Source organism: Chitinophaga sp. RCC_12 (assembly GCF_041360695.1).
Lineage (GTDB): Bacteria > Bacteroidota > Bacteroidia > Chitinophagales > Chitinophagaceae > Chitinophaga.
In genome coordinates this window covers 288,358-346,028 of sequence record NZ_JBFUPS010000007.1, presented here as the reverse complement: position 1 = coordinate 346,028, position 57,671 = coordinate 288,358, and the positions used below count along the sequence as shown (strand labels likewise).

The window sequence follows — 57,671 nt, the reverse complement described above, 5'->3', positions numbered from 1 at the left end:
ATGGCTCCATCCTGTGTCTGGTCCAGTTGCCGTATATAGGGCATTATCATCATCTGGTACCAGTTACCATTTAGTGATTCCACTATCTTCGACAGCACTGTACCATTTTTTATTACCATACGAAGATCATCTTCCAGGGAATTATTCTTAAAATTGACGGTAATATTCTGAATGGGTCTACCGATATCGCCTTCCTGAAGATTGATATGTTTTACGGCGGCAGGAGAAAACTTTTTCAGCTTCAGGTCATTGTCTACAAACAATTGCCCATTGAGATTACTCCTGAAATAATTATCCATATCATCGTTCAGCACAATGAGTTCTTTTATTTTCAGCTGGTAGTCGGTGTTAATTGTTTGCAACTCCTCATTTACCGACTGCATTTCTTCATTGGCGCTTTGCATTTCTTCGTTCGCGGAAACCAGCTCTTCGTTAAACGACTGCATATTTTCATTGGAGGCTTCCAGCTTCTCTGTGGCGTCCTGCAACCGTTCGCGGGTATCTCTCAATTCTTCTTCCAGGCTTTGCAGGCCTGCATTGAGATAGGTTTGTACCTCAAAGGGTTGTACATCTTTCTTTTGTTCTTCTTTGTCTTCGTTAAAAAGTACCAGTAAGAGGGAACGCTCTCCTTCCCTTGCGTGAAGCGGACGGACCGTCAGGTTAACTATCTTTGCGGGGTTGTAATCTGCTACCGGGATACCGCTTACAATTACCCGCTCATTGTCCTTCCTGGCTTGCCGTGCGGCTGTTATATATACCACCCCAAGCGATTTTGGCAGCAGTTCTACCAGGTCGAAACTGAAGATCTGCTGCAACAGGAAGTGCTCCACCTTGCCCAAATATTTAACGACCTGGTTATCCTGGTCTACGCATATTCCTGCAACATTCGCTTCTTCCAGCAACATTTCATTTACCTCTTCCAACATAATACTCCTTTTGCCGGTAACACCGGTTTTTCTTGATGGAATCAAAGGCGCCATACTATTATCCGCTATCATCACAGGTGTAAATATATCGAACCTTACAGACCTGGCCGATTCCTGGTTACGGTATATTTTCCATTTCTTACTAATTTCTGTGAGATAGGACAGTAACATCCCAGGATTTTCACTGGAACCGAGAAACAGGTATCCTTTCTGGCCAAGCCCGAAATGCAGCATTGAAAGCGCCTTCTTCTGCAGGGATATGTTCATGTAAATGAGCAGATTGCGGCAACTGATCAGATCCATGTTACAGTAGGGCGGATTCTTTACAATATTATGCTGTGCGAAGATCAGCATTCTGCGGATCTGTTGCCTGATACGGTAGCCATTACCTTCGCGGCTAAAATACTTCTCCAGTCTTTCTGCCGACAGCTCATTCCGGATATGCTCTCCATACAAACCTTTACCGGCGAACTCCAGTGCAGGCTTATCTATATCGGTGGCAAATACTTTTACGGGAATATCTTTACCGGCTTTTTCTACCTCTTCATGTAACAGGATCGCCATGGTATAGGCTTCCTCCCCTGTGGCACATCCTGCTATCCAGATCTTTATTTCTTCCCCGTTCTTTTTTCGTTGTACAATTTCCGGCAGTACTGTTTCAGCCATTACTTCAAATGCCTCCGGATTCCTGAAGAAAGCAGATACACTGATCATAAAGCTCTGGGCCAATGTTTCCACTTCGCGGGGATGCGCCAGCAGGTATTGATAATAAGCTTCCACCTTATCTAAAGCGAGATATACCATACGCCGCCTGATACGCCGCAGAATGGTAGTGGGCTTATATTCTGAAAAGTCAAAAGGCAAACGCTCCCGGATGAGGTCAATAATAGCGATCACACTTTTATCTTCCATTACCTGCGCAACAGGGGGCAAAATACTTCTCTTCGCCTTGTTTACATATTGGGTGATCACCATTGGCATATCTGCGGGGGCCAGTATATGATCTGCCGCACCGGTGGCAATTGCCTCCAGAGGCATACTGCTATACTGGGCAGTATCCGGATCCTGTACTATAATCAATCCTCCCGCCCTGCTGATATTCACAATTCCTTCACTGCCATCATCACCGGAGCCGGAAAGTATGACGGCTACGATCTGATATTCGCTGTCTAATGCGAGTGAGTTGAAAAAGGTATTGATAGTTTTATGGGGAGCCGGACTGCTGTTCTTGTCTTTTAGCAACAGGCGGCCATCCTGTATGGTCATGCACTGCTGGCTGGGGATCAGGTACACCTGGTTAGGTTCTACCAGCATATTATTGGCCGCTTCCGTGACCTTCAGCTGACTGTGCCGGGACAATATTTCCGCCATCCGGCTTTTATAATCAGCAGAAAGGTGCTGTATAATCACATAAGAAGCTTGCGCCAGTGGAGTATGGTCAAAAAAAGACTGTAGCTCTTCCAAACCACCTGCGGAAGCGCCTATGGCAATAATAAAATGTGGCTCCTGGTTATAATGAGTACTCATGCAAAATATTTAAGTCGACTTCTCTTCCTATTCTGATGAGACCACTGTTAAATGCCGGTTATATTTCATCTAATGTAGGAAATAATAACCGGCTGCCAATTTTTATTACTTGCTGTTAAATGTTAATTGTTCTGCACTTTTAAATATCTGCTAATCAATTCACCTAGCTTTTCGTAGCCTGTTTCGTTGGGATGCAGGCCATCGCTGAATAGTTGCTCGTTAATTTTGCCGGATGGTTGAAGGAAGCGTTTTCCGGCATCTACGTATTGGATATTTTTTCCGGCGGTGCGTTTTGCGATCAGCTGGTTAATGCGCACTACCCTGCTTTCCATATTGCGGCGGGGAAGTATGCCCATCAGTATAATTTTAGTGCTGCCTTGTTTGGCTTGTATTTGTTGCAGCAGGAACTTGATACCGTCTGCAATTTCTTCATCGGTATTTACCTGCAGGTTGTTGGTGCCAATCATCAGTACAATATAGCGGGGAGTAATACCATCCAGTTCGCCGTGTTGTATGCGCCACAGTACATTTTCTACCCGGTCCCAGCCGAAGCCCATATTCACAGCCTGTTTAGGCTCAAAGTATTTATCCCATGAACTGGTTCCCCTGCGTACTTTGGCGACGGGGTTGCCGCCCCAAAAATGCGTGATGGAATTACCCATGAACACTACTTTCGGCTGGTGTGCTTTATTCCAGGCCATTACTTCCTCATGCCTGGTTTCCCAGTCGTAGTTAGCGGCATCGCGACGTTGCGTGATGGGTGTGGTGGTAGCTGTGTTGCCATCTTCCTCGTGAAAGATTTCCCGGATCTTTTTCGCATAGGCGTTGGCGTAGTGCATCATACCAATATCATTGGGATGCGTGCCATCTACCATGCTTTCAATGTCCTGGCCTATTTCTTCTTTTGTGAGCAGGCTGATATTTTTCACGCCGGCTTTCAGCAGGGAGTCCCTTACTTCCCGCAAGGTGATGTTCACCTGTGTATAGGCGGCTTTGCGGGTGGAGTCCATTTCACCATCGGTGTAGCCATCGTGTTCCGTTAACAGGATAGGCGTACCGGGCCGCTGCTGTTGCAGGAATGTTACGGCGGCGGTTATACGTTTTTTGAGTTCCGCGCCGGCATATTGTGTGCCGGTGAGGTTAGGCAGGCAATCCAGCACAAAGAGACGGGCATCCAGTTCGGCTACCCGGTCGAGCACTTCCTGCTCGAGGCGGCCGTTGCCGGAGAAGGCGAGATTGATTACCGGCGTTTCCAGCTGCCGGGAAAGGATGTTTGTCCAGGCCATACCCGGCCGCGATGCGCAGGCGCCCTGCGCAATGGAGGTGCCGTATACCACTATGGGCGCCTCTTTCCGGACCGGCAGGGGCTTGAACATACTTTCTTCCGGTATGTCTACAGATAACCATTTTACGGAATTATACAACGGGAGATAAAGTGTATAATCGATATTCTTTACATGGTGATCGTATTTCTTCAGGCGGGTGAACCGGTATACAATGGTATCGCGGAAGTCGTATTTCCCGGCGCACCACATCCATTGTCCGTCTATGCTTTTGGCGTAGAGGTCTACCCCGCTTACGCCGGTAGCGGGCATGTGCGGCATGGCTGCAGGGCCGGAAACGGTGTACTTGATGACTATTTCGTCTGCGTCTGTTCTGAAGCGGAGACTAAGCCCTGCGCTGTTGTTCGACAAGTTCCATACCGGTGGCCGCACTTCTTTTTCAGATTTCGCGGGCAGGCGGTCGTAATAGCTTTTCAATCCTGTTTTCCATCCTTGTCCTTCCAGCGCATAAACGCTGTCGGTCGTGGCCGGCGTCCATGTTTTAAAAACACGGGGTGTTTGCCCAAAGCACATACCGGCGAACAGCAGCAGTGCGGCGGCGATAGGCATCATTTTCATCTTCATAACATACGCGAATTTTGTCTTTCTCTCTGATTACGCTGATTATAGTGATTATATTTTAGCGGAGATGGGTAGCAGCTAGTAGCCCCACTTTTTCATTACGGCGAGGTCGTCGCGCACGGCATCCAGCGGCGCCTGTCCCTGGTAGGACTCCTGCTCAATAATAAAGTGTTTGGTGCCACCGGATTTTTTACCCAGGTCAATCACTTCCTTCACTGGTATGATGCCTTTGCCTAATACGGTGCTTTCGTATTTACCACCCATTTCCCCCTTGTCTGTTTTAATTTCATCCTTTACGTGCATGAGCTCAAAGCGGCCAGGGTATTGTTTAATAATGTCCAGTGCGATACCGCCGACATGGTACATATTGCCGATATCCAGCTGTTGTGCCACCAGGGAAGGATCTGTGTTTTGCAGGATGAGGTCGAAGATCTTTTGCCCGTTCAGCTGCTGGCTGAATTCAAAATCATGGTTATGATAGCCGAACTTCATACCTGATTTTTTACACAAGGCGCCGCTTTTATTGAATACGTCCATATAAGCTTTGAAGTCGTCGTAATTTTTACGAAGACTTTCATCCAGCCAGGGGCTGATCACATAGTGCTGTCCTACGATGGCGGCATCTTCCACGGTATATTTCCATTCGTCGGTGAAATCATTTTTTGCTGCATCCCAATGCTGTTTGCCCATTACGGTATGTCCGCTTGGCATCAGCAGGCCGAGATCGTCCAGGAGTTTTTTAAATTCTTTGGCGGAATAGCCATAAAATTTCCGCTGGCTGTACCCGGCATGTTCCACATTTTTGTATCCCATGGCGGCCAGCTGTTTGAGCGTACCCAACGGGTCTTTCTTCATATCATCGCGGATGGAATACAGTTGTATGCCCAGCACGGGCTTACGTACTGTGGCTGCCAGCAGATCGTTTGACAGCAGCGCGGTACCGGCGATCGCCAGGCTCCCTTTCAACAGGAAATTTCTTCTTGAAATACTCATAGTAAAAGATATTTTGAATGTTGAATGATGACTGTTAAAGTGCAAATGCCAGGTAAGTATCTCCTGATTTCTTTCCCAGTTTACCGCCGCCGCAGGCGATCACCACAAATTGTTTCCCTTCCACTTCGTACACCGCAGGTGTGGCAAAGCCGCAGGCGGGCAGGTCGGTTTCCCACAGGAGCTGTCCTGTTCTTTTATTAAAAGCCCTGAACTTGCTGTCGGCCGTAGCGGCAATGAACAGCAGTCCGCCGGCGGTTACTACCGGTCCGCCGTAATTTTCCGTACCACTGTGAATGCCTTTTGCTTTCAGTTCGGGGTAATCGCCCAGGGTATCTTTCCACAGCACTTTTCCCGTGTTGAGGTCAATGGCGCTCAGTGTGCCCCAGGGCGGCATTACGGCCGGGTATCCTTCTTTCGTTAAAAATTTATTATAGCCGGTGGTGCGGTAAGGTAAATTCGTATATGCATCTACGTTTTTCCGCGGCGCCGTAAACGGTTGTTGTTGTTTCGACTTTACATCCAGTAAAAAGACGGCCAGCGCTTTTTTCTCGCTGCTGTCCAGCTGTTTGAAAGCCGGCATCATTCTGCGGCCGGTGTTCACCAGTTGTTCCAATGCAGTTTCCGTATATTTTGCCTGGATATTTAAGAGAGATGGAAAATTACCGCCGCCTTTGCGCTCCGGTCCGTGGCACGACATACAATTGGCGGTATACAACCGTTTCCCTGCCTGGAGTTGTGTTTCCGTAGCGGAAGGATGCTGGTCCTTTGCTTCCACCATGGTGAGCACCCAGGGCATTTCGCTGGCGTTTACATACAGGATGCCGGTTTCAGGATCTGCTGCGGGGCCGCCCCACTCCGCGCCGCCATCAAAGCCAGGAAAGATCACGGTGCCTTGCCTGGAGGGCGACAGGAAAATGTGGCCGGTTTTATAGGATGCCAGCCGCGCTTTGATACCGGCATAGGACGAATCCGGTACCAGGGTGTTCAGGTCTTTTTCCGACAGCGATTGCCGCACAAATGGTTTAAAAAAGCTGGGTATGGGTTGCGTGGGTGATGCCCATTCCCCGGGTAATGTGGTATCTGCCGGTATAGGCGTTTCCGTTACCGGGTATAGTGGTTGGCCGGTGCGACGGTCCAGCAGGAAAATGAATCCCGTTTTCGTCACCTGTACCACTGCTTCCACTTGCCGGCCGTCTTTTTTCACGGTTATCAGCATGGGCGCGGTGGGAAGGTCCCGGTCCCACAGGTCGTGATGCACTGTTTGGAAATGCCAGATCCTTTTGCCTGTGGCCGCGTCCAGTGCCAGCACGCAATTGGCGAAGAGATTGTTGCCGGGTCTTTTGCCGCCGTAGAAGTCATCTGTAGCTGATCCCACCGGGGCATACACGATGCCTTTCTCTTCATCCAGGCTAAATCCTGCCCAGGAGTTGGCCCCGCCGGTGTGTTGCCAGGCGTCTTTGTCGTTCCACGAATCATAGCCTTCTTCTCCCGGTTGCGGAATGGTATGAAAAATCCATTTCAACCGGCCGTTGTGCACATCGTAAGCCCGGATGTAGCCCGGAGCTGCGCCGGCGGCTTCTCCCACGCGGGTGCCTACAATCAGCAGGTTTTTATAGATGATGCCCGGTGTGGTGGAAGTAATATCCAGTTGATCCATGTTACGGCCCATATCGCGGTGAAGATCCACATACCCGCTGTCGCCAAAGGCTTTAACAGGCACGCCGCTCTGGGCATCTATACAATACAGCCGGCTGCCGGCCGTATAAAAAATGCGTTGTTCTTTGCCGCCGTTTTCATAATAGGTAATGCCCCTGCAGGGATTAAACTGGAAAGCGTTCTTTTCGCCGGTTTTTACAGGGTCAAATGTCCAGTACGACTTTCCAGTATCCGCCTGCACGGCAAATAGTTTCAGCTGTGGGGAAACGCCGTACAGCCGTTCTCCCACCACGATGGGGTTCACCTGGATCTGTGTCCGTTCTGCGGTGTCGCCGGTACGGTATGCCCAGGCGATTTTTAATTGTGACACATTGCTGGTATCCAGTTCCGTTAAGGCGCTGTAGTGAATGTTTTCCTTACTGCCGCCGTATACCTGCCAGGTGCGGTGCGCAGTGTTTTTTGAGGTGCAGGATAGTAATAACGTGGAAACTATCAACCCGTAACTGAATTTCAGGAGCATCGGAAAGAAAGTGATTTTCTGTTCCTTTAAAAATATACTTTTTAAAATTATTTTTTAATAAAACTACGGCAATGGTAAAAATAACAAAGAGAAGGCAGGCCGCCTTCTCTTTGTTATTCTGTATGTCATTAATATTATCCTTTCATTTTTACTACCAGCAGGCCATCCGGCACATCGCCGGGGCGGAGGCCCGAGAGGTCTACCAGGCAGTCCTTTCCTTTCTGCTGCCACCTGATAGCTTTAGTGCTGCCCAGCACAGTGGCCACAGCGCCTTTTGCCGGCGTATAATCGCGGATCACCACCTGCTGACGGTAAGCCGGAACAAAGCAATACAAAGCGCCCGGCTTTTGGGTGAAGAACAATTCCACGTTGGCATGCTGATCTGATTTTTTCACCAGCTGGGAAATGTTGTAACCAGACATATAGCTGGCTTCCTTCGTTTCGGGGCGTTTACCGGTGCTCCACTGCTGGCTTAACTTCCAGGGTTTGGAGTCGTAGATGGCTTCCCCGTTTACCTCCAGCCATTTGCCGATGTCCAGCAGCTTTTGCTGCATGATCACGGGAATACGGCCATCTGCCGTGGGTCCTATGTCCAGGAGGAGGTTACCACCCCGGGATACAATATCTACCAGCATCAGTACCAGGTCCGCGCTTTTCTTGTAGTCGTCCGCGGTTTCCATACGGTTATAGCCGTACGATTGCCCGATGCCCTGGCTCTCTTCCCAGATAACGCCGGGCTGCATGCCGCTGCCATACTCAGAAGTAAGATAGGTAGCGCCGTTGTTTTTACCACGGGTATTACTGCCCCAGCGGTCATCTACCACTACTTCATTTTTTACCGGCGACTCATTAAACAGCCAGGCCAGCAGCGACGGACTTTGCCAGGCCGTATCGGTCAGTTCCCATTCTCCATCCGAAAATATAACAGAAGGTTTGTAACGGGTTACCAGGTCTTTAAACTGCGGCGTCATTACTTCCTTTACATACCGTTGTTTATCTTTTAACCAGAGCGGGTTAAACCATTCGTACAGGGAATAATAGTAGCCCATCTTCAGTCCTTCCTTGCGCACAGCGTCTGTGAGATCTCCCAGTAAATCGCGTTTAGGCGTTCCCGTAACAGCGTTCCAGGAATGACCCCAGGATTCGTTTGCCTGTTTATTGTCCCACAGGCAATAGCCTTCATGGTGTTTGGAAGTAAGCACTACGTATTTAGCGCCGGAGCGGCGGAATATTGATGCCCACTGCCGGGGGTTATACAACGAAGCGGTGAACTGGCTTTCAAAATTTTCATACGGCGTATCCTTTCCGTAATTCTTATCATGAAAAGCCTGTACCTGCTGATGGGAACCTTCTTTAGTGCCTCTCAGGTTGTACCAGTACCATTCGGAATAACCACCGGGGCCTACCACCGCATAAGACGGCACTGCATACACACCCCAGTGAATAAAGATGCCGAACTTGGCATTGCTGAACCAGGCAGGAATGCCCCGCTTATTGAGGGAATTCCAGTTGGCTTCATATTGCTGGGCAAAAACCAGGGAGGCGCTCATCAGCAAAATGAGCATCCCGATACTGCGTTTTATCATAACAGGAAATTTAGATCTTAATGGCCATCAAAATTAATCAATGCATTCAGCTATAATAATGGTATTTTCTCTGAATATGATAAATACTTCCCTGTCGCGCTGCCTGCCGGTGTTGTCTGCACATTTACCCCGGACGTCTATTCTTCCTTAATGAACGCCGTTAATGCGGCTAGCTTTATAAAAATCAGTAGCTTTATCCGGACAGCAGATGAAAAAAAATATCTCTCTGAAAAAAATTACGATCGCGCTGCATATAGTGATATGGAGCGTAATACTGTTGTTGCCCTATATCGTTTCCAGTGCAGCCAGTGGCTACCGGATAGGCAGCTTGCCTGGCTTGTTCTTTACCCTTTCCGGTATTATCCATATGGCCATCTTTTATATCCATGCCCTCGTGCTGTATCCCAGGTTGTGGAACAGGCGGTATTGGTGGCTTTATTTTCCTGCGGTTATACTGCTGATAGGACTGTCGTTCCCGTTAAAATATACGATCATGGCACATTGGTTCCCGGATGTTGCGCGGGACCTGGCAGCGTATAAATTTGTGTTCGGCCCGTCGGTGGCGGTATATTTTATCAGCCTGGTATACTGCCGGGTAACAGACATGCTGCGCGCAGAAAGACGGCAGAAGGAACAACAGGCGGAGCAACTCAGTTCGGAGCTGAAATTCCTGCGTTCGCAGGTGAGTCCGCATTTCCTGTTTAATGTGTTAACCAACCTGGTATCGCTCGCCAGGAAAAAATCCGACCAACTGGAACCGGCGCTTCTCATGCTATCCGACCTGATGCGTTATATGCTGTACGATACCGGGAAAAAGGTGCTGCTTTCCCAGGAGATCCTGTACCTCAACAGTTATATTGCCCTGCAAAAGCTGCGCTTCGGCAACGAAGTGGCCATTAACGTGAAAACGGCCGCCAGTCAGGCTGCCGGCAACTACACCATAGAACCCATGCTGCTGATCCCATTTGTGGAAAATGCTTTCAAGCACGGTACCGGCTATACGCCGCATCCTGCTATTGATATACAGCTGGCCATGAAAGAGGATGTGCTTATCTTTGAAGTACTGAATGAATACGATAACGATCCCAATGCCAGCAAGGATGAAAACTCTGGTATTGGTTTGGCAAATGTAAAAACAAGACTGCAACTGCTGTACCCCGGACGGCATCAGCTGCAGATCAGGGACGAACCACCGCTATTTCATATTACCCTAACACTGAAGCTCACATGATACGTTGTATAGCCGTAGATGATGAACAACTGGTAAGGGAGTTGCTGGAAGATAATATCCGGCAGGTGCCCTTCCTGCAACTGGTAAAAACCTGCCGCAATGCCATGGAAGCGCTGGAGGTATTACAGCAGGAGCCCATTGATCTTATTTTCCTGGACATACAGATGCCCCGGCTGAATGGCCTGCAGCTATTACAATCGCTGCAGCAACCGCCCATGGTGATTCTTGTTACCGCCTATGAAGAATACGCACTGGAAGGATTTAACCTGCAGGTAGTAGACTACCTGCTTAAACCATTCTCCTTTGAACGTTTTCTGAAAGCGTGTAACCGTGCCAGTGAGTTGTTCCGCCTGAAAAGGCCGGCGATTGCAGAAGACCATTCCTTTTTTGTAAACGTGGAATATACCCAGGTAAAGATCCTCACAGCCGACATTACCTATATAGAAGGATTAAAAGACTATATCAAGATTCACCTGTCCGGTACCGCCAAACCCGTGCTCACCCGCATGACCATGAAAGCGATGGAAGAGAAACTTCCTCCCGGCGCTTTTATCCGCACGCATAAATCCTACCTTGTGGCCGTGAAGAAAATCACCACGGTGAAACGCGACCTCGTATGCATCGGCAACATTGAAATACCCGTGAGTGAATTCTACAAAGAGAACGTCACCCGGATGCTGCAATCCTGAACCGTTCCTGTTTTGTCGCTACACTTTCCCTTCCCGTCTACTCTCCAAAATAACATTCACTCATCCCGGTAGCTTTGCGGTTATAATACTAACCGTCATGAAAACAGGGTTATTTTTCATCGCACTCCTTCCCTTTGCCGCCAACGCGCAAAGCAAACAGGACACCACTATAAAAAGTAAACGTCCCCTGCAGGAAGTTGTAGTAAGCGCCGGCAGCTTTGAAGCCAGCGACCGCGCCAAAGGCGCCTCGCTCACCCCTATCGACGCGGTAACGGTGGCCGGCAGTAATGCTGATATTGCACAGGCGCTGCGCTCCCTGCCCGGCGCCCAGCAGATCGGTGAACAATCAGGGCTTTTTGTACGCGGTGGCACCGGTGATGAAACGCGGCAGTTCATCGACGGTACCCTGCTCAAAACACCCAACTACCCTGCCGTTCCCGGCGTGCCGCAATATGCCCGCATCAACCCCTTCCTGTTCAAAGGCATCCTGTTCAGCTCAGGAGGATACTCCGCTTTATACGGCTCCGCCATGAGCAGCGCGCTTATCATGGAAAGCACCGACCTGCCGGAAAAAACCTCCGCCAGCTTCAGCGTGTTCCCCGCTAACCTGGGCGCGGGCTTCCAGCACCTGGCACAGGATAATAAAAGCAGTTATGGCGTGAACCTCAATTACAGCAATCAATCGCTGTACAACAGCGTAGTGCCGCAGGTACCTGACTATTTCGCAGGACCGGCATATGCAGATGGTAACTTCAACTTCAGGATACGTACCGGCAAAACAGGTATGCTCAAACTTTACAGCAACTGGAGCTACAGTAATGTGGGTATGCGCAAACCAGACATCGACAGTGCCGCGCTCAATGCAGGGTACCAGGTGCGCGGCTGGAACAGCTATAATAACCTCAGCTTCCGCAGCTACCTGGACAACAACTGGAAGATGGACCTCGGCGCTGTGTACAGCTATAACCGCGAAGCTACGGCCAACAGCCTCACGGACGCGAAAGGTAATACCGCTGTTTCATCTCTCCCTTATAAAACAGGCGACCGCAACATCCGCACTGATTTTGCGCAGGCCAGGGTTGTATTCACCCGCTTCTTTTCCAAAGGACAAGCACTGCGCTTTGGCGCTGAACATTTTTATACCCGCGATAAAGGCCTATCCAACGACAGCGCTATTGCCTTAACAGATCACCTGTCGGCCGCTTTTGCCGAAGGCGATATTTACCTGGCCCCCAACCTCGCCGCCAAAGCCGGTGTACGCATGGAATATGCTACCGTGCTCCGCAAGCTGGTAGCAGCGCCCAGGATAAGCCTTGCTTACCGTCTCCCGGACGCCAGCCAGTTTAACCTCGCCTATGGCATCTTTTACCAGGAGCCGGCCAACGAATTTCTTTACCAGTTCCGGGATCTCAATTTTTCCAGCGCCGCCCATTATGTGCTGAACTACACCAAAAAAGCCAACAACCGTTTCTTCCGGGCAGAGTTGTATTATAAGAAATACCGCAACCTGGTTAAGACAGTACCCGCATTGAGCAATAACGGAAACGGCTATGCGCAGGGACTGGAGCTTTTCTGGCGGGATAAAAAAAGTATCAAAGACCTGGACTATTGGGTAACGTATACCTACCTGGATACCAAACGTAACTATCTTGACTATCCTTATGCCCTCCGGCCTTCCTTCACGGCGCCGCATACCACTACGGTGGCGATTAAAAAGTTTTTCCGGGAGATCAGCACCAACGTGAATGTTTCCTGGGCACTGGCAGCAGGACGGCCCTACTACAATATCGGTACCAACGGCATTACGGACCAGGGCACCACGAAGGCATATAACATCGCCAACCTGCACGTGGCTTACCTCTGCTCCTTCTTTAAAAACCGGAAGTGGAAAGATTTCTCCGGCTTTGCGATGGGTGTTAACAACCTCTTTGGAACCAAACAGGTATTCGGCTATCAATACAGTGCAAACGGGCAATTCAGGGAGCCGGTAACGCTGCCGGCTACACGTGGTTATTTCATCGGCGTATTTATGAGTTTCGGTATAGACCGTACCGACGACTTTCTTAATAATAATTTATAAAACACTAAACACACATCAACATGAAAAAACTATTTATCTGCGCCCTTATGTTAGTATCAGGCTACAGCAGTATGGCGCAATCCAATGCATTACAGCAGGCCGTTAACCAACTGGACCAGGCGCAAACGGTGAAAGATTATACGGCGCTGGAGAAAACATTTTCCGGTATCAACGAACAACCGGCCTGGCTGCCGCCCTATTATACGGCGCTGTGCAATGCAAAGACCGGCTTCCTCCTGCAGGACGACGGCGAAAAGATAGAACCCTTCGCCGACCGCGGTGAAGCAATGGCGCAAAAGGCGCTCTCGTTGCTGGACAGCACCACGCAGAAAAAAGAACTGGCAGAAGTATACACCGTACTAAGTATGGTATACCGCACCAGGGTATTCATCAATCCAATGACCTACGGCCGCAAATACGGCGTACTGTCCGGACAGATGCTTCAGAAAGCGCTGGCATTGGACCCCGGCAATCCACGCGCACTATATGTGGCGGCGTGGGTAAAATACTACACGCCGAAAATGTGGGGCGGCGATAAGGAACAGGCAAAGAAACTGGCTACAGAAAGCCTGCAAAAGCTGGGCAACCCCGGCACAGATGTGTACCCGCACTGGGGCCGGACAGACGATCAGCAATTGCTGGGTAAAATTAAATAACCTTTAAAAAGAATGATGATGGGATTTGGAATTGTTATCGTGCTGCGTGTGCTGTTTGCGGCCAGCATGGTATTTATTATCGGTTATGTTTTTGGCGGATTTTCAAAAAAACCGGCCCTTCGCACTATCACTAAAGTAGCTTCCATACTGGTGATTGTATTATTTATTGCGGCTAATGCGCTGCTCACCCGGATGGCAATACGTCATTGGAATAATGATCCCGGGTGCCACCGCGGGCATGAGGAAAAAACAACCATTGTACATCCTTAAAACCAGCAGGACCGGCTATAGCAGCCGGTCCTGTTTTTACATCAAACCTGCCGCTTTTAACGACGTGGTTACTTTTGTGATCAGTTCGTGGGTAGTGCGTTCATACGCATCATCCGATTCGTTGCTCACCCAGCAACTCAGGATCACTTTCACCGCGCCTCCATCGATGCCGCTGTACCAAACTGTTTTGGGTTTATCCGGCACTACCTCTTTCATCTGCACTACAATATCTGTCATGATCTTTTCTGCCTCCTTCAGTTTATCCGACAATGGAATAGAGAAGGTGAGTGCAATGCGCCGCAGTGGTGTGAGTGAATGATTGATAATAGGTTTCTGGAAAATTTCTTTATTCGGAATAATGACATGCAGGCCATCTGCGGTGATCATGGTAGTGGATCTTAACTGGATGGAATCCACCCTTCCCGTAAAACCGTTGGTTTCAATAATATGACCTACCTCAAACGGCTTTTTGAAAGTGATAAAAATACCGGAAATAAAATTGGCGGTCAGGTCCTGGAAAGCAAAGCCAAGTGCCAGTCCGATAATACCGGCGCCTGCCAGCAACGAGGTAACGGCTTTATCCAACCGCAATACATTCAGCGAAATAAATAAGCCCAGCAATAAAAACAGGATATAGAATAAACTGGATACCAGGTTGGAGATGGCAGGCGTTTCAGACAACCGTTGCGAAAACCGGTAGGTGATCTTACGGGTAAAACGCGCCAGCAATAAAAACAGCGTAAAGATGATCACCGCCAGTATAAAATTGGGTGTCATTTTAACCGCGGTAATAAACCAGTTATGCAGTTTATCAAAGATCAGCTGACTGTAGCTGGTAAATTGTTCGTTCATACACTATAGAATAAAATGCACAATACCTGTAAATATCTCTACAAACCTATGCTTCATATAAAAAAAAGGCGGGTGAATAACCGGCCTCAGACAGAATGGGTTTTGCCACGTTAAACACTTTGAGGCCGTTGATCTGGCCTTCCAGCTTCCCTACATGGGCATGCCCATGGAAGGCCGCTACCACCTTACGTCTTGTTAAGGGTTCTGCCAGGCGGGAGCAGCCCAGGAATGGGTAGATCTCCTGTGATTCTCCCACTACCGTTTCCAATACAGGAGAATAATGCATCAGTGCAATTTTCCGGATATCGGGATGTTCCTGGTCCAGCCGCGCCAGCGCCCTGTCGAGCCGCAAAGCCTCATCCACACCTGTTTGCACAAAAGCCTTCATTTCATCCTCTCCGAACATAGAGAGCATATGCCCGTCGAATCCACCGCCGAAACCCTTTACGCCGGCAAATCCTATCCCGTTGATGATCGTGCATTCGCCATCCAGGATATGTACATCGCGTGTTTCCTGGATAATTTGCCGGATCAGTTTATGCCGCCCTTTTTCGTAATCATGATTGCCTAATACGGCTACAACAGGGATGGTGCAGGCAGCCAGCTCTCCGGCCAGCACCTGTGCTTCTGATTCATCGCCGGTATCGGTCAGATCGCCCGCAATGAGCAATACGTCTGCCTTAGCGGAGATGGCTTTGAAATAATCCGTCCATTTTCCTTTGTCGTTGGCGCCTATATGCAGATCGCCTACCGCTGCTATCCTCGTTGGTTGTGTTGCTGCTGCCATAATCAAACCGTTTTTATGGTAGATGATTTATAATTCCATTCTTTTATATCAGTGGCATATTGTGTCTGATCAATTACCGGTCCCCGGCAAACCCTTTCTGTTGGCGGTGGCAGCTCATACTGTTCCAGCGCCCGTTGCATTAACTCGGCAAAAAGCCAGCGGGGAATGATGCGGTGAAAATCTGCCGGGTATACAAACTGAAAATTGATCAGCTGCTGCAGTAACAAATGCCAGTGCTGATCCAGCCGGAATAAGATCCGCTTCCAGTTGAGTGGATTATGCCGCAGGATCACATGGTTAACATCCGCGCCGTCGTACCGCTCCCTGTTCTGCACGTATATCTTACACCAGATCAGTTCTTCAGGAGATATCAGCTTTACCGGCACTCCTTCAAAAATGGCCGGCACGGCGTGTTCATACCAGGTATCATCCACCCGGCAAATGTTATTGACCGTATCAAAAATGATATCTATAAAATATTCTCCCTTGAATACTTTCGCTAACCAACGCACATCGGTTAACTCTACTGTATATCCTTCCAGTTTGCCGAAGTATTTCAATATTTTGGGGTATTCTGTCCACTTACAAAAGATATCGAGATCTTTGGTATCGCGGTAAATGCCGGTATAATGAAACATGGCAAAAGCGCCACCCAGCATAAATTCCGCCCCACTCTTCTCTAAATGCAGCAAGGCCTCTTTATAAAAGGCGTGTGCTTCACTGCTGTGCACCGCGGCCTCAAAAACCATGTGTCCGTTAAGATTTGCCATAGCTGCTGGTATTTGGTAGATGAAGTAAAAACCAAACGCTATGCCATGCGCACAACATGGTTTGTTTTTTGGACGCCCTCTTATGTATACCCAACTTTTGTTACTTATAAATTCAGTACAATGGCTACTATGCAAACCACGAAAACAAGTACACGAAAAAGTACACGTACTGCTGCCGCAAAGAAAGCGGCGCCAAAAAAAGCGGCAGCCAAAAAAACAGGCAGCATCGCTAAAAAGAGTAAGGTCACTTCTTTCGATAAATTCAAAACCTTTGGCGATAAACAATATACCGGCGTTCAGATAGGCCGGGGACATCACTGGCACTATGACCAGGGCGACTGGAAAGAAACGAAGATCACACCTGATCTCTGGGAAATATCTTATGCTGTTACCAAGCGCAGAACAGGAAAGGCGCCGGAAGGATCCGGTGTGCCGGTGGGTACGGCGTATCACTGGTACATCCTGGCCCATCAGAGCGCGGTGAAGCTTGATGCCAATGACTATGCTACCACCATGACCGGCCTCAAATTCAAGATTGCACACAAGCGTGCGGATAAAGGCAAATGGAGCACTTCAGGCCCTACGCAACGAAAGCACCTGATTGCATTCCTGAAAAAATTTGTGGCACAGCTGGAGAGCACGGTGATCCCGATTGAATTTGAATTGAATGGTAAAAGCTATAAAGGAGAAGCGGTACCTATCTCGGAAACCTGCGCTAAAGGGGTATGCTATGAAGCAGAAGTGATGCTCAATGATGAAGCCATTGGCATTATACGTTGTGCGAAAAGCGGGTGGAAAATGGATCTTGTAAAAGACAAGAAGCTGATTGATGCTATCGGCAACTGTATTACATTATGGTTTGAGTAGCGGAGGGAAATTGCTTTCCCTCCGCAGTATGATTTATAATTTGTAACCCGGGTTCTGTACCAGGTTGGGATTGGCGTCCAGTTGTGCCTGCGGAATAGGGAACAATTGCCGGAAGGGCTGATCAGCCGGGTGGAACTGCCAGGCGCTGTTCCATTTACCAAAGCGCACCAGGTCCTGGCGACGGCACCCTTCCCAGATAAACTCGCGGCCACGCTCTGCCAGCAGGTTATCGAGGGTGAGCGTAAGCAACGGCTTAGCGGTGGCAAAGCTGCGGGCGCGCACCTGGTTCACCAGGGTGAGTGCTGGTCCGGCCTGACCGGTACGCAGCAATCCTTCTGCCTTGAGCATCAGTGCATCGGCGTAGCGAAAAATAACGAGGTCATTATCCTGGTCTGAATACGCCGTATTTTTCTGAATTTCATATTTAACAATCCGCACACCTTCTGTTTGCGTGGCGTTGGCGAGGTCGCCAATGGTGCGGGAGAAGATGAGTGGCGCGCCCTGTTCTGTTTTCAGCGGCGTACCATCCTGTGCGTATTGCTGTCCTTCGAGGAACATGGTTTTACGTTTATCATCGTCTTCATAAGCCTCATAAAATGCTTTCAGCGTACACCATCCATTCCATGGCGAGCTTGGCAGGCCATAGGTATAACGGCTGTTGTAATGCAGGGTAAGATAATGCAGCATCATGCCTTTGGCGTTGATGGCATCATAAGGCACTACGAAGATATTCTCTTTTGAATTTTCGTTTTTAGTAGAGAAGTTGGCAAAGTAATCGGGCTCCAGCTGGTAACCGATGGCAGTAACGGAGTCGCACATACGAATACAGTCGGCCCAGCGCTGGGTACCGGTATATACCGCAGCATTGGCGTATAGTTTTGCCAGCAGCATAAACGCCATGCCTTTGGTTACTTTACCATAGTTTTTTGTATCCAGGGCAGATGGCAGTACCGCCAGGTTGTCTTTAATTTCCTTTTCTATAAACGTGAACACCTCTGCGCGCGGGGTGTTCTTTGGAGGTTCCGTTTGTTCAAAGGAGGTAACTACCGGCACATTGCCAAATGCGTCCATGGCCAGGTAGTAATGAAATGCGCGGAGCACTTTCATTTGCCCGATGATCTGGTCTTTTGTGGGAAGTACCACGGAAGAAGCTTCCAGCTTTTGCAGGATGGCATTTACCGGGTTCACGCCATCGCGGTAAATAAAGTTCCACATGTCGTTGATGTACTGGTGCGTGATGGGAAACTCGTGACTGATGAGCAAGCGCCACAGGCCCCCTTCGTTCCAGTCGGCCCCGCGGGAAGGCACCGTGGTTTCGTCGGTGGTAACCTCGTTCATTTTCCAGTAGCTGTCGCGGTACCCGCGCATCTTAGCATACGCACCGTTGGCAAAGGCATTGAGTTCATCTTCTGTTTTGAGGAAGTTGTCGTCGGTGCCTCTGTCGTAAAATGTTTCGTCGAGTTTAGTGCAGCTGAAAACCGAGCACATTATGCCGGCCAGCAGGGTATATTTAAAAAATGTTGATTTCATATCAATGGTTTTTATTTAAAGTTCACCGTAAAGCCTACTGCAAAAGAGCGTGTTTTCGGATATACGTTACGGTTATCAATGCCCGGAGCGAGGCCGTCGATAGGCAGTTCCGGATCCAGACCAGAATATTGGGTGATCACGAACAGGTTTTGCCCGGAGATATATACCCGCGGGTTGGCAAACAGCTTGCTGTTGGTGGCGGGGATACTGTAACCGAGCGAGAAGTTATCCAGCCGCAGGAACGCACCGTTTTCAATAAAGCGATCCGATACATAGGTGCCGCGGATATCGCTGCCTGCGTATTTTGCCATTGCATTGCGGCCGGGTAAGCGGCTGAAGCGATCGCTCAATACGAGATCGGTGGCGTTGAAGATCTGGTAGCCAAAAAGGCTGCGTAATAAAAAGTTCAGGTCAAAGTTTTTATAGCGGAAGGTATTGGCCAGTCCTGCCTGGTATTTGGGTAAACCGTTCCCTGCCACGCGGCTGTCGCTGCGGAAATCAAAACTGCCGCTGCCGTCGACATCTTCAAACTGCTGGTTGCCATTGGCATCAATACCGGTATAGTGCGGGATATAGAAGGTACCGATGGAATAGCCGGGTACTACTTTTACGATCTGCACGGCGGTGAGGCCACGGGCGCCCACGGTTCCATCATAGATAGCATCGCTTTTGAACTGGTCGTTAGCGATGGACAGGATCTCGTTATAATTGCGCGAGATGTTGAAGGAAGCGTTCCAGGTGAAATCTTTATGGTCAATAATGGCGCCGCTGAGCGACAGCTCCACGCCTTTGTTGCTGATCTTACCTACGTTGGCCAGCATCGACGGGAACAGGTATGGTGGTGAAGGCACGTTGTAGTTAAACAGCAGGTCTTTGGTGCGTTTATCGTAGTATTCCAGTGTTCCGCTCAGGCGGCCTTTGAACATGGTGAAGTCGAAGCCCGCGTTGAACTGTGCCGCGGATTCCCAACGGAGGTTAGGGTTTTCATTTTGCCCGATCTGGTAGGAAGTCACCCAGCGGCCATTGTCCAGTACTTTACCACCGGGACTGTAAGTAAGCGGGGATTTATAGTTTTGTATTTCCTGGTTACCGGTAACGCCGTAGCCTACACGAAATTTAAGGTCCTGCAGCCAGTTGCTGTTTTGTAAGAAGGGTTCCTGTGTAATACGCCATGCCAGTGAGGCAGAGGGGAAGGTACCCCACTTTTTATCTTTACCAAAACGGGTAGAACCATCGCGGCGCACCGTACCGGTGAGCAGGTATTTATCGTTGTAGCTGTAAAATACACGGCCGATGAAAGACACCAGCGAGTTCTCTTCTGCGCCGGAAGCAACCGCGGGTTGGTCGCCCTGGCCTGCGCCAAGATTATTATAGCTGAAGATATCGGAAACAAACTGGGTGTTGCCGGCCGACATGCTGTTCCTGAAAAAGTTCTGGTAAGAATAACCAGCCGTTACTTTCACTACATTTTTCTTCCATTGCTGGTTGTAGGTGAAATAGGTTTCCAGTGTTTTATTATCCCAGGTTTGGGAGGCGCGGGTAGCGGTGCCGTTGCTGCCTGCTCCTTCTATCACCGGCGATTCTTTTGAATAATACAAACCGCGGTCGCTGGAAGCGCGTTCCAGTCCGAGTAACAGGTCGTAGGTAAGGTGACTGGTAATATCATACGTAGCTTTTGCGGAACCGATAAATTTATTCAGTGCCCGCTGGTGTTTGATCTGGTTGGCCAGGGCAACGGGGTTGTAGTTGTCGTTGATATCCAGTTTTTCAAACCAGGAGCCATCCGTGTTATAAATGGGCGCTGTAGGATTATAGGCGATGGTTTGTTCCCAGATGCGGTTATCGCCGTTGCCATCAGGGTCCGTGCCTATGTATTTATTCTTCTCCCCTACATAGTTCATGGAGAGGCCCAGTCGCAGGCGGTTGTCGAACACGCCCTGGTCGAGTGTAATGCGGCCAATGATGCGTTCCAGGCCGGAGTTCATCACTACGCCTTCGTTGTTGAGATAGTTTACCGAAGCGCTGTAGCGGGTATTGTCTTTTCCGCCGCTCATGGATAAGTTGTGGCTATGGCTGATACCGGTGCGGGTGATGGCCTTTTGCCAGTCGGTAGAGGCGCCGAGGTCGAATGCTGATGCGTCGATATTATTATCCTTGAGGTATTTGCGGTAGTCGCTGGCGCTGAGCACATCGTAGGTGTTGGACATCTTCTCCATACCAATATAACCGCTGTAGGATACCTGTGTAGCGCCTTCTTTGCCGCGGCGGGTAGTTACGATAATAACGCCGTTAGCGCCCCTGGAACCGTAGATAGCTGCTGCCGATGCATCTTTCAACACATCAATAGACACGATATCGTCCGGTGGCACTGCATTGATATCGATGCCGGGGATGCCATCTACCACAAACAGTGGCTGGCTGCTGGCCGACAGGGAGGATGCGCCTCTGAGGCTGATACTGATTTTACCGTTGGGGTTACCGCCGGGTTTACTGATTACGAGGCCGGCTACTTTTCCCTGTAATACCTGAACGGGATTGCTGATGATACCTTTATTAAATTCTTTTGGGGTGATGCTGACGATAGATCCTGTGAGATCTTTTTTCTGGGTTACGCCGTACCCGATCACCACTACTTCTGTGAGGGCGCTGGAAGATTTTTTCAGTTGCACTTCCAGGGTGGCTTTCACCGGCAGCTCCAGGGGTTCATAGCCTACATAGCGGAACAGCAGGGTGCCGCCGGCGGGAGCGTCGAGGGTGAAGTTGCCGTTTTCGTCGGTGAGCGTGCCGATAGCAGTGCCTTTTACCTGTACTGTAACACCGGGCAGGGAGGCATGGTCATCGGCGCCGGAGATGTGTCCTTTTATGCGGATGTTTTCCCAGGCGGTATTTTCGGGGATGATCACCACCAGGTGTCCTTCCAGTTCTTTCCAGGCGAAGCCGCTGCCGGCCAGTACTTTGTCGAGCACCTTTTCCAGTGGTTCTTCCGCCGCGCTGATAGTCACGCGCTGCTGGAGGTCTACTTTGCGGTTGCTGTACAGGAAACGTACATCGGACTGGCCGGCGATGCGGTCCAGCACCTTTTTTATTTCCGTATCCTTTACGTTGATGCTGATGCGCTTCTGGGAGTACCCGGTGGCCGCCACCTGCATGCAGGAAAGTAAGACAATAAAGAATGATAGCTTCATAATGATGAAATACTTGAGCATGACCGTTCTTCGCCGGCATGCATCCGATTGGTTGACTTTTTCCATAAATTTGTGATGACAGGTGATACAATAGCAAGGCCCTGCCATCCCGTCGAAAGGGGCCGGCGCTTTGCTGATTAGCCTTCACACAGGGAATGTTCGTAGCATTTCCTGTGCTTTTTTCATTGAACTGTTTACCGGTTTTCTAGTTTCTCATAACTGGTTTTTAAGTGAACGTGCTTAATAAATGATGATCTGCGTGCTTTGTTGGTCAAAATGGAATTCTTCTGTTAGTTGTAATGCCCGCAATGCCTGGGTAATGGTTTCTGAAGCAAAGGAACCGCTGAATACATAACTTTTCACTGCCTCGTTTCTGAATGTTATTTTTATGCCGTACCAGCGTTCCAGCAGTTTGGCGAGTTGCTCAAAGTTGAGTGATTCAAACTGCAGGCGGTTGCTCACCCAGGCCGTTTCCGACAGGGAGCTGTCGATGGCGGGTAAGGCCGCTGCCTTTGCCATGGTGGCCTTCGACAATACGGGTTTTATAATCAATTTTTTTTCCGGAGATGTTAACGCCGTGTGGCTGCCGATGGCCAGTTTTTCGTACGGGCGTAGCCGTACTTTCTGTTCCGGCGTTTTATCCAGGTATACTTCCACTGCGCCTTCCAGCAAGGTGGTTTCATACAATGCATCTTCCGGGTAGGCTTTTACGTTAAATGCGGTACCGAGTGCGTGGATATTCATGGAGGCTGCGTGTACAATAAACGGTCGGGCCGCGTCTTTAGCCACTTCGAAGTAGGCTTCGCCTTCCAGCCACATTTCACGGGTGCGGGCATTCAGCCGGCAGGTGAGGCGGCTGGAGGCGTTGAGATGTACCGTGCTGCCATCGCTGAGGCGGAACTGCCGGCGTTCCCCGTTGCGGGTTTCCACCAGTTGCCTATCTATTTGCAGATGACGGGGACTCCACCACAGTTGATAGCTCACTGTACACAGCACCCCGATCAGCGCGGCGGCGGCTATCCATTTCCACCAGTGCACGGCTTTTACGATTGTTTCACCCGAGGGTTCCGCTTTAGCCATCATCTCCCTGAAAACAGCAGCAGGAGGAGCTTCCGGTTCCGGTACCGCATGCCAGTATTGTTCCAGCAAAGAAAGTTCCTGCGCCCGCTCCGGGTGTTGCAGCAGTAAGTTTGCCAGTTCCTGCCGGCCGCTTTCATCCAGCGTGCCGCTCAGTTTTGCCGTAATTAATTCATCGAGGCGATGATGGTGCATAGGTGCTGTTTAAATGTTCCCTATGTGGAGAGACACCAAAAGGAACACGATTACTTACAGCTGATGAAAAAAAATTACCGGGTGGGGATTTTGGGATCAAAGTCCCGGCTGTATTGCTGCAATGCTTCCCGCAGGCGGCTGGTAGCGCGTACCAGCTGGGTTTCTACTGTGCGCGGGGAAATTTCCAGGAGGGCAGCTACTTCTTTATACTTAAATCCTTCTTCCCGGATCAGCCGGAAAATGGTGCGGCCCTGCGGGGAGAGGTTGGCCACGGCTTTATCGAGCCACTGCTGCATTTCTTTCCATTCCAGCTGCGGATGCACATCGCCGGAAAGGGGGGCGTTTTCTGCTTCCAGCTCCAGCCACTGGTGCTTCTCTTCATCGCGGTGATGGTTATAGCAGCGGTTACGGACAGCGGTATATAAGTATGTTTTCAGGTATAGTACCGGTTCCCCTTCCCGGCGGTTTTTCCAGAGCTGCACAAATACATCGGACACAATTTCTTCTGCTGCCTCCCTGCTGGTAGCCAGGTCTGTTGCAAAACGCACTAAGCGGGTGTAAAAATGGTTAAACAACTCCCGGAACGACTGCTGATCGTCCGCCCTATAAACCGCATCCCACAGCGCCTGTAAATCAATTGCTGGCATAGTTCCTTATTAGACGAAAAACATTCCCCGTCAAAATAGCTAAATAATTATAATTTTCAAGTGCAGAAAAAGTAAAGATGGCATAAAGCCGGTTCATCAAATGTCAAAACGGCATCCGGAATAAACTGGAGATATATTTGAGCCGACTGTACATTATGGATAACTCAATTTCATTTCTCACACAACAGGTGTCGGACGATAAGAGTTTATTGGATGCCTATTCTCAAACCGTTACCGGCGTAGTGGGTACTGTAGCCGAATCGGTGGTACATATAGAAGTACAGAAAAAAGTAAGCGACCAGCGAACGCGGGAAAGGCGAACGCAGGGAGGCACTGGTTCCGGCTTCATTATTTCTTCCGATGGTTTTATTATTACCAATAACCACGTCGTGGAAAACGCCGACAGTATTAAAGTGTCGTTTGTAGATGGCAGGCGCGTAAACGCAGAAATCAAGGGGGCCGACCCTTCCACGGATATTGCCGTATTAAAGATCGACGAAACGGGGCTGAAAGCGATGCCGCTGGCAGACTCCTCCACGCTGCAGGTAGGGCAGATTGCGATTGCCATCGGTAACCCGATGGGATTGCAATATACCGTTACCGCCGGGGTAGTGAGCGCGCTGGGGCGTACGCTGCGGGCCAGCAATGGCCGGCTGATCGACAATGTGATCCAGACTGATGCCGCCCTTAACCCCGGCAACAGCGGCGGACCACTGGTTAACTCTTTGGGACAGGTAATTGGCGTGAATACCGCAGTTATTGCTTCCGCGCAGGGGCTTTGCTTTGCTATTTCTTCTAACCTGGCAGCACAGATTGCCGGTCAGCTGATCCTGCACGGGAAGATCCGCAGGGCGCAGCTGGGTATTGCCGCACAGCCGGTCAACCTGAGCAGCAGGATGATTGCCGCCAACAAACTCAATATTCACACGGGTGTATATGTGTTTGAAACCGTTCCCGATGGCAATTTCTACAACAGCGAACTGCATATCGGCGATATCATTATTGCATTCGACAATAAACCAGTTACCTCAGTAGACGACCTGCATCTTTTGTTATCCGACAAACAGATCGGCAGGAAGATCCCGGTAGACATACTGCGGGGTGGCAGGAAGCAGGTAGTGGAAGTAATTCCCGGCGAGATAAAAAATTAATAGTGGCACCTGAAAGACAAGGCTGTTCGGGAACAAGCATGTTCCGGGGCAGCTTTTTTTATTATCTCCCGGAAGAAAGATTTCGTAAGTAAACAAACATTTACTTACTTTGCAGTAACATATGATTGCATGAGACCTAAAAACCTGGAGAAAGAGGAAGCCATCCGCACCATTGCGTTGCAGATCATTGCTGAAGAGGGACTGGAAAACCTCACCATGCAGAAGCTGGCAAAAGCGGCCAACATATCGCCCAGAACGATTTATATAAAGTATAAGGATAAAGAAGATCTCCTGGTAAAACTTTATATAGAAGAAGTACTGGAGAGCTATGAAAAAGCCGTGCTGGAAAACTTTCATGGGGGTATGGACTTTGCGACCGGCGTAAAAAAGCTCTGGCAAAACAGTTTCCGGTACCTGACCCGTAACAGGACGCATTTTGCATTGCTTCAAAACGGGAAAACCTCCCCCCTGCTGAACAAAGCATACCAGCAGGCTAACATACAACAGGGACAATATTTTAAACCCATCCACCAGTTTTTTAAGCAACAGGTAAAACAGGGCGTGATCCCGAATTTCCATCCCGATATTCTCCGCGCCCTATTATTTGCCCCGCTGCTGGACCTGGTAAATGAATATTTTGATTATACAGAGAAACCTAAACAGCTCATCACAGAAAAAGTGATACTGGAATGCTGCAACGCAGTGATCAAAGGAATACTGAAATAATAAACAACAACATGAGCATCATTCAACACAAAAAAATAGCCATTGTAGGCGGAGGGCCCGGTGGATTAACACTGGCCAGGATACTGCAGATGAACCATGCAGACGTAAAAGTATATGAACGGGATATTAACAGGGAAGCACGGGTACAGGGCGCTACACTGGATCTCCACGAAGAATCAGGATTAAAGGCACTGGAAGAAGCCGGTCTGACAGAAGCATTCAGGGCCAACTACCGCCCCGGCGCCGACCGGCTGCGCATTGTGGACAAACACGCCGCCATTATCCTGGATGACCATGAAAATGGCGGAGAGGACAGGTCGCGCCCGGAAATTGACCGCGGCCCGCTCAAAGAAATACTGCTGGATTCACTGGAACCTGATACCGTTGTATGGGACAGCCAGTTTGTGTCTATGTCGCCACACCTCCACGGCTGGCAGCTGATGTTTAAAAACGGCAGCACCGCCACGGCCGACATCGTGATTGCAGCAGACGGCGCCAACTCAAAGATCCGTCCGTATATCACGCCCATTCAACCTTTTTATGCCGGCGTTACCATCGTGGAAGGCGCTGTATATGATGCAGCAACCACCTGCCCTAACATGCATGCACTGGTAAAAGGAGGAAAAGTATTTGCACTGGGTGACGCGCAATCATTAATCGTGAGTTCCAAAGGCGACGGCAGCCTTGTATTTTATACCGGGATAAACACCGCTGAAAACTGGCATAAAACCAGTGGCATCAACTTTTCAGATAAAACACAGGTACTGGCCTGGTTTAAAGCCACCTTTACCGGCTGGGATCCCATCTGGCTGGAACTCTTTGAAAATGCCAATGCTAATTTTATAGTACGCCCGCAATACTGCATGCCGTTTGACCAAACCTGGGAAGCATTACCAAACCTCACTATGCTTGGCGACGCTGCACACCTGATGCCTCCCTACGCCGGCGAAGGCGTAAACATGGCGATGCTGGATGCCCTTGAATTAGGACAATTGCTTACCGGAGAAAACTTCCCGGATGTGCAGGCCGCCATTGCTGCGTATGAAAAACAGATGCGTGCAAGAGCAGGTGAAACGGCGAGGATGACGATGGAGTCGACGGCAGCGTTGCATTCGGAAGATGCGATTGGTTTTATAATGGGGATCGTGGGGTAGAGAGATTTTCCTATCTTTATTTCTCCATAAAGCATAACGATATGAAAAACTATCTGTTACTCCTCCTCGCTTTGTTTCCGCTGGCTGCCTTTCAGCCAACACCTCCTGTTAAAGCCATCCTGTTGAAGAACGTGACATTGATCGATGGTAACGGTGGCGTACCAACGGAGCATACTGATATATTAATCAAAGATGGCAAAATTGCTGCAACAGGCCGGAACATATCAGCCGGCAGCGCTGCAATAATTGATGGCACCGGCAAAACCGTTATGCCCGCTATCACCAGCAGCCACGTGCATATTGGCATGATGAAAGGCAACGATAACAGTACCGATCCTTACACACGCGAAAATATATTATCACAACTGAAAAAGTACGCGGACTATGGCATTACCAACATCCTCGTGATGGGATCTGATCAACCGATGTTGTTTACCTCCGGATTACGCGACTCCTCTGTAAACGGTTTGCTGCCGGGCGCCCGCCTGTTTTCCGCCGGTTATGGCTTTGCCGGTGTGCGGGGTGGTCCGCCGATGAAGTATGTATATCACCCCGCTACAGTGGCACAGGCTACTACACAACTGGATAGCGTGGCGCTGGTAAAGCCAACGGTAATAAAAATGTGGGTAGATGATTTTGGCGGTTCTGCTCCTAAAATGGACCCTGCTATTTACAAGGCGCTCATCACCCGTGCCCATGCGCATCATATCCCGGTAGCCTCACATCTTTACTATCTTGAAGATGCAAAAGGTCTTGTTGCCAGCGGGCTGGACATCATTGCCCACAGCATCCGTGACCAGGAAATTGACGCAGCATTACTACAACAGATGAAAGCCAAGGGAGTCATTTACATCCCTACCCTTTCATTGGATGAATATGCGTATATCTATGCCCGTAAGCCGGAGTGGATCAATGATCCTTTCTTCAAAGCATCTCTGGAACCAGGCGTATATGAAATGATTACATCGCCTGCCTACCAGGATAAGTTAAAGAACTCCCCCTCCTACCAACGGAATGTCCATGCGTTCGAAACAGCGATGAAAAATGTAAAGAGAATAGCAGATGCCGGCATCATCGTAGCACTAGGTACCGACTCCGGCGCACAACCGGTACGCACACAAGGATTCTCTGAACATCTTGAAATGGAACTGCTCGTACAGGCTGGGATTACGCCCCTACAGGCCATCACTATTGCCACTAAAAATGCAGCCGCCGCCCTGAAAATAGATCAGCACTATGGTACTATAGAAAAAGGCAAAACGGCCGACCTGATCATCCTGTACGCCAACCCCGCACAGGATATTAAGAACACCCGGAAAATAGCAGCGGTATACAAAGCAGGCGAAGAAGTAAGTAAAGGACCACTGCACCCCTAGTGTAGTACGCCTGCGTACACCCGGTGTTCATTTTCGATACAGGTACTTTTATTTTAAAATATATAAGAAGATAACAGTGAATGTTGTGCCAAATGGCATTCTCTTAGGATAAGTGTTTTCAAAAAAACCAACATGAAACATTTTATCCCGGCATTCTTTTTATGTTTATCAACGCTTCTTTCGCAAGCACAGGTAACAACAGATAATCTTCATAAAACAAAAGTGGACAGTCTTGTTCAATCTGCACTCACTGTTTTCATGCAGGACAACGCCCGCGTTAGTGCAGAAGTAGGGGTATATACCGGCGGACAAACCTATATCTACCGTTATAGTAAAACAAACCTCCCCACTCCTAACACACCCTACGAAATAGGTTCCGTTTCCAAAACATTTACCGGCTATTTACTGGCAAAAGCGGTAACAGATAAAAAAGTGAAACTGGATGATGACATCCGTTTTTACCTGAACGGCGACTATCCCAACCTGCAATACAAAGGACATGCTATCCAGCTGAAACACCTGATTGCACACGTTTCCGGCTTACCCTTCATGTTGCCCGACCGTCGTGATCTTTTCCAGCGCCCCGATGATTCCATTCCGGGTGTGATCGATAGTTTGCAGCACGACTATTCCATGGCTGCTTTCCTCAATGATCTTCACCAGGTACAACTGGATACCATTCCCGGTTATCATTTCAAATATTCCAATGCAGGCGCACAACTACTTGGATTCATACTGGAACGCATATACGATAAACCGTACGCCCAACTGGTGAGAAAATATATTACCCGTCCGCAGCAGATGAAATACACCACTGCGGCACTTCCCGATAACGCGGCAAAAGGCTATAATCAACAGGGCCGGATCATGCCATATAATCCCCCGCTATTGCTGGCAGCCGGTGGTATCTATTCTTCGGTAGCCGACATGCTGCAATATGTCCGCTTACAAACAGACGAAAACAACCCGGTAGTAAAATTAACACACCAACCTGCCTGGGGCGATATCAATAGCTATGCGATGGGTTTAAGCTGGCAGATGAATAAAACCAGCAACGGTATAAGAAGGATCTGGCAAAGCGGCGGTACGTTTGGATTTTCCAGTTACTGCGTCGTTTACCCTGAACGGAATACCGGTATTGTGATATTAACGAATGAAGCGGACCGCACTGCACAAGATGCGTTGAGTGTGGCCGCAGGGAAAATATTTGAAGGATTGGAGTAATGTAAAAAAGAGCGCATTAAGAATTTTTATACAGTCCCATATTGATGCATTCGGCTTCTGGCTTAAAAAGATCTGTTACCAGGGCTTTTTAAGACAGAAGCGTGTGTCTTACCGGGAAACTTATTAGTCTTATCAAACAGGAAATCGTAACTTCATTAACAATACAACAAGACGCTTTAGCAATAAAGACATTGTGATACAAGAAAAGTAGCAACCGTGTAAAATTCCTCTTAACTGATACTGTTATGAAAACACTGCTCTTTCTATTCCTGCTGCTTCCCCTGATTTCATCAGGCTTTGCCACAGATACTGTTCCTTACTTCTACCTCACTCCCTCAGACGCTGCCAAAATACTGGGCCAGCCTGCACTACTCACCCTGAAATCGGAAAAACAGGAACGTGATGCACTGAAGTACCGCTGCGCTTTTACGGCCGTGGAATCGGACCCCGTTTCCGGGAAAACCGGTAATGTGTACTACAACTATGAAAAGTACCGTTCAGTAGCTGCTGCACAAAAAACCTACACCGGTATATTGGATGACAACCGCCGCAATGGCAACATCCAGTTACTCGATAATACCGGCGATGAAGGCTTCTTTCAAACCGACAGCGATAACTTTCAGCTGATCATGGTAAGAAAGAAAGATAAAATTATCCGGATGAAAGTTAATAAAGTGACGAGTACCACTTCTTTAACAGCGTTGAAAGAAACCGTTAACAGGATAGCCGCCACCTTATAGCCCCCTGCTGAAAGTTTGAGATTCGAAGTTACTCAACGGCGGAAATGCGTAAAAATAAACCTGCCGGTTTTGCCGCTTTTTGCCGGATTATGCCGGAATCTGTTGCGGCCAGAAACGGTCATAGTGTATGGGGAGTGTATTGGGAGAGTATCAGGAGAGTATTGTGAGAGTATGGGAAGTGTATGGGGACTATATGGGAACTGTATAGGGAATACGACACATAGACGAGTCCTAAGTATCCGAGATGTATTGGAGATGTATGGGAGAAGTATGGGAGAAGTATGCAGGAAGTAACAAGGGAAGCCGATGGAGTTCCTTGTTACACAAAATTTCCACTTACATTACCACTTAAGATAAAATTCTGATCTTCCCTTGATATAATTTGGTTCTCTTCATATGGATCTAAGCAAAGGTAGATACTGTTGTCATTTTTGAAGAACTTATACCTCTCAACATTATAAAAATAATTACTCCGGTGATGGTAAAATGAGAATTCGTCAATCTCAGTAAAAGTTAGTCTGACCAGATTATTTACTTTTGTATACAATAACTCCAAATATAGATCTATTACCAACGCTGATTTAATATCATTGTAGATATCCACTTTATATAATTTAGCGCTCAATAAACTAAACTCTCCTGACAAATAATTGATCAAGCCTTCATTTTTATCTATATACTCCATATTACTTTTTTTATAACCCTGCTTTTACCTGCTTAACTCCGATATTCCCTTCCACTAATTTAAACGGATCATCTAACAATTACGCTAAAATGCTTTATTTTAACGGGAATAAATAATTAAAATGATCAGGATACTACTAGCAGCGTACATCATTTTAGGCCTGGTAAGCTGCGGCGATACCTGCATGAAATATGCGAATACAGAACTCAGACCACAATCATTTCACTTTGGTATGAAAGAAAAACAAATGGAGCAAGTGAAAGTAAAGGTTATAACCGGGAGAAATAAAGACGGGAAAAATGAGGCATTTAGAACCATAGGTTTCCCTGACCTATTCGAAGCTGCCGAAGTTGGAGATACAGTTACGAAAAAAGCAGGAGAAACATTCATCCGCCTTATTAAAAAAGATACCGTACTGACCTTTAAATACTATTGCAACGGGCAGGTGGTTTATTAATCTATTTGGAAATGAAACTTTTTTTTCTACTACTGTCCCTCGGAACAGGAATAGCTGCACGTGCGCAACAGCAAACGGATAACGCCCCCTCATACATTCCCTATAACAGGTTTATCCACTTGCAGGGAACGCCCTATACGATAGCCTATAAGTATGATACAACAAAAAAAGGCGTCGGTACACGACATATGCTTTTTGTCAACGGACGGGATACCACCAGGGTGGAATATCCTGGTGTTTCTATGATTTGGGATATCCAACCGGTGAAACTAGACCAATATCACCTCTACAAGGTGGCAGCACTGATTAACCGGAAAAATAACCCGCGTATCCATAAGCATATTGATATCTGGGAGGCCCCGCTGAAATTGTATCTCCTTTCATCAGATGGAAAAACAAACCAGCAGCTGACGCCTAACGCATTTTTTGTAGCCTCTTATGTAGTCGATAGTAATAAGGCTACCATTGCCTGCCTGGGTTTTTTCGATAATAATGCCAATGAAAAACTTGATCGTAAGGATACAAAAGATACGCTGGTGTACGACCTTGTTAGCCTTAAACAGCTCGCAGGCGCCGTGCGGTGATATCTCAAAAAAAACTGCCTCATTTATAAATGAGGCAGCTCCTTTTGGCAAACACCACTTCTCTACAATCCCTTTCCAAAATCCGGCGCCTGTTTATCATACCAGATCCTTTGCGAACTCAGTGTAGGCAAATCCTGCGCATTGGGCGTAAAGCCCTGCTGCTGCATCGCCGTATTCCAGTTGGCCCTGTTTACTTCGCCTGGATCTGTTAACCAGAACCGGCGCGGTATCAGCTCATTAAAAGTTTCCCGGCCGTAGTAAGCAGAACCCGTTTTAGGATACCCCGTGCGCCTGCAAAATACATACGCTTCATTAGCCTGCCGGTACATGCTCAGGTAAGCCTGTATGTAGATCCGTTCGAGGTTATTAACGCCGTTGAATTTCACCTGCGCATTATTCAGATAAGCATTGATTTCAGTTAACCCGGTACCCGTGTAGGCGGTAGTAGAACCGGCTGCCACCGCAATCGCATTCATAGTTTGAATGGAAGAGGTAATGCCTTTCTTATACCAGTCTTCCGCTGTTCCTTTGGTATCTACGCCACCGGCATATCCTTTCTGTATAAACTCTGCTATATAAAAACAGGTTTCGGCGTAGGTAACCGGCACATCGAGGAAATTGCCCGTAGCCGAGTTCAGTTTGGGAGAAAAGAACCTGCGGTTAATAGGCGATATCAGGTTGTATTTGGTATACTGGCTCACAATAAATCCATTCCCGATATACGCTGCCACAGTGGGATTGGTGGTCCAGTCGGCCGGACCGCCCTGGTACATGATCAGCGGATCGTTGGGATTAATGAAAGCAGGTAATGTAACGTTGTATTTTGCCAGCGAATCTTTATAACCGCCTACCAGGTCGTTCTTTTCAAAATACACCGGCAAACGTGGGTCCTGGCTCTTTTTCAGGAACGCCATGATGGAAGTGGTGGCATAACGGCGGCTGCGGTAATCGATGTCTCCCCCGTTGCCAAAGGGCGTATAGGTGCTGTTGAGATACTTCACCTGTGAATCGTCGCCATCAATAGGCCCGGTAGCGTCTTTTAATACCTCCTGGAAAATGGCCTGGCATTTTGCTTTATCGGCGTTCTCTAACCTGGCGGCTATACGAAGTTTGAGCGTGTTGGCCAGCTTCACCCATTTAGTCCAGTCGCTCTGGTAAAAAATATCCGATTGACCGTAGCCTACCTGTGCAGGGAGTGAATTATTGGACAGCACCGCAATGGCCGCATCCAGTTGTGAAAGCCAGTTGTTGAACAGGGCGGGCTGCTCATCGTATACCGGTCCGTATTGCGCCTGGTAACGGCCTTCAATGGCTTGTGAATAAGGAATGGAGCCATTCATATCCGTTACTTTAATCCCGTGAAGCACCTGTAATACGTAGGTGGCCATAGCAATCTTCTGGTACGCATCTTTATTCGGCATCGCCTCTACCTGCTTTCTTATCTCAAAAAGATTAGGTAAGATTTGCAGGTAGTAGTTATTATAGCGGGTATTTACATTGTTGGTGATTTCGTACGGACTGGAAGTAACATGCTGCGTAAAACGCATCAGCTGTTCCATGCTTTCCCACACCCATTCTGTACCCTGGTAGGTAATGATCTTATCCTGCGAATAACTTAAAAGGAACTTCACATCCGGCTTGGAAACGAGACTGGGGTTGGTATTGATGTCCCCGAAATTTTTAGAGCACGAACTAACGCCCAGCAGTGCCAGCAACAAACCGGTTCTTATATATTGAAATGTATTTTTCATGATCTTGATTTTTTGTTTGTACAATTTATTTTCCTTTAGAACCCAACCCTGATAGTGCCTGCAATGGAGCGTACCATCGGCAGAAATCCTTCTTCACCGGAGAAGGCCGTGTTATTGGAGTTGTTGGAAGCGGGATTGTAATTAAAGGGCAATGAATTGTACAGGTATAGTAAGTCGCGGCCAATAATCGCCACGCTGAGATTATTCAGCATCAGCTTCTTGCAGAGTGCCGGTGAAAACTGGTACGCCAAAGACACCTGTCTCAAAGAAATCCAGGAATTCTTTTTGATCCAGTAATCGGAAACACCGGTAGAAGAAGAACCATAGCGATAATAAAACTGCGGGGCATGCGTAGGTTCCACAAAACCTTTTTCATAAGCCTGCTGATAAGTCATACCGCCTACATTTACCTGTGAGCCATCGGGCATGGTCACCATCTGGCCTTTGGCAAATACGCCGTCTGGAATAAGTCCGTCATCGTAGGTTTGCTGATCATACTTGCTGGTCCAGGTGATGCCGCCATGTTCGGCATCCCTTCCCTGGAGCGTGTTGGGCAATACGCCGGTATGTGTGCCATAACGGTAGGTAAGCAATACGAAGTCGCCGCCAAATTTGCCATCCAGTAATACATTCAGCGAAAGATTTTTAAACCGGAAAGTATTGCTCCATCCTGCACGGAACTTTGCATTGATATCACCTACATCCTGCAGGGTGTTGCTGCGGGCAGGAAATCCGGCGCGTGCATCGGAGCGCCAGGCCAGTTCAGGTTTGCCGTTATTGGGATCGGCTACCGGGTTGCCATTGGCGTCGGTGGCCTGGTAGGCTTTTGAATGGATGGTAGTACGGAGGGTACCGTAGGATTTACCTACAATGGCCCAGGTACTGATTTCTCCTACATTGGCTTTCAGGTCGTACTCTGTTCTGCCGGGGTACAGCGATTTAATGAGGTTCCTGTTTAGAGAGTAGTTCACGCTGGTGTTCCATTCAAAGCTGTTGGATTTCACCGGTGTTCCATCGATCATCACTTCCAGGCCCCTGTTCTGGATATTTCCGGCGTTGATGATAATGCCTTCCAGTCCGGATTCCGGCGGGGTGCCAATATCGAGGATCTGGTTTTTGGTGTTATCCTGGTAAACAGATACATCAAAGCCTACCCTGTTTTTGAGGAAACGCATTTCCGCACCCAGTTCCTTCGCTACTTTTCTTTCGGGTTTCAGATCGGGAACCAGTGCAATAAATTTACCGGTAAGCGGATCGGGGTACCGGCTGTAAGTAGAGATGGGCAGATCCAGGCCGCCGGAAGAAGTGTAACCGTTAAACGCAAATCCGGGGTTGATATTAAAAGGATCGGTATCGTTACCCAGTCCGGCGATATTACCTCTTAACTTACCATAGGAAATCCATGCAGGCAGTTTAAAGGTTTCGGAGAACAGCCAGGAAACGCTGACAGCCGGGTACTGGTAAAAGAAATTACCGCTGCCATCGGTATAGGTGAGTGCGGATGACCAGTCGCCGCGGAAGGTACCCTGTACAAACAGCTGGTTCTTCCAGGCCAGGTCCACACTTGCATAAATAGAGTTAAAGGCTTTTTTACTTTTCAGCCCGCCTTCTGCTCTTGGCTTCTCAACGGAGTTTGCCAGGAAGTAGTTGCCGGGATAACTGAGTCCGCCTACTGTTTCGCTGTAGTTGTAGGTCGTTTGAAAACGTTGTGTTTCACCGCCTATGTAACCGCTGAGGTCTAGATCTTTGGTGAGGGTTTTATTGATGGTTCCCATCCATTTAAAGAAGTAACTTTCTTTGCTCGTATGTCCGAGACCGTATAAGCCACCGGTGAAATTCTGTCCCTGTCCCAGTTCCTTGTTTTCATTTTTGGTGTACAGGTTATTCACGTTGCCTTCCAATACGAGGTTGGCCCAGGGGGTGAGCTTAGCGGTAATGGCTACACGCCCGCGGATGGTTTGTTCATTCTGGAAATAATCGTTTTCATATAAATTAAACCAGAAGCGGGATTCCGGCGACTTGTTCGTTTCATTGGGATCTGCCGGGTTGGGAGCGCCGCCGAGTGCGCTGGTGTAATGTTGTTTTTGCATCCAGTAGCGCGTATCATAGTTACGTGGCAGGATCCAGGTAAACAGTTTACCGAAGTTATAAGAGGCAAAGGCATCCAGGCCACCCAACCGTGGCGGGTTCCTTCCGGTAAAATAGGTGTAGTTGGTGCTTACATCTGCGCTCAGGAATTTATTGATCACATGGGTAACACGCGCTTCCACGCTGTTTTTGAGCAGGCTGTTTTTAGCTACAATCCCTTCGCTCTGGTCGCGGGTGTAGGACACGCGGAAGGTGGAGCGATCGTTACCGCCATCGAGCGACACATTGGTAGCGGAACCATGACCGGTTTGAAATGCGTCGAGGAAATTATTGGGTTGCGCTACATATTTTGTGGGAGTGCCGTCGTAGTTGATAACGTCCTGGCCGGCGAAGCGGGGTCCCCAGTTTTCCAGTTCCCGTCCTATCTGCCGGTCGATATACGGCTTACCGGTGCCCGGATCGGTGGGGAACACCTTTGTTCTCCATTGTTCGTTCGGTTTGTAATTGGGATCGCGGTTATCGGTAAAAAAATTGCCTACGGTACCACCGCCGAATTCATTCTGGAAGTCGGGGCCGGAGTAAGGTTTGAATACATTAAACGTCTGACTAACGTTAATGCCTAAACCTTTTCTTTCATGTCCCTTTTTAGTAGTGATGAGGATGACCCCGTTGATAGCGCGGGAACCGTATAATGCGGCAGCGGATGATCCTTTGAGCACGGTAACCGACTCAAAGTCTTCCATGTTCAGGTTCTTCAGGTCATTACCAAAGTCGCGGCCCGTACCGCTGAACGTGCCATTATCCACGATCACGCCATCGATCACAAAAATGGGCTGGTTGTTACTACGGAGGGTGGAGTTACCGCGGATCACTATTTTGGTGCTTCCAAAAAGTCCGCCTGCGCCCTGATCGATCTGCACACCGGCTACTTTTCCCTGCAGGGCATTTACCGGGTTTACTTCATTAGTGATGGCCAGGTCGGCGCCTTTGATTTCGGTGGCCGAAAAGCCCAGGCTTTTTTTAGCTTTGGTGATACCCAAAGCGGTGACTACTACTTCTCCCAGCTGTTTGTTGTCTTCCACTACGGTAACGTTGATAGTGGTTTGGTTGTTAATGGGAATTTCCTGGCGCAGGTAGCCGATGGCATTAAAGACCAGTACGCCGTTGGCCGGTGCGTTGATGGAATAGTTACCGGCTGCATCGGAAACGCTGCCTGTTTTAGTACCTTTCAGTAATACAGAAACGCCAGGTATTACTTCCTTTTTGGTGGAAGTAATTGTTCCGGTGACTTTAATGTTTTGGGCAAAGGCTGCAGCAGTACAGCAGAGCATGAGGTATAAAGAAAATGTTCCGCGTTTGCAGGAACGTAAACAAGTCCACATACATGTGAGTTTTAAGGTTGATAATACTTATGCTATTGACTGATTTGAATTGCGCGATTTGTTCACTTGCTTATGATGGTTGATTACAGTAACGGTTGATAATTTGCTTATAACTATAACGGCTGAATTGGTCAATTGTTCATTGTTGCAGAAGCGTTCCTGCTATTTTTTCACACGTCGCCAGGTACATTGAGATTTTGTAAAAGTAATCGAAAGCCAGCTATCAACGTCAACTTTTATCTATTCACTTTTAAATACAATGTGTCATGTTTACAACTATTTCCCGTCCGGACCTTTATTGTCCCTATCCTCAGCGCCTGCACCCGCAGGTACATGAAGCGGATGCGCATACCACTGGTTGGGTGCATACCTTTCATCTTGCTACAGACGAAAGCTCCTGGAATGCTTATCATGATCAGAAGTTCACCTGGATGGTAGCCAGGATGTTCCCGGATGCACCGTTTTTTTCACTATGTATTGCGAGCGATTTTAACACGCTTCTTTTTTTGTGGGATGATCATCTCGATGCGCTGGCGCCTAATGAATTCAACACCGGTTTTGAGCGTATGGCGCATCACATGATGCAGATCCTGCAAACCGGCCGGACGTTCACACTGGAAAGCGGCGGTCCACTGCTGGCTGCCATGAGCGATATCTGGCAGCGGATGTGCCGGATCAGCAACCGGGCCTGGCAGGCGCGTTTCTCCCGCAGCCTGAAGGATGCCTTTACGGCCAATTTGTGGCGTATGCAACACGTAGATCATGCCCGCAATATTTCCCTGAAAGATTATATGCGCTTCCGCCCCCAGATCGGCGGCGCCAACTTTTTCCTGGAACTGGCTACCCTGATGGGCGCCATCCATCTGCCCGCCGACCTGCGCGCCAACCCGCAGGTAAAAAACATGGGATTATATTGCAGCCGTACCATTTGCTGGGCCAACGACCTTTACTCGTTTTCGAAAGAATCTGAACTCGGCGATGAACTGAACCTGGTTATGCTGCTAAAACATCATCAGCAGCTTACGCTGGACCAGGCGGTAGAACAGGCCGTGAAGATTCACAACTCTGAAGTTGCATTGTTCAACAACACCGCCGATGTGCTCACTGCTGTGTGTGCAGCTGGCGTACGGCCGATACTGGAAAAATATATTTTAACGTTGGGACAAATGATGAAAGGCAACATCGACTGGAGTGGTAAAGATACTACCCGCTATCAGTACGTATATGCGTAACTATTGGAACAACACTTTATTTACGGTGCTGTTCAAGAGTTTAAGATCAATAGGTTTAGAGATATATTCCCTGGCGCCCGCGCCAAGCATATCATCGATCGACTCCTGGAATGCATCGCCCGATACGGCGATCACCGGAATATTTTTTAAAGCAGGTATATCACCGAGCAGTTGAAGGGTATCTTTCCCGCTAAGTCCCGGCATATAACTATCTATGAAAATAAGATCCGGTTTTTCATCCATTGCTTTGTTAATACCTTCTGCCCCGCTGCCGGCTACTATTGTAGTGAAGCCTAGCCTGCGCAGAAAGCTGGACAATACCAGCTGGCTCATCTCATTATCATCAATTACCAGGCTTTTCAGCCCTTTATGGAGCGTTAATTCCATCCAGCCACCCTGGGCAGGCAATGGGGCCGCGCTCACCGTTAACGGCAACCGCACAATAAAGGTGGCTCCCTCTTCCGGTATACTGGTAACGGTGATTTTTCCACCCATCATTTCCACGTATTTCTTGGTGATAGGCAACCCGAGACCCGTTCCTTCAAAATCGCTTTTGCCCGATTTAAACGGCGTGAACAGGGTTAGCAGGTCTGCTGCGGGGATGCCCTGGCCCTGGTCCTTTACCATGAACTGCCACTGTGTTTCTTCGCACAACACACCTACTGAAATCAGGCTGTTGGTGCGGGTAAATTTGATGGCGTTAAACAGCAGGTTATTCAGCACCTGCGCGAGTTTGTTTTTATCTGCCAGTATATAACCGGGCATATCTTCTGCAATATCTGCCCTGATCTTTATTCCCCGCAGATCAGCAATGTATTGGTATACGATGATCTTGTCGGAAATCAGTTCGCGGATATTAAATGATTCGGGATGAATGGCATGGGCTGCGCCGTCTTCTATTTTAGAAATGGCCAGCACATTATTGATGATCTGTAAAACATTATGCGTAGCGGAATACAGGTGCTCTATTTCCGGGCGGATATCACTATAACGTTCCTCTTTCTGCGCTTTCATCATCAGGTCCTGGCTGATACCATAAATGGCATTCAGCGGATTCCGGATTTCATGGCTGGTTTCCCTGACAAAGATCGTTTTCTCATCCGTTGCTTTTGCCAGTTTTATATTGAGCGTTTTTAATTTTCTTACATACAGGAAGATAGTAGCTACATCCAGCAGGAGGATCGCCGGTAGCGTTATCCAGCGGATCATAAATTGCTGGCTATGCCCCATTTCCATGGGAGTGATCAGTGTATAATAATAATTGATTTCGCAGGCCGTTACCGACACTACCGCCACCGCAATACTGGCGACCACCAGTGCGCGTGTTCTGAAAATCATGAGCGACGCTCCGAGCAGGAACAGGAATAACAGGTGTACTTCCGCCACCATGCCCATTACGGCGCTGAAATAAACGATGGCGATATTATTAATGGCGACGAACGCGATGCTGGCTAAAACCGGTTTATTTACGGCATTGAGTAAAAATACGCCGAGGAATAGTCCGGCTTCTATATAAGCAGGGATCAGCAAATCAAATTTCCCGGTGCCCATATAAACAAGGGCGCCAAATAAAAGGCAAAGCGTGGTGGTAACAACGGAAAAAGTATTAACCATCCTGGTCACCTTTGCCAGTGATTCCTCCTGGCGGAAGGTTCCGGTATTTACAACACGGTGAAAAAGTTGACCGATGTTCATATGGCTATATTTTGAGAGGCATTCGCGGGATAGCTGACAAAGCAATACAGTTGTAAAATCAGTTATATCACATTCATAATCCTATTGCAATTTAGTGATTATTTATTTCCCGGAACCTTTCACTTTCAACAGGCTGGCATTAATGGCTACCACCACGGTGCTTACTGTCATCAACACCGCTCCTGCAGCGGGGCTCAACATAATCCCCTCTTTATAAAGCACGCCGGCGGCCAATGGCAGCGCCACAATATTATAACCCGTTGCCCAGGCGAGGTTCTGGATCATTTTCCGGAAAGTGGCCTTACCAAATAAAATCAGGTTTACCACGTCCTGCGGGTTGCTGTTCACCAGTACGATGCCGGCCGTTTCTGCCGCCACATCGCTGCCGCTGCCGATGGCAATACCCACGTTGGCCTGCGCCAGCGCGGGGGCGTCGTTGATACCGTCGCCGGTCATGGCTACAAATTCGCCCTGTTGCTGCAATGCTTTAATCTTATCCAGTTTCTGGTGCGGCAACACTTCAGCGATATAGCTGTCCATACCAAGCGTCTTACTTACGCTTTCTGCTACCACTTTATTATCGCCGGTGAGCAGCACCGTTTTGATCCGGTTTTCCTTCAGCGTGGCAATGGCGCCTGCCGATTCCGGCCGGATCTGGTCCGCCAGCGCAATAAAGCCCGTTACGTTGTTGTCCTTTATCACATATACCAGGGTTTCTCCCGGCTCAATAGCGGCGGTAGCGGCGTCCCTGAACTGTTCGGCCACATAACCCGGACTCACCACCTGCACTTCTTTCCCGGCAATATTGCCGGTGATTCCTTTCCCGGTGATGGCCGTTACGTTTTCCGCCGCCGGCGGGGTAAGCTGCATTTCCTTTGCTTTACCTGTAATCCCCGTAGCAATGGGATGTTCGGAACTGCCTTCCAGCGCAGCCGCCATTTCCAGGACCTCTTCTTTGGAAATACCCTGCTGCAATGAATCAAACCTCACCACTTCGAAACGGCCGACCGTGAGGGTACCTGTCTTATCAAAAACAATAGTGGTGATCTTCCTCGAATTCTCAAAGTCGGTGCGGTTTTTTATGAGCAACCCATGCCGCGCAGATAAAGCGGTGGATTTTGCAATTACCAGTGGCACCGCCAGGCCCAGCGCATGCGGGCAACAGATCACGATCACCGTTACCATGCGCTCTATAGCAAACGACAACTCCCGGCCGCTCAACCACCAGTATAAAAAAGTAGCAATACCGGATAAAATGGCAATCACCGTAAGCCAGCGCGCGGCTTTGTCGGCCAGCAGCTGTGTTTTCGAACGGGATTGCTGCGCATCCTGCACCAGCTTCACTACCTGCGAAAGATAGGAGTCGGCCACACCATGCGTAACAGTGACCCTGATAGCGCCATTGCCATTGATAGACCCGGCAATTACTTTATCGTTCGCCTGCTTTTCTACCGGTTTGGATTCGCCGGTAAGCATACTTTCATTCAACGACGTGTTGCCTTCCAGGATGGTACCATCTGCCGCCACTTTCTCCCCGGGCTTTACCAGGATAACATCTCCCGCTTTCAGTTCCGCGGTTTTTACATCCATCACATGATCGCCATGTACGACGTGGGCTTCATCCGGCATGAGCTGCACCAGCAGCTCCAGCTCCCGCGAGGCGCCCATCACCGATTTCATTTCAATCCAGTGTCCCAGCAGCATAATGAGGATCAGGGTGGTAAGCTCCCAGAAAAAATCCATACCGGGCAAACCGAATACGGTAGCCACGCTGTACACATAGGCTACTGTAATAGCAAAGCCGATGAGCGTCATCATGCCCGGTTCCCGGCTTTTCATTTCTTCCCACCACCCTTTCAGGAAAGGCCATCCACCATAAATAAACACCATAGAAGATAATACCAGCAAAACATATTCATCTCCCGGAAATGTAAAAGAAATGCCCAGCCAGTGCTGAATCATTTCCGATAGTAACATCACCGGTACCGTCAGCACCAGCACTACATAAAAACGTTTCCTGAAATCGGCGATCATCATGGCATGATGATCCTGATGTGCGCCGTGATTCATGGATGCACGCGCATGCTCCATTTTCATGGTGTTGTGCTGATGCTGATGTTCCATTGCTGTATATTTTAATAGCTTAATGTAATACCTGCTCCAAGTCCCATGTCACTGTCGTAGTGCGTGGAAAATGCAAAGTTCTTTGTAACAATGTACCGGAACCCCGCCATATATTCTTTGTCGGTGTTCACCATAAAACCAAAACGTAACCTTCTTGTAAGCGGTACATCCTCTCTTGTTAACTGCACCCTTACTTTACCATCTGTGTCTACAGAAGCATCTGCCACGATCAGCATGGGTAAAGTGTATTCCACGCCCACATGAAATACCTGCCTGAAGTCCTTTGTATTCTTTTGCCCGAAGAGATTTTTCTCCGGTTCATCCATTTTGCGGTAGCGCACGTCCCAACCGATGTAAGGGAACAGCCACTGGTTTTTACCGAGATATCTTCCGAAATGACTTTCACTTTCGTAACCATCCCGGTCGTTTAATCCTACACGCCATTCGGTGGACAAACGGTAACGGCTATTCGCAACTACGATTTCACCATCACTGCCGGTGCTTTCCAGTCCTACGCGCGCCATCGGGTACAACATACGGTCGTCTTTCTTCAACATGCGGTAGGCTTTAACAGGGTCCGGCACTTCCGGATTCGGCGGTGAATTTTCGTAACTGAACACCCGTCCCATGCCACTCATCATGTGATACAAAATGTGACAGTGGAAGAACCAGTCGCCGCTTTCAGTAGCGGCAAACTCAATCGTATCCACTTCCATCGGCATAATGTCCAGTACGGTTTTCAGCGGTGAGTATTCGCCCTGTCCGTTCAGCACCCGGAAAAAATGCCCGTGCAGGTGCATGGGATGCCGCATCATGGTGTTGTTGTACAACACGATCCGTACAATTTCGCCTTTCTTTATTAAGATCTTGTCTGTTTCAGAGACTACCTTGTTGTTGATACTCCATACATAACGGTTCATGTTCCCCGTTAGTTCAAAATGCAGGAGTTTAACGGGACCGGGCGGCAGCGTTGTTTTTTCCGGCGCCCGCAGCATGCCGTAGTTCAGGGTTACGATATCTCCGGCGGTGCTGTCCATTTGCATGTTTTGCATATCATGACCTGCATGTTTCGCTGGCTTATCATCGCCAGTGATTTCAGGATACATGACTGTGTTCATATCCATTACCTGGTTGCTCATTTGCATGCCGGTGCTGGTATCGAGGTTGCCATCCATTTTCATCATGTCGTTCATCATCTTCATGCCCTCAAAATATTTCAGGCGGGGTAATGGCTTTGCCGGCATTTTCATGCCCTGGCCCAGCCACAGTGAAGTGGAGCGGGTACGGTCTTCCGCAGTAGCAAGGAACTGATACTGCATATTATCGGGGATGGTCACTATTACATCGTAGGTTTCAGATACGCCCACGAGGAGCCGGTCTACTTCCACGGGTTCCACATCGGCCCCATCATTGGCAACTACGGTGAGTTTCCCGCCGGCATAGTTCAGCCAGAAATAAGTGGAAGAGCTGCCGTTTATGATGCGTAACCTTACTTTATCGCCGGCTTTAAACTGTGGTTGTTCATCTGTTTCTTTTCCGTTCGACAGGAAGCGTTCGTAATATACATCGCTCACATCCATTGCATTCATGCGTTTCCATTCATTGGTCACCTTTGTTTTGAAATGCTTGTGCTGTATGGCTTCGGCATAACTCTGCACCGATCCTTTTTTGATGGCGAACCAGTCGTTGGCATTGTGCAGATACCGGTTTACGGTATGCGGGTGCATATCGGTCCAGTCGCTCAGCAACAACGTATATTCTTTAGCGGTAGTATCTTTCCGTTCATGGAAAACAATGGCGCCATACATACCGCTTTGTTCCTGGAACATGGTATGGCTATGGTACCAATAGGTGCCGTGTTGTACCACGGGAAAGCGATAGAGATGCGTTTCACCGGCTTTAACAGGCCGTGTGGTCAGATAGGAAACGCCGTCGTACTGATTAGGTAAGATGAGCCCGTGCCAGTGAATAGACGTTTCTTCTTTCAATGTATTGTGTACATAGATCTCTGCAGTGTCTCCTTCTGTAAAGTGCAGGACGGGTCCGGGAATGGTACCGTTGATAGTAAGTGCGTGGCTCATTTTACCGGAGTAGTGTACCATGCTGTCGCCTACGTACAAATCGTAGCGGACTACCTTTCGCGTAGTGTTTAAAGAAGCCTGTGCAGCAACCATACTACACAGGCTCATCAATGTTATATAGAGGAATACTGCTTTCATACGAATGATTAAAGACTATTTAATGGTATCGCTTACTTTACCGCAGGTGAGCATCTGGTTGCCGTAGTAAGGATTTTTAACAGCGTTGCTGCTGCTTAACCAGTAAGCCTTTTTCATAGGGCAGTATTCCTGGTATACCGGCTGTGCGGAAAGCGGTGTGGCTTTTGCGAGCTGGTAGAAATTATCAGAGAATGTTTTGAAATGTTCGCGTTGTTTACTGATATCTTTTGCTTCAGCTATTGCTTTGGCATCCGCCGTGAGCTTTGCTGCCAGCGGCATGTAAGCGTTGTGAACGGCAGGCGGCATGGATGACATATCGACGTGGGCAGCGGCTTTTACAAACTCATCTGCTTTGGCAGCTGCCACTTCCGCATTGCTGCTCACGAGTGCATCTTTAATATTGTAGTATAAAGAAAGTAAGGGAGATAACTGTATGGAAACAGTTTTATCCTGTGCCATACCCTGTTGCATAAATGCAGCTACCAATACGATGCCTGCCATTAATATTTTTTTCATGTCTGTTTGTTTTTACTTGTTGATAATATACTCCATGCTGCCTGTTATTACGATAATGCGTCTGCCTTGTAACCGGCTTTCTCTATCGCCACCCTGATTTCGCTTTTATCCAGGTTTTCTTTTGTCACGGTGAGTATTTTGTCGGGGCTGGCCAGGTCTACTTCCCAGTTATCTGCGCCTACCAGTTTATTTAATACAGGCGTTACCGTTGCAATACATCCGGAGCATTTGATATTGGTTTTGAATTGTGTTGCGTTCATGTTGATTCATTTTATCTGGTGATGAATAATTAATTTGATGATGTAAAATTACGATGCACCAGGAGCGGGACTGTTATACAATTCATGCTATCTTTTACATAATTCTTAATTCTTATGACCGTGTTGGGGCCTCTTTCAGGGGTACATGCGTCATTTTTGCCGGCTTCTCCTGAAAAATTATAAAATAATGCCTGTCTTCCTTACATTTATACGCACATGATTCAACAGGGGCGTACCCCACAATACAGACAATACCACAATTATGAAAAAAACAGTTTTATTGCTGGCGGCAACCATGATAAGTTCCTTCAGTTTTGCCGATGTTCGTTTACCCAACGTTTTCGGCGACAACATGGTGCTGCAGCGCGACAAGCCGATCCCGGTATGGGGTTGGGCTGATAAAAATGAAAAGGTCACTATCCGGTTCAATCAACAGGAAAAAACGGTAAAGGCCGATAAGAACGGTAAATGGAAGGTATTCCTGCAGCCGGAAAAAGCAGGCGGCCCCTATACCCTGTCCGTAAAAGGCAAAAATGATATCAGTTTTCACGACATCCTGATGGGCGACGTATGGATTTGCAGCGGGCAATCGAACATGGAATTCCATGTAAACGGGGTAACCAACGCCAACAAAGAAATTGCCCAATCCGCCAACCCCGCCATCCGGCATTTTTACCTGCCCAAAGCGATGTCGGTGACGCCGCTGGATGATGTGAATAAAAGCGCCTGGCTGCCGGCCTCACCGGAAAACACGGCCGATTTCACGGCAGTAGGCTACTTCTTTGCCAAAGCATTGAATGAGCAAACACATGTACCCATCGGGTTAATACATACTTCCTGGGGCGGCACCATCGTGGAAACCTGGATCAGCAAAGAGGGGCTGACCGGCAGCGACGAGTTCGGCGACATGATGCAACGCATTCCCACGCTGAACATGGACTCCTCCGCCATCGCCGCCAAAAACAGGCAGCAACAGCTTATCCAGAATTTACAGGGCGGCCTGCCCAATGCCGCCACCCTGGCCACCTGGTCTGCCGCCAATACGGATGACCAGTCCTGGAAAAAAATGAAAGTCCCCGGCCTCTGGGAAGAACAGCTGCTCCCCGACTTCGACGGTATCGTATGGTTCCGTAAAAGCTTCCAGGTATCCGCAGCAGATGCCGGCAAACCGGCGGAACTCAGCCTGGGCACCATCGACGACAACGACATTACGTACATCAACGGTACACAGGTAGGCAGTACCAAAGGCTACGATGCCGCCCGTACCTATCACATCCCTGCCGGTGTTTTAAAAGCCGGTAATAATGTAATTGCAGTAAGCATAGAAGACAACACCGGCGGCGGTGGTTTTTATGGAGATGCAGAGAATATTTTTCTGCAAACAGCCAGCCAGAAGCAATCCCTTACGGGCGACTGGTCCTTCCGTATCCAGAAGGCGCTGAACCCCGGCACCGCCGTTGGTCCCAACAGCTACCCATCGTTGCTGTTTAACGCCATGATTAACCCGGTACTGCCTTTTGCCATTAAAGGCGCCATCTGGTACCAGGGCGAAAGCAATGCCGACCGCGCCTACCAATACCGCAAAGCCTTCCCGCTGATGATCAGCGACTGGCGCCGGCTGTGGCACCAGGGCGACTTTCCCTTTTACTTTGTACAGCTGGCCAGCTTCAACTCCAGCAACGGCACCAGCCAGAAAGGCAGCAAGTGGGCAGAGCTGAGAGAAGCGCAAACCCTCACCCTGCAGGTACCTAATACCGGCATGGCCGTTACCACCGACATAGGCGAATCCAAAGATATCCATCCAAAAAACAAACAGGATGTAGGCAAGAGGCTGGCAGCCGTAGCCTTACATAGCACCTACGGACAAAACAACGTTTTCAGCGGCCCCATATACCAATCCATGCAGGTAAACGGCAGCAAGGCAACCCTCAGCTTTACCAGCACCGGCAGCGGTCTTATGGTGAAAGATAAATATGGCTATATCCGCGGATTTGAAGTAGCTGGCGCCGACAAGCAATTCCATTACGCCAAAGCATTCGTTGAAGGCGACAAAGTAGTAGTGTATGCAGACGAAGTAAGCACACCGGTAGCCGTGCGCTATGGTTGGGCAGACGATAACCTGGAAGACAACCTCTTTAACAAAGAAGGCTTCCCGGCAGCGCCTTTCCGCACTGACACCTGGAAAGGCGTGACCGAAGAAGTGAGGTACAGCGTGAAATAATGCAGCGAAGGTTGTCTTACTCAGGATTAAACTTATTTCACTGATTACCCTGATTTGATCACTTTGGGATTTTAATGGATTTTGGGAGATAGAAGCGGAAATGCGGATTTTGTCTTACTCAGGATTAAACTTATTTCACTGATTACCCTGATTTGATCACTTTTTGATTTTAATGGATTTTGGGAGATATAAGCGGATATTTTCGCTTTTATCTCCCAAAATCATTTAAAAGATATAATCAGTAAAATCAGCGTAATCAGTGAGAAAGACAAAATCCGCATTTCCGCTTCTATCTCCCAAAATCTTTTAAAAGATATAATCAGTAAAATCAGCGTAATCAGTGAGAAAGACAAAATCCGCGTTTCCGCTTCTATCTCCCAAAATCTTTTAAAATCAAAAAGTGATCAAATCAGGGTAATCAGTGAAATAAGTTTAATCCTGAGTAAGACAACCTACGCGCCGAACGTGATTCAGAACAGGGACGGCGCCGGCAGGAGGTCTGTTGCTTTGCCGGTTGCCACATCGGCGAGGGACTGGAGCAATTTTCGTACCTGCATTTCCGTGGGCAGGTCGGTGATCACGCCCTGATCGTTGATTTTTGTTCGTACCGAGGAGATAACGAGTTGCGCTGCCTCAGCGATCTTTGACTCGATGATCAGTAAGGTGCCGAGCAGCGACTGGTGGGCTTTATGGCCGGAAGTGCCGGCGGTGATCAGGGCGACGGGCTTTTTGGAAAAGTGCATGGAGGAGACGGTCCAGTCGATCGCATTTTTAAGTGTTCCCGGCACACCAATAGCATATTCCGGGGTGCATATCAGCACGGCATCGGCGGCGGCCAGTTGTGCCCGGAAATGTTGCACGGCCTCCGGCGCGCTGTTGGCGTCCATGTCCTGGTCGGGATTAAAATGCGGGATGGTGGTAAGGCTTTCCACCAGTTGTATTGTAAAGGTGTCCTTGCCCAGTTCCGTGATCGCTTTTATAAGATGATGATTGGAAGAAGATTGCCGGGTGCTTCCACAGATAGCCAGTAGTTTTATCGGTTGTGTCATATAAGTATTGTTCATTGGCTTGCAAATTAAGCGGATTCTCTTGATATCGCCTTCGGCGATGTTAAATTGTCTTGGAGCAGGATTACACTGATTATGCTGATTACGTTGATTTTACTTTTTGGATTTTATAAATGATTTTGGGAGATATCAGCGAAAATATCCGCTTATACCTCCCAAAATCATTTATAAAATCCAAAAGATCAAATCCGAAAAATCAGCATAATCAGTGTAATCCTGCTCCAAGACAATTTAAAGTCGCCGAAGGCGACACGGCCATCTCCCCGAGATTTTAAAAATTATTCTCCGGAAAAAAAATATATTTGTCGAACCACGTTCCGGATATCAACTAAGAGAAGAATTCCATGTATAATGAAACTGAATTACTGACCAATATCGCGGCAGGAGATGAAGCTGCCTTCAAACAACTTTTCGAACACCATAGAAAGAAGCTCTATCACTATGTACTGGCCGTTACCAAGTCAAGGGAGGTAGCCGAGGAAATTGTGATTGATGTATTCCTGAAGTTGTGGACGGGCAGGGAACTTATTACCCATATCCAGCATATGGACGCGTTCCTGTTCAAGGTGGCTTACAATAAAGCGATGGACTTCTTCAAGCTGGCCGCTAAAAATGCGAGGCTGCAGAAACTGGTAAGTGAACAAATGGAAGCCCACCAGGAGCAAAGCGCCGACTACAGCCTGCTGAACAACGAATGCCGGGAAATATTGAACAATGCGTATAAACAATTGTCGCCCCAGCGCCGCCTCATGATCACCCTAAGCCGCGAAAAGGGCATGACGCATGAAGAAATAGCCACAGAACTGAATTTATCCCGTAACACCGTTAAAAATACCATCACCGACAGCCTGAAGATCATTAAGCAATACCTGCTGAATAACCACATTACCCCTTTTGTGTACCTCCTGCTGCTGTCAGATTTATTTTCTGACTGATTAGTACTACCCCCTCCTTTTTGTCGTCATAGCAGTTATATAACTGGCATATGTCGTCTAATCCGTTAAGATTAAAACTATTACTGCAAAAATACCTGTCCGGCGACTGTAGTCCGCAGGAGCTGGAAGAGTTCTGGGCATTGATGGCGGAGCTGTCGGAAAACGACCTTGTTTCGCAGGAGCTGGCGGCGCTCTGGGAGCGTACGCCCCGGCCGGCGCAGGAGCCTGCGTGGGAACAATTGTATACAAAGTTGGAGGGAAAGATCCGGGAGGGGGAGGTTGATATGCTCAAGGTTATGACGGTAAAGCGCAACCCCTGGTACAAAAGGATGGCCGTTGCCGCCGCCGTAATATTGGCGGTACTCAGCGCCTGGTGGCTGCTGCCGGTTACAAAACCCGCTCCTACCCTTACCGCGGCGCTTCCCAAAACGCAGCAGTCATCCAATAAAATTATTACCCTTCCTGATGGCAGCGTGGTGACGCTCAATGAAAACAGCCAGCTGGATTATCCTGCCGCCTTTGATGGAGGTAGCAGGGAAGTATACCTGAGAGGAGAAGCTTTTTTTGAAGTGGCGCACGATAAAAATAAACCGTTCCTGGTGCATACCGGCGCCATAGTGACGCGGGTGCTGGGAACCTCCTTTAACATCAGGGCTGCCGGGGATGCCTCGCCTATAGCCGTTACCGTTACTACCGGCAAAGTACAGGTGCAAAAAGCTAATAACGCCGTGGTGGCAGAACTGCTGCCCGGTGATCAGTTAATACTGGACAAGGCCGCCATTGCCCCTTTGGTGACCAAAGCCAATATGAAAGAAGTGCTGGTCTGGAAAAAAGACGAGCCGGTATTTGAAGATATTTCCTTTGAAGCAGCGATTCCACTTATCAACAAATATTATGGTATTGATATCCGGTTCAGGGATGAATCCCTGCGCGTTAAAAAATTCACCGGTAATTTTATCAACGATCCCATGAAACAGGCGCTGGATGTAATTTGCGAGCTAACGCACGCTCAATGGGAAAAAGGACAGGACAGTATAATCTGGCTGGATAAACGATTTTAAAAAAAGGCTATACTAAGGACTAGTTAGTATAGCCGGTTGTCTTAAACATTTCGGTAAACATTTAAAAACTACCCAAAGGTATGAAATTTCTTATCAGGGGAAGGCTACGCCTTTTCCCAAAGCGAACGTTTGCGTATTATATGAAACTAAGTTGCTTACTCGCCTCTGCTTTTCTTTTCGGCATCAACATGCTGATTGCTGCTCCCGGCAAAGCGCAGCGATTGGAAGAAGTAGACGTCACCGTAAACCTGAAACGGCAATCCCTGAAGGAAGGTATTAAGCAAATCCAGCAGCAAAGCGCCTTTAAGTTTGCTTATGTTGCCGCACAGCTCTCTCCCTATGATGATATTACTTTGCCTGCGGAACGAAGATCCGTGCTGCAAACACTCAACCTGCTGCTGGAAAACACCGCCCTTACCTGGTCGCTGAATGCCAATACCATTGTCATCACCGAGAAGCGGGCAGCAGATCCCACACTATCTTCTGCGCGCGTGATCACCGTTAGCGGAAAAGTGACCGATGAAAAAGGCAGCGGGCTTCCCAATGTCACCATCACCATCAAAAACGGCGGTGGCGGGGCTATTACCGATGTTAACGGGCATTTTACCGTCCGGGTGCCGGATGAAAAAACCCTGCTTGTTTTTAGTATGATCGGGTATACTTCCGTGGAAATTGCCGCCGGCAGCGCTACCCCGCTGAACATCATCCTGAAGGAAGAAACCCGCTCGCTCAATAATGTGGTGGTAGTAGGATACGGCACCCAGAAGAAACGGAATGTTACCGCCGCCATCGCCTCTGTGCCCATGGCCGAAATGCGCGACATGCCTATTTCCAATGTGGCCACCGGTATGCAGGGGAAAATCCCCGGCGTGATTGTACAGCAAACAGGCGGCGCCCCCGGTGCTACCCCCGCCATAAAAGTACGCGGCTTTGGCTCTATCAGTGCAGGTACCAACCCGCTGATTGTAGTGGATGGCAATATCGTGGACGCCAGTGTGTTCAGCAATTTCAACAGCAACGATGTACAAAGCATTGATGTGCTGAAAGATGCTTCCTCCACTGCGATCTATGGCTCCAAAGGTTCCAACGGCGTGCTGATCGTAACCACCAAACGCGGCAAATCCGGTAAAACAAGGTTTAACGCCGACGTATATACGGGATTCCAGGAGCTTTCTAAAAAAATAGATGTGCTCAACTCACAGCAGTTTGCTGAATTCTCCAAAGAAGCCTCCAATAATGCTTACCTCGATAACGTTCCCGGCGCCAATATATCAGACCCGAACAGTGCACGCCCTTCTTCGTATTTGCGTTACCGTTATCCACGCGGCGATCTGTTTGAATGGTTCAACTTCGACGATCTGCAGAAGGTAGCCGCCATGCCTACATATGACTACCAGGATATGATTTTCCGCAAGGGAATGATCAACAACTACCAGGTAACCGCCAGCGGCGGCAATGATAACGCGCAATACCTGGTAACCGGTGCCTACCTGAAACAAGATGGCATCATTGAAAAATCCACACTCGACCGGTACTCCATCCGTGCGAATGTAGACATCAACGTAACCGACCGTTTCAAGCTGGGCGCCAATATCAACCCGGTATATAAAATCCAGAACGATGTAAACAGTGATGGTCACTGGGCTAACAATGGTATTATCAATGCGGCTTTATCTGCGGTACCGATGACACCTGTCTGGAACGCCGATCATAGCGCTTACACCTCGCAAACCGCACTGGCCGTACCTTATGGCTGGCCTGGCATCACTAACGCCGTAGCCAATATCACGGAAAATCCGAATGAGCTGATCACCACCAACCTGCTTACCAACGTGTACGCATCGTACCAGTTCCTGAAAGATTTCAGTTACCGCGCTACCGGTAACTTCAACGTAGGCTCTACCAGAAGGAATGCCTATAAAACATCCCGCATGCCGCTGAACCAGATCTTGCCGCCTACACAGGCCGTGGGTGAAGCGTCTTCTGATCAAACCACCAGCTGGCTGTTTAACCAAACCGTAAACTATACCAAAGCCACCGGCCCGCATAACATCGATGTGTTGCTGGGTATGGAGGCCTATAAATACCAGTACCAGAAAAGCCAGGCGATTGGTACTTCTTACGCCAACGACGTAGTGCCTACACTGAATGCTGCCGGGTTGCCGAGTACCGTCACTTCTTTCAGAACTGCCAATACTTCGACCTCCTACTTTGGCCGTGCTACTTATAACTACAAAGAAAAGTACATCGCCAATGTATCCCTGCGTGCAGATGGATCTTCCATCTTCGGCAGCCAAAACAGGTGGGGCGTATTCCCTGCAGGTTCCGTGGGATGGGTGTTGACAGAAGAACCATTTATGAAAAACATCCCGGTGATTTCCAACGCCAAACTGCGTGTGAGTTACGGGCTGGCAGGTAATAACCAGTTCTCCGGCGACTATCCCTACCTCGCTACACTGGAAGCTGATAACTACAGCTTCAACAACTCGCTGGTAAATGGTTTGGGCGCAGCCTCGCTTGGCAATCCTGAACTGGGCTGGGAAAAAAGCAAACAGTTCGACGCCGGCATTGACCTCGGCTTCTTCCATGAAAGGATCGGTATTGGCATCGACTACTATAAAAGAAATACCAACGACCTCCTGCTGGCAGTAAATGTGCCTACCATCACGGGTTTCAGCACCGCTGTTAAAAATATTGGCGCTATTGAAAATAAAGGCTGGGAGTTTTCCCTCGCCACCCGTAATCTTACCGGCGCCTTTACCTGGAATACCAACGCAACGCTTTCCTTTAACCGCAATACCGTGGTGGCACTGGGTCCTACGGGAGATCCCATCCGCAGTAATTCCGGCGTAAATGAAACCAATATCACGATAATCGGCAAACCGATCGGTAACATTTATGGATACAAACAGATAGGCATCTTCCAGAACCAGGCCGACCTAGACAAATTTCCACACGACATCACTTCAAGACCCGGTGATGTTAAGTATGAGGATGTAAATAAAGATGGAAAGATCACAGCAGATGACCGCACCATCATTGGTAACAGTCAGCCTGATTTTATTTACGGCCTCACCAACACCTTCCGGTATAAGAACTTCGACCTGATGGTGGCCATACAAGGCCAGCAAGGCGGAGAGATACTGAACCTCAGCCGCCGGTTCTTTGAAAACGTAGAAGGCAGCGCCAACCAGCTCACCACAGTGTTGAACCGCTGGCAGTCGGCCGACAAACCAGGCAATGGCATCATTCCCCGCGCCAACCAGCGCACCACCGGCAACAACAACGCCATCTCCAGCCGCTGGGTAGAAGATGCTACCTACCTGCGTATTCAAAACGTGAGTATCGGTTACCAGCTGCCGGAAAAAATATTACAGCATATCCGCCTGCAACAGGCCAGGATCTATCTCTCGGCTCAAAACCTCTACACGTTTACCGACTACCTGAACTATAACCCGGAAGTAAGCAATTACGAAGGCGCTTTAACCAGCGGCGTAGACTATGGCCGGTATCCGCTGGCCAGAACATTTGTAGTTGGGGTAAATATTGGATTCTGATCTTGCTAAAAAATTAAAGAACATGCGCACAAATTATATATACATATTCCTCGCAGCAGCTGTTTCATTTACGGCCTGCAAAAAGAGCTTCCTGGAGCAGGTCCCGCCTTCCACGGCCACTACGGAAAACTTCTACAAAACAGCAGACGATTTTAAAAATGCACTCAATGCCAACTATGGCTCGTTGCAGTCGGGCGGCGTATTTGGCAACGCTTATATCTATGGTGATATTCCATCCGATAACAACTTCCCGGTGCCTTCCGGCTCTGTAACAGACCAGGATGAATTTGACCGCTTCTATATCAAAACTACCAATCCTTTTGTGGCCGCCCGCTGGAACGACAGCTACAAAGCCATTTCCCGCAGCAACACCATCCTGTCGAGGATTACGCCGATAGCCATGAGTGATTCATTGAAGAAGCGCTTCTCCGCAGAAGCGCAGTTTCTCCGTGCGCTGGTATACTTCAACCTGGTGCGTTCCTTTGGTGATGTGCCTTTGGTGGTGACAGAAATCACCAATGCCGACCAGGCATATGAATATACCCGTGATCCTGCAGCCAGCATATACGCACAAATTGAAGCCGACCTGAAAGCTGCGGAAGCCGCATTGCCGGTGAGTTATACCGGAGCCGATATAGGCAGGGCTACCCGTGGTGCAGCCAAAGCCTTGCTGGGAAAAGTATTGCTCACGCAACATAAATACCCCGATGCTGCTGCAAAGCTGAAAGAAGTGATCAGCTCCGGCACTTACGCCATATTGGATAAATATGCCGACGTTTTTGATGTAAGCAAGAAAAATAATAAGGAATCTGTTTTTGATGTACAATATAAATCAGGTGGCGTAAAAGAAGGCAATCCGCTGCCTAACTCGTTCGCGCCCGAAAACTCCGGCGACGCCGTAGTGAAGTTTGGCGGCGATGGCAATAACCAGGTGACCCCTGATATGGAAAGCGCCTATGAAACCGGCGACACCAGGAAAGGCTTTTCTATGGCTACTTCTTATGTAAATGCCAGCGGGGCTACCGTAAATTATTATTTTGTGAAGAAGTACTTTGATGTACCTGCCACCAAGAACGATAATGGTAATAACTTCCCGGTGATCCGTTATGCAGATGTATTATTGATGTATGCGGAAGCCCTTAATGAAATAGGCTACCAGGGCGGCGGTGAAGCATTCACTTACCTGAACATGATCCGCAAAAGAGCAGGACTCGCAGAAAAAACAGCCGCCAACGTACCCGACCAGGCATCGTTCCGGCTGGCAATAGAGAATGAAAGACGGGTGGAATTCGCGTTTGAAGGTCACCGCTGGTACGACCTCGTTCGCACCGGCAGGGCGATTCCGGTACTCAACAGCAAAAAAGCACAGATCAGGTTAGTAGCGGACCTTACCAGCGACAACCTCGTAATACCAGTACCACAAAGCCAGATAGACATTAACAAGGATAAGATCAAACAAAATAAAGGATATTGATGGTACGTAAAACCGTTTGTACTTTTTTATGGTTAACAGCTGGTATGGCAAGTGCTTTGGCACAAACCAGCCAGCTGTTGGCTTATGTAGACCCGTTCACCGGCACTTCCAAAAGCACCACTCTCACCGCCCTGGCACATGGCGCCGGCACCGAGCAGCTGGCTAATACCATTCCCGCGGTGGGCACACCTTTTGGCATGACGCAGTGGACCCCGCAAACCAGGCTCACCGAACAGAAATGTGTGGCGCCGTATTATTACACGGACTCTCTTTTCACCGGCTTCCGGGGCACACACTGGCTCAGCGGTTCCTGCACACAGGACTATGGCAGTATGACCGTTATGCCCGTTTGCGGTGAACTCAAAACCACACCTGACGGTTACGCCTCAACGTTTTCAAACACCGGTGAAACAGCGTCGCCCGCCTGCTACAGCACATTACTGGGTAAAGACAAGATACACGCGGCCATCACTGCCACCGCGCGTTGCAGCATGATGCAATTTCGCTTCACCAAAGAGGATGACTGCCATATAGTAATCAGGCCCAACAGTGACCGGGGCAAAGGCGCCGTGTATATCGACCGCCAGCGGCAGGAGATCTCCGGCTACAACCCGGCGTTCCGCATTTACCAGGGTCAGGGACAGCCAGCAGGTTTCAGCGGCTACTTCGTGGTGCAGTTTGAAGAAGTGTTTAGTGATGCAAAAGTATTCCGGGACAACACCATTCTGGCGGAAGACAGTATTAAAGACAATACAGGTATTGGCGCCGCCGTAAAATTCAACGTGCATAAAGGCAGTGTAATAAGGATACGTGTGGGCACTTCTTTTACCAGTATTGACGCGGCAAGAGAGAATCTTGCGGCAGAAATCAATCACTGGGATTTTACCGCACAAACAAAAACAGCCAGCGATATATGGAATAAAGCGCTGGGGAAAATTGAAGTAACCGGTTCTTCTGAAAAAGATAAAACAATTTTTTATACCGCGTTGTATCATACCATGCAGCACCCGCGCCTCTTTAATGATGTAAAAGGCACCTACCCTGCTTTTGCGCAATCTTACCAGGTGAAACAACTGGCTTCCGGCAATTACTACGACGACTTTTCCATGTGGGATATTTACCGCGCGCAACTCCCGCTGTATGAGATACTGGATACCACGTTGATCAACGACCTGGTACGTTCGCTGATCCTGAAAGGGCAACAGGGTGGCTGGCTGCCGATCTTCCCCTGCTGGAATAATTACACTGCCGCGATGGTTGGTGATCATGCCATTCCGTTTATTGCATCTGCCTATAACAAAGGCATCCGGAATTATGATGTGGAAGAAGCGTATCGCCTCATGCGGCAAAATGCGTTTGACACCGCTGCTATAGCTGATTATAAAGAAGGCAAGGGCCGCAGGGCTTTATCTTCTTACCTGAAATACGGATATGTACCTTTGGAAGATAACGTGCCGTATGCCTTTCATAGCCGGGAGCAGGTATCGCGCACACTTGAATATGCGTTTGATGATTACGCCTTATCTACCATTGCGAAGGCACTGCATAAGCAAAAAGATTATGCAGCCTTAACAAAAAGGGCCAGCAATTATGCCAATGTATTTGACCCGCAGCTGGGAGATGTAAACGGCCGGTACGCCTCCGGCAAATGGTATGAGCATCCCGACCGGGATAAGAAAATGTTTTTTATTACCGAGGGAACACCACGGCAGTATGGGTTTTATGTACCGCATGATATTCCCGGTCTTATTAAATTAACCGGCGGAAATAAAAAATTTGAACAGGCGCTGGATAGTCTTTTTTTAAACCAGCAGTACTGGCATGGCAATGAACCCGGTCACCAGATCCCTTTCCTGTATAACTACGTAAACGCGCAAACGAAAACCATTGCGCATACCCGTGACATCAGGGCCATGGAATACGGCGTAGGTCCGGGAGGGTTATGCGGCAATGACGATGCCGGCCAGATCAGCGCCTGGTATGTATTTGCCGCGATGGGATTTTACCCGGTGAACCCCGTGGCGCCGGAATATGCCATCACCAT

Annotated in this window: 42 protein-coding genes (2 of these 42 only partly in view); 21 read left to right on the top strand and 21 right to left on the bottom strand. The window is 48.6% G+C overall.

Features of this window, described 5'->3' with window-relative positions; genetic code table 11:
• From AB6805_RS21565 to AB6805_RS21545, 5 genes are all read right to left on the bottom strand, one after another.
• A protein-coding gene (locus AB6805_RS21565) for a chemotaxis protein CheB (RefSeq protein WP_370911511.1) crosses the window boundary here: on the bottom strand, window positions 1-2,453 show its 5' portion. 748 nt of this gene lie to the left of the window's left edge; the window shows 2,453 of its 3,201 coding nt (coding positions 1-2,453); its start codon is at window positions 2,451-2,453; the stop codon falls past the left edge of the window.
• A gap of 122 nt (window positions 2,454-2,575) precedes the next feature.
• Window positions 2,576-4,360: an SGNH/GDSL hydrolase family protein gene (locus AB6805_RS21560; RefSeq protein WP_370911510.1), complete on the bottom strand. Its 1,785-nt coding sequence runs from the start codon at window positions 4,358-4,360 to the stop codon at window positions 2,576-2,578.
• Between the two features lie 75 nt (window positions 4,361-4,435).
• Complete coding sequence (locus tag AB6805_RS21555) at window positions 4,436-5,350, bottom strand: sugar phosphate isomerase/epimerase family protein (protein ID WP_370911509.1); 915 nt, start codon at window positions 5,348-5,350, stop codon at window positions 4,436-4,438.
• 34 nt (window positions 5,351-5,384) lie between these two features.
• Complete coding sequence (locus tag AB6805_RS21550; protein ID WP_370911508.1) at window positions 5,385-7,526, bottom strand: PQQ-binding-like beta-propeller repeat protein; 2,142 nt, start codon at window positions 7,524-7,526, stop codon at window positions 5,385-5,387.
• A 134-nt stretch (window positions 7,527-7,660) separates the two neighbouring features.
• On the bottom strand, window positions 7,661-9,112 hold the full coding sequence (locus tag AB6805_RS21545; protein ID WP_370911507.1) for an alpha-L-fucosidase: 1,452 nt from the start codon (window positions 9,110-9,112) through the stop codon (window positions 7,661-7,663).
• A gap of 208 nt (window positions 9,113-9,320) precedes the next feature.
• Here AB6805_RS21545 and AB6805_RS21540 point away from each other — a divergent pair, with 208 nt between their 5' ends.
• The 5 genes from AB6805_RS21540 (at window position 9,321) to AB6805_RS21520 (ending at window position 14,038) form a co-directional block, all read left to right on the top strand.
• Complete coding sequence (locus AB6805_RS21540; protein ID WP_370911506.1) at window positions 9,321-10,343, top strand: sensor histidine kinase; 1,023 nt, start codon at window positions 9,321-9,323, stop codon at window positions 10,341-10,343.
• Entirely contained in the window at window positions 10,340-11,032 is a 693-nt protein-coding gene (locus AB6805_RS21535; protein WP_370911505.1) for a LytR/AlgR family response regulator transcription factor, read from the top strand. Before AB6805_RS21540 ends, AB6805_RS21535 begins: the two co-directional genes overlap by 4 nt.
• A gap of 97 nt (window positions 11,033-11,129) precedes the next feature.
• Window positions 11,130-13,112: a TonB-dependent receptor plug domain-containing protein gene (locus AB6805_RS21530; protein WP_370911504.1), complete on the top strand. Its 1,983-nt coding sequence runs from the start codon at window positions 11,130-11,132 to the stop codon at window positions 13,110-13,112.
• 20 nt (window positions 13,113-13,132) lie between these two features.
• Window positions 13,133-13,768, top strand: coding sequence for a hypothetical protein (locus AB6805_RS21525; RefSeq protein ID WP_370911503.1), 636 nt, complete (start codon window positions 13,133-13,135; stop codon window positions 13,766-13,768).
• Window positions 13,769-13,786: 18 nt separating this feature from the next.
• A complete protein-coding gene (locus AB6805_RS21520; RefSeq protein WP_370911502.1) occupies window positions 13,787-14,038 on the top strand; it encodes a hypothetical protein in 252 nt (83 codons plus the stop codon).
• A 36-nt stretch (window positions 14,039-14,074) separates the two neighbouring features.
• Here the strand turns inward: AB6805_RS21520 and AB6805_RS21515 are convergent, their stop codons facing one another.
• The 3 genes from AB6805_RS21515 to AB6805_RS21505 are packed head-to-tail and all read right to left on the bottom strand — an operon-like array spanning window position 14,075 to window position 16,447.
• Window positions 14,075-14,890: a mechanosensitive ion channel family protein gene (locus AB6805_RS21515; protein ID WP_370911501.1), complete on the bottom strand. Its 816-nt coding sequence runs from the start codon at window positions 14,888-14,890 to the stop codon at window positions 14,075-14,077.
• A gap of 46 nt (window positions 14,891-14,936) precedes the next feature.
• Window positions 14,937-15,677 (bottom strand): metallophosphoesterase, encoded by a 741-nt coding sequence (locus tag AB6805_RS21510; RefSeq protein ID WP_370911500.1) that lies wholly within the window; start codon window positions 15,675-15,677, stop codon window positions 14,937-14,939.
• 2 nt (window positions 15,678-15,679) lie between these two features.
• Window positions 15,680-16,447, bottom strand: a complete 768-nt coding sequence (locus AB6805_RS21505) for a nucleotidyltransferase (protein WP_370911499.1) — start codon at window positions 16,445-16,447, stop codon at window positions 15,680-15,682.
• A 120-nt stretch (window positions 16,448-16,567) separates the two neighbouring features.
• Here AB6805_RS21505 and AB6805_RS21500 point away from each other — a divergent pair, with 120 nt between their 5' ends.
• On the top strand, window positions 16,568-17,314 hold the full coding sequence (locus tag AB6805_RS21500) for a hypothetical protein (protein WP_370911498.1): 747 nt from the start codon (window positions 16,568-16,570) through the stop codon (window positions 17,312-17,314).
• Between the two features lie 33 nt (window positions 17,315-17,347).
• Here AB6805_RS21500 and AB6805_RS21495 read toward each other — a convergent pair whose 3' ends face one another.
• The 4 genes from AB6805_RS21495 to AB6805_RS21480 form a co-directional block, all read right to left on the bottom strand.
• Complete coding sequence (locus AB6805_RS21495) at window positions 17,348-18,844, bottom strand: RagB/SusD family nutrient uptake outer membrane protein (RefSeq protein WP_370911497.1); 1,497 nt, start codon at window positions 18,842-18,844, stop codon at window positions 17,348-17,350.
• An 11-nt stretch (window positions 18,845-18,855) separates the two neighbouring features.
• Window positions 18,856-22,029, bottom strand: a complete 3,174-nt coding sequence (locus tag AB6805_RS21490; RefSeq protein ID WP_370911496.1) for a TonB-dependent receptor — start codon at window positions 22,027-22,029, stop codon at window positions 18,856-18,858.
• A gap of 240 nt (window positions 22,030-22,269) precedes the next feature.
• Window positions 22,270-23,301, bottom strand: coding sequence for a FecR domain-containing protein (locus AB6805_RS21485; RefSeq protein WP_370911495.1), 1,032 nt, complete (start codon window positions 23,299-23,301; stop codon window positions 22,270-22,272).
• Between the two features lie 74 nt (window positions 23,302-23,375).
• Complete coding sequence (locus AB6805_RS21480) at window positions 23,376-23,948, bottom strand: RNA polymerase sigma-70 factor (protein ID WP_370911494.1); 573 nt, start codon at window positions 23,946-23,948, stop codon at window positions 23,376-23,378.
• Window positions 23,949-24,103: 155 nt separating this feature from the next.
• Between AB6805_RS21480 and AB6805_RS21475 the strand changes: the two genes are divergently transcribed.
• The 6 genes from AB6805_RS21475 to AB6805_RS21450 all read left to right on the top strand — a co-directional run bounded on the left by AB6805_RS21475 (window position 24,104) and on the right by AB6805_RS21450 (window position 30,319).
• Complete coding sequence (locus AB6805_RS21475; protein WP_370911493.1) at window positions 24,104-25,099, top strand: S1C family serine protease; 996 nt, start codon at window positions 24,104-24,106, stop codon at window positions 25,097-25,099.
• A 129-nt stretch (window positions 25,100-25,228) separates the two neighbouring features.
• Window positions 25,229-25,825 carry a TetR/AcrR family transcriptional regulator gene (locus tag AB6805_RS21470; RefSeq protein WP_370911492.1) on the top strand — a complete coding sequence of 199 codons (597 nt, stop codon included), beginning with the start codon at window positions 25,229-25,231 and terminating at the stop codon, window positions 25,823-25,825.
• Between the two features lie 11 nt (window positions 25,826-25,836).
• A complete protein-coding gene (locus tag AB6805_RS21465; protein ID WP_370911491.1) occupies window positions 25,837-26,979 on the top strand; it encodes an FAD-dependent oxidoreductase in 1,143 nt (380 codons plus the stop codon).
• 41 nt (window positions 26,980-27,020) lie between these two features.
• On the top strand, window positions 27,021-28,355 hold the full coding sequence (locus tag AB6805_RS21460; RefSeq protein WP_370911489.1) for an amidohydrolase family protein: 1,335 nt from the start codon (window positions 27,021-27,023) through the stop codon (window positions 28,353-28,355).
• Window positions 28,356-28,487: 132 nt separating this feature from the next.
• Window positions 28,488-29,579 (top strand): serine hydrolase domain-containing protein, encoded by a 1,092-nt coding sequence (locus tag AB6805_RS21455; protein WP_370911488.1) that lies wholly within the window; start codon window positions 28,488-28,490, stop codon window positions 29,577-29,579.
• 245 nt (window positions 29,580-29,824) lie between these two features.
• Complete coding sequence (locus tag AB6805_RS21450) at window positions 29,825-30,319, top strand: hypothetical protein (protein WP_370911487.1); 495 nt, start codon at window positions 29,825-29,827, stop codon at window positions 30,317-30,319.
• 319 nt (window positions 30,320-30,638) lie between these two features.
• Here the strand turns inward: AB6805_RS21450 and AB6805_RS21445 are convergent, their stop codons facing one another.
• Complete coding sequence (locus tag AB6805_RS21445; protein ID WP_370911486.1) at window positions 30,639-31,004, bottom strand: hypothetical protein; 366 nt, start codon at window positions 31,002-31,004, stop codon at window positions 30,639-30,641.
• A 121-nt stretch (window positions 31,005-31,125) separates the two neighbouring features.
• On the opposite strand from AB6805_RS21445, the gene AB6805_RS21440 reads away from it, so the two are divergent.
• Window positions 31,126-31,461 (top strand): hypothetical protein, encoded by a 336-nt coding sequence (locus AB6805_RS21440; RefSeq protein WP_370911485.1) that lies wholly within the window; start codon window positions 31,126-31,128, stop codon window positions 31,459-31,461.
• Window positions 31,462-31,472: 11 nt separating this feature from the next.
• Window positions 31,473-32,045 carry a hypothetical protein gene (locus AB6805_RS21435; protein WP_370911484.1) on the top strand — a complete coding sequence of 191 codons (573 nt, stop codon included), beginning with the start codon at window positions 31,473-31,475 and terminating at the stop codon, window positions 32,043-32,045.
• Between the two features lie 62 nt (window positions 32,046-32,107).
• Here the strand turns inward: AB6805_RS21435 and AB6805_RS21430 are convergent, their stop codons facing one another.
• Both AB6805_RS21430 and AB6805_RS21425 read right to left on the bottom strand, forming a co-directional pair.
• Window positions 32,108-33,796 (bottom strand): SusD/RagB family nutrient-binding outer membrane lipoprotein, encoded by a 1,689-nt coding sequence (locus AB6805_RS21430; protein ID WP_370911483.1) that lies wholly within the window; start codon window positions 33,794-33,796, stop codon window positions 32,108-32,110.
• 35 nt (window positions 33,797-33,831) lie between these two features.
• Window positions 33,832-37,266: a SusC/RagA family TonB-linked outer membrane protein gene (locus AB6805_RS21425; RefSeq protein ID WP_370911482.1), complete on the bottom strand. Its 3,435-nt coding sequence runs from the start codon at window positions 37,264-37,266 to the stop codon at window positions 33,832-33,834.
• A 266-nt stretch (window positions 37,267-37,532) separates the two neighbouring features.
• Here AB6805_RS21425 and AB6805_RS21420 point away from each other — a divergent pair, with 266 nt between their 5' ends.
• Complete coding sequence (locus tag AB6805_RS21420; RefSeq protein WP_370911481.1) at window positions 37,533-38,498, top strand: hypothetical protein; 966 nt, start codon at window positions 37,533-37,535, stop codon at window positions 38,496-38,498.
• Here AB6805_RS21420 and AB6805_RS21415 read toward each other — a convergent pair whose 3' ends face one another.
• The 5 genes from AB6805_RS21415 to AB6805_RS21395 all read right to left on the bottom strand — a co-directional run bounded on the left by AB6805_RS21415 (window position 38,499) and on the right by AB6805_RS21395 (window position 45,312).
• The gene (locus AB6805_RS21415) at window positions 38,499-40,193 is read right to left on the bottom strand and encodes a hybrid sensor histidine kinase/response regulator (protein WP_370911480.1); all 1,695 of its coding nucleotides are present in this window, start codon (window positions 40,191-40,193) and stop codon (window positions 38,499-38,501) included.
• Between the two features lie 102 nt (window positions 40,194-40,295).
• On the bottom strand, window positions 40,296-42,317 hold the full coding sequence (locus AB6805_RS21410) for a copper-translocating P-type ATPase (RefSeq protein WP_370911479.1): 2,022 nt from the start codon (window positions 42,315-42,317) through the stop codon (window positions 40,296-40,298).
• Window positions 42,318-42,328: 11 nt separating this feature from the next.
• On the bottom strand, window positions 42,329-44,536 hold the full coding sequence (locus AB6805_RS21405; protein WP_370911478.1) for a multicopper oxidase domain-containing protein: 2,208 nt from the start codon (window positions 44,534-44,536) through the stop codon (window positions 42,329-42,331).
• Between the two features lie 15 nt (window positions 44,537-44,551).
• Window positions 44,552-45,052 carry a DUF3347 domain-containing protein gene (locus tag AB6805_RS21400; RefSeq protein WP_370911477.1) on the bottom strand — a complete coding sequence of 167 codons (501 nt, stop codon included), beginning with the start codon at window positions 45,050-45,052 and terminating at the stop codon, window positions 44,552-44,554.
• A gap of 47 nt (window positions 45,053-45,099) precedes the next feature.
• Complete coding sequence (locus tag AB6805_RS21395) at window positions 45,100-45,312, bottom strand: heavy-metal-associated domain-containing protein (RefSeq protein WP_370911476.1); 213 nt, start codon at window positions 45,310-45,312, stop codon at window positions 45,100-45,102.
• A 262-nt stretch (window positions 45,313-45,574) separates the two neighbouring features.
• Between AB6805_RS21395 and AB6805_RS21390 the strand changes: the two genes are divergently transcribed.
• Window positions 45,575-47,533, top strand: a complete 1,959-nt coding sequence (locus AB6805_RS21390; protein WP_370911475.1) for a sialate O-acetylesterase — start codon at window positions 45,575-45,577, stop codon at window positions 47,531-47,533.
• A 470-nt stretch (window positions 47,534-48,003) separates the two neighbouring features.
• Here the strand turns inward: AB6805_RS21390 and AB6805_RS21385 are convergent, their stop codons facing one another.
• On the bottom strand, window positions 48,004-48,597 hold the full coding sequence (locus AB6805_RS21385) for an NADPH-dependent FMN reductase (protein WP_370911474.1): 594 nt from the start codon (window positions 48,595-48,597) through the stop codon (window positions 48,004-48,006).
• 347 nt (window positions 48,598-48,944) lie between these two features.
• On the opposite strand from AB6805_RS21385, the gene AB6805_RS21380 reads away from it, so the two are divergent.
• The 5 genes from AB6805_RS21380 to AB6805_RS21360 form a co-directional block, all read left to right on the top strand.
• Window positions 48,945-49,535: an RNA polymerase sigma factor gene (locus tag AB6805_RS21380; RefSeq protein ID WP_370911473.1), complete on the top strand. Its 591-nt coding sequence runs from the start codon at window positions 48,945-48,947 to the stop codon at window positions 49,533-49,535.
• 50 nt (window positions 49,536-49,585) lie between these two features.
• Complete coding sequence (locus AB6805_RS21375; protein WP_370911472.1) at window positions 49,586-50,596, top strand: FecR family protein; 1,011 nt, start codon at window positions 49,586-49,588, stop codon at window positions 50,594-50,596.
• A gap of 140 nt (window positions 50,597-50,736) precedes the next feature.
• A complete protein-coding gene (locus tag AB6805_RS21370; RefSeq protein ID WP_370911471.1) occupies window positions 50,737-54,153 on the top strand; it encodes a SusC/RagA family TonB-linked outer membrane protein in 3,417 nt (1,138 codons plus the stop codon).
• A gap of 22 nt (window positions 54,154-54,175) precedes the next feature.
• Window positions 54,176-55,627: a RagB/SusD family nutrient uptake outer membrane protein gene (locus tag AB6805_RS21365; RefSeq protein WP_370911470.1), complete on the top strand. Its 1,452-nt coding sequence runs from the start codon at window positions 54,176-54,178 to the stop codon at window positions 55,625-55,627.
• 44 nt (window positions 55,628-55,671) lie between these two features.
• Window positions 55,672-57,671: the 5' portion of a GH92 family glycosyl hydrolase gene (locus AB6805_RS21360; protein WP_370911469.1), read on the top strand. The gene runs 196 nt beyond the window's last position; the window shows 2,000 of its 2,196 coding nt (coding positions 1-2,000); its start codon is at window positions 55,672-55,674; its stop codon lies off the right edge, out of view.

What these genes read in the sequence shown, in the direction of transcription:
- AB6805_RS21560 (WP_370911510.1), bottom strand. Translation starts at nt 4,360, where the DNA reads ATGAAGATGAAAATGATGCCTATCGCCGCCGCACTGCTGCTGTTCGCC.
- AB6805_RS21555 (WP_370911509.1), bottom strand. Translation starts at nt 5,350, where the DNA reads ATGAGTATTTCAAGAAGAAATTTCCTGTTGAAAGGGAGCCTGGCGATC.
- AB6805_RS21550 (WP_370911508.1), bottom strand. Translation starts at nt 7,526, where the DNA reads ATGCTCCTGAAATTCAGTTACGGGTTGATAGTTTCCACGTTATTACTA.
- AB6805_RS21545 (WP_370911507.1), bottom strand. Translation starts at nt 9,112, where the DNA reads ATGATAAAACGCAGTATCGGGATGCTCATTTTGCTGATGAGCGCCTCC.
- AB6805_RS21540 (WP_370911506.1), top strand. Translation starts at nt 9,321, where the DNA reads ATGAAAAAAAATATCTCTCTGAAAAAAATTACGATCGCGCTGCATATA.
- AB6805_RS21535 (WP_370911505.1), top strand. Translation starts at nt 10,340, where the DNA reads ATGATACGTTGTATAGCCGTAGATGATGAACAACTGGTAAGGGAGTTG.
- AB6805_RS21530 (WP_370911504.1), top strand. Translation starts at nt 11,130, where the DNA reads ATGAAAACAGGGTTATTTTTCATCGCACTCCTTCCCTTTGCCGCCAAC.
- AB6805_RS21525 (WP_370911503.1), top strand. Translation starts at nt 13,133, where the DNA reads ATGAAAAAACTATTTATCTGCGCCCTTATGTTAGTATCAGGCTACAGC.
- AB6805_RS21520 (WP_370911502.1), top strand. Translation starts at nt 13,787, where the DNA reads ATGGGATTTGGAATTGTTATCGTGCTGCGTGTGCTGTTTGCGGCCAGC.
- AB6805_RS21515 (WP_370911501.1), bottom strand. Translation starts at nt 14,890, where the DNA reads ATGAACGAACAATTTACCAGCTACAGTCAGCTGATCTTTGATAAACTG.
- AB6805_RS21510 (WP_370911500.1), bottom strand. Translation starts at nt 15,677, where the DNA reads ATGGCAGCAGCAACACAACCAACGAGGATAGCAGCGGTAGGCGATCTG.
- AB6805_RS21505 (WP_370911499.1), bottom strand. Translation starts at nt 16,447, where the DNA reads ATGGCAAATCTTAACGGACACATGGTTTTTGAGGCCGCGGTGCACAGC.
- AB6805_RS21500 (WP_370911498.1), top strand. Translation starts at nt 16,568, where the DNA reads ATGGCTACTATGCAAACCACGAAAACAAGTACACGAAAAAGTACACGT.
- AB6805_RS21495 (WP_370911497.1), bottom strand. Translation starts at nt 18,844, where the DNA reads ATGAAATCAACATTTTTTAAATATACCCTGCTGGCCGGCATAATGTGC.
- AB6805_RS21490 (WP_370911496.1), bottom strand. Translation starts at nt 22,029, where the DNA reads ATGAAGCTATCATTCTTTATTGTCTTACTTTCCTGCATGCAGGTGGCG.
- AB6805_RS21485 (WP_370911495.1), bottom strand. Translation starts at nt 23,301, where the DNA reads ATGCACCATCATCGCCTCGATGAATTAATTACGGCAAAACTGAGCGGC.
- AB6805_RS21480 (WP_370911494.1), bottom strand. Translation starts at nt 23,948, where the DNA reads ATGCCAGCAATTGATTTACAGGCGCTGTGGGATGCGGTTTATAGGGCG.
- AB6805_RS21475 (WP_370911493.1), top strand. Translation starts at nt 24,104, where the DNA reads ATGGATAACTCAATTTCATTTCTCACACAACAGGTGTCGGACGATAAG.
- AB6805_RS21470 (WP_370911492.1), top strand. Translation starts at nt 25,229, where the DNA reads ATGAGACCTAAAAACCTGGAGAAAGAGGAAGCCATCCGCACCATTGCG.
- AB6805_RS21465 (WP_370911491.1), top strand. Translation starts at nt 25,837, where the DNA reads ATGAGCATCATTCAACACAAAAAAATAGCCATTGTAGGCGGAGGGCCC.
- AB6805_RS21460 (WP_370911489.1), top strand. Translation starts at nt 27,021, where the DNA reads ATGAAAAACTATCTGTTACTCCTCCTCGCTTTGTTTCCGCTGGCTGCC.
- AB6805_RS21455 (WP_370911488.1), top strand. Translation starts at nt 28,488, where the DNA reads ATGAAACATTTTATCCCGGCATTCTTTTTATGTTTATCAACGCTTCTT.
- AB6805_RS21450 (WP_370911487.1), top strand. Translation starts at nt 29,825, where the DNA reads ATGAAAACACTGCTCTTTCTATTCCTGCTGCTTCCCCTGATTTCATCA.
- AB6805_RS21445 (WP_370911486.1), bottom strand. Translation starts at nt 31,004, where the DNA reads ATGGAGTATATAGATAAAAATGAAGGCTTGATCAATTATTTGTCAGGA.
- AB6805_RS21440 (WP_370911485.1), top strand. Translation starts at nt 31,126, where the DNA reads ATGATCAGGATACTACTAGCAGCGTACATCATTTTAGGCCTGGTAAGC.
- AB6805_RS21435 (WP_370911484.1), top strand. Translation starts at nt 31,473, where the DNA reads ATGAAACTTTTTTTTCTACTACTGTCCCTCGGAACAGGAATAGCTGCA.
- AB6805_RS21430 (WP_370911483.1), bottom strand. Translation starts at nt 33,796, where the DNA reads ATGAAAAATACATTTCAATATATAAGAACCGGTTTGTTGCTGGCACTG.
- AB6805_RS21425 (WP_370911482.1), bottom strand. Translation starts at nt 37,266, where the DNA reads ATGTGGACTTGTTTACGTTCCTGCAAACGCGGAACATTTTCTTTATAC.
- AB6805_RS21420 (WP_370911481.1), top strand. Translation starts at nt 37,533, where the DNA reads ATGTTTACAACTATTTCCCGTCCGGACCTTTATTGTCCCTATCCTCAG.
- AB6805_RS21415 (WP_370911480.1), bottom strand. Translation starts at nt 40,193, where the DNA reads ATGAACATCGGTCAACTTTTTCACCGTGTTGTAAATACCGGAACCTTC.
- AB6805_RS21410 (WP_370911479.1), bottom strand. Translation starts at nt 42,317, where the DNA reads ATGGAACATCAGCATCAGCACAACACCATGAAAATGGAGCATGCGCGT.
- AB6805_RS21405 (WP_370911478.1), bottom strand. Translation starts at nt 44,536, where the DNA reads ATGAAAGCAGTATTCCTCTATATAACATTGATGAGCCTGTGTAGTATG.
- AB6805_RS21400 (WP_370911477.1), bottom strand. Translation starts at nt 45,052, where the DNA reads ATGAAAAAAATATTAATGGCAGGCATCGTATTGGTAGCTGCATTTATG.
- AB6805_RS21395 (WP_370911476.1), bottom strand. Translation starts at nt 45,312, where the DNA reads ATGAACGCAACACAATTCAAAACCAATATCAAATGCTCCGGATGTATT.
- AB6805_RS21390 (WP_370911475.1), top strand. Translation starts at nt 45,575, where the DNA reads ATGAAAAAAACAGTTTTATTGCTGGCGGCAACCATGATAAGTTCCTTC.
- AB6805_RS21385 (WP_370911474.1), bottom strand. Translation starts at nt 48,597, where the DNA reads ATGAACAATACTTATATGACACAACCGATAAAACTACTGGCTATCTGT.
- AB6805_RS21380 (WP_370911473.1), top strand. Translation starts at nt 48,945, where the DNA reads ATGTATAATGAAACTGAATTACTGACCAATATCGCGGCAGGAGATGAA.
- AB6805_RS21375 (WP_370911472.1), top strand. Translation starts at nt 49,586, where the DNA reads ATGTCGTCTAATCCGTTAAGATTAAAACTATTACTGCAAAAATACCTG.
- AB6805_RS21370 (WP_370911471.1), top strand. Translation starts at nt 50,737, where the DNA reads ATGAAACTAAGTTGCTTACTCGCCTCTGCTTTTCTTTTCGGCATCAAC.
- AB6805_RS21365 (WP_370911470.1), top strand. Translation starts at nt 54,176, where the DNA reads ATGCGCACAAATTATATATACATATTCCTCGCAGCAGCTGTTTCATTT.